At 64.6% G+C, this 57451-nt stretch carries 52 protein-coding genes (2 of these 52 cut by a window edge); 18 read left to right on the top strand and 34 right to left on the bottom strand.

Annotated features, from left to right (window positions below; translation table 11 throughout):
* The 6 genes from L0962_RS16460 to L0962_RS16435 all read left to right on the top strand — a co-directional run.
* Nucleotides 1-171: the final stretch of a TlpA family protein disulfide reductase gene (locus L0962_RS16460; protein WP_367398036.1), read on the top strand. It extends 381 nt beyond the left edge of the window; the window shows 171 of its 552 coding nt (coding positions 382-552); the start codon falls outside the window, past its left edge; the stop codon is at nt 169-171.
* Between the two features lie 10 nt (nt 172-181).
* Nucleotides 182-2122, top strand: a complete 1941-nt coding sequence (gene feoB / locus L0962_RS16455) for a ferrous iron transport protein B (protein WP_234087561.1) — start codon at nt 182-184, stop codon at nt 2120-2122.
* Nucleotides 2123-2132: 10 nt separating this feature from the next.
* Nucleotides 2133-2375, top strand: coding sequence for a ferrous iron transport protein A (locus tag L0962_RS16450; RefSeq protein ID WP_234087560.1), 243 nt, complete (start codon nt 2133-2135; stop codon nt 2373-2375).
* Nucleotides 2376-2555: 180 nt separating this feature from the next.
* Nucleotides 2556-3041: a bacterioferritin gene (gene bfr / locus L0962_RS16445; RefSeq protein WP_234087559.1), complete on the top strand. Its 486-nt coding sequence runs from the start codon at nt 2556-2558 to the stop codon at nt 3039-3041.
* 10 nt (nt 3042-3051) lie between these two features.
* The gene (gene bfr / locus L0962_RS16440; RefSeq protein ID WP_234087558.1) at nt 3052-3534 is read left to right on the top strand and encodes a bacterioferritin; all 483 of its coding nucleotides are present in this window, start codon (nt 3052-3054) and stop codon (nt 3532-3534) included.
* A 211-nt stretch (nt 3535-3745) separates the two neighbouring features.
* A complete protein-coding gene (locus L0962_RS16435; RefSeq protein WP_234087557.1) occupies nt 3746-3949 on the top strand; it encodes a (2Fe-2S)-binding protein in 204 nt (67 codons plus the stop codon).
* 10 nt (nt 3950-3959) lie between these two features.
* Here L0962_RS16435 and L0962_RS16430 read toward each other — a convergent pair whose 3' ends face one another.
* The 15 genes from L0962_RS16430 to hemN all read right to left on the bottom strand — a co-directional run bounded on the left by L0962_RS16430 (nt 3960) and on the right by hemN (nt 23433).
* Entirely contained in the window at nt 3960-4460 is a 501-nt protein-coding gene (locus L0962_RS16430) for a hypothetical protein (protein WP_234087556.1), read from the bottom strand.
* Nucleotides 4457-6619: a TonB-dependent siderophore receptor gene (locus L0962_RS16425; RefSeq protein WP_234087555.1), complete on the bottom strand. Its 2163-nt coding sequence runs from the start codon at nt 6617-6619 to the stop codon at nt 4457-4459. The genes L0962_RS16430 and L0962_RS16425 overlap by 4 nt, the downstream gene beginning before the upstream one ends.
* 123 nt (nt 6620-6742) lie before the next feature.
* Complete coding sequence (locus L0962_RS16420; protein ID WP_234087554.1) at nt 6743-7846, bottom strand: alpha-hydroxy acid oxidase; 1104 nt, start codon at nt 7844-7846, stop codon at nt 6743-6745.
* Between the two features lie 14 nt (nt 7847-7860).
* Nucleotides 7861-8538, bottom strand: a complete 678-nt coding sequence (locus L0962_RS16415; protein WP_234087553.1) for a Fe2+-dependent dioxygenase — start codon at nt 8536-8538, stop codon at nt 7861-7863.
* A gap of 73 nt (nt 8539-8611) precedes the next feature.
* Nucleotides 8612-10867 (bottom strand): catecholate siderophore receptor Fiu, encoded by a 2256-nt coding sequence (locus L0962_RS16410; RefSeq protein ID WP_234087552.1) that lies wholly within the window; start codon nt 10865-10867, stop codon nt 8612-8614.
* A gap of 241 nt (nt 10868-11108) precedes the next feature.
* Entirely contained in the window at nt 11109-13382 is a 2274-nt protein-coding gene (locus L0962_RS16405) for a catecholate siderophore receptor Fiu (protein ID WP_234087551.1), read from the bottom strand.
* Between the two features lie 182 nt (nt 13383-13564).
* Entirely contained in the window at nt 13565-14902 is a 1338-nt protein-coding gene (locus L0962_RS16400) for a sulfite reductase subunit alpha (protein WP_234087550.1), read from the bottom strand.
* Nucleotides 14903-14921: 19 nt separating this feature from the next.
* Entirely contained in the window at nt 14922-15752 is an 831-nt protein-coding gene (locus L0962_RS16395; protein WP_234087549.1) for a DUF4198 domain-containing protein, read from the bottom strand.
* Between the two features lie 16 nt (nt 15753-15768).
* On the bottom strand, nt 15769-16287 hold the full coding sequence (locus tag L0962_RS16390) for a DUF2271 domain-containing protein (protein WP_234087548.1): 519 nt from the start codon (nt 16285-16287) through the stop codon (nt 15769-15771).
* Between the two features lie 19 nt (nt 16288-16306).
* On the bottom strand, nt 16307-16972 hold the full coding sequence (locus L0962_RS16385) for a PepSY-associated TM helix domain-containing protein (RefSeq protein WP_234087547.1): 666 nt from the start codon (nt 16970-16972) through the stop codon (nt 16307-16309).
* 222 nt (nt 16973-17194) lie between these two features.
* Nucleotides 17195-17401 (bottom strand): heavy-metal-associated domain-containing protein, encoded by a 207-nt coding sequence (locus L0962_RS16380; RefSeq protein WP_234087546.1) that lies wholly within the window; start codon nt 17399-17401, stop codon nt 17195-17197.
* A complete protein-coding gene (locus tag L0962_RS16375) occupies nt 17368-19095 on the bottom strand; it encodes a bifunctional diguanylate cyclase/phosphodiesterase (RefSeq protein ID WP_234087545.1) in 1728 nt (575 codons plus the stop codon). Before L0962_RS16375 ends, L0962_RS16380 begins: the two co-directional genes overlap by 34 nt.
* On the bottom strand, nt 19092-21293 hold the full coding sequence (locus L0962_RS16370; RefSeq protein WP_234087544.1) for a cation-translocating P-type ATPase: 2202 nt from the start codon (nt 21291-21293) through the stop codon (nt 19092-19094). Before L0962_RS16370 ends, L0962_RS16375 begins: the two co-directional genes overlap by 4 nt.
* A gap of 10 nt (nt 21294-21303) precedes the next feature.
* Nucleotides 21304-21966, bottom strand: coding sequence for a sulfite exporter TauE/SafE family protein (locus L0962_RS16365; RefSeq protein ID WP_234087543.1), 663 nt, complete (start codon nt 21964-21966; stop codon nt 21304-21306).
* A 63-nt stretch (nt 21967-22029) separates the two neighbouring features.
* Nucleotides 22030-23433 carry an oxygen-independent coproporphyrinogen III oxidase gene (gene hemN / locus L0962_RS16360; RefSeq protein ID WP_234087542.1) on the bottom strand — a complete coding sequence of 468 codons (1404 nt, stop codon included), beginning with the start codon at nt 23431-23433 and terminating at the stop codon, nt 22030-22032.
* Between the two features lie 85 nt (nt 23434-23518).
* Here hemN and fnr point away from each other — a divergent pair, with 85 nt between their 5' ends.
* Nucleotides 23519-24262, top strand: coding sequence for a fumarate/nitrate reduction transcriptional regulator Fnr (fnr, locus tag L0962_RS16355; protein ID WP_234087541.1), 744 nt, complete (start codon nt 23519-23521; stop codon nt 24260-24262).
* Nucleotides 24263-24485: 223 nt separating this feature from the next.
* Here fnr and L0962_RS16350 read toward each other — a convergent pair whose 3' ends face one another.
* From L0962_RS16350 to L0962_RS16310, 9 genes are all read right to left on the bottom strand, one after another.
* Nucleotides 24486-25616 (bottom strand): porin, encoded by a 1131-nt coding sequence (locus L0962_RS16350; protein ID WP_234087540.1) that lies wholly within the window; start codon nt 25614-25616, stop codon nt 24486-24488.
* A 335-nt stretch (nt 25617-25951) separates the two neighbouring features.
* Nucleotides 25952-28117, bottom strand: coding sequence for a TonB-dependent receptor (locus tag L0962_RS16345; protein ID WP_234087539.1), 2166 nt, complete (start codon nt 28115-28117; stop codon nt 25952-25954).
* A gap of 99 nt (nt 28118-28216) precedes the next feature.
* Nucleotides 28217-28969: an alpha/beta fold hydrolase gene (locus L0962_RS16340; RefSeq protein ID WP_234087538.1), complete on the bottom strand. Its 753-nt coding sequence runs from the start codon at nt 28967-28969 to the stop codon at nt 28217-28219.
* 51 nt (nt 28970-29020) lie between these two features.
* On the bottom strand, nt 29021-29668 hold the full coding sequence (locus tag L0962_RS16335) for a response regulator transcription factor (RefSeq protein WP_234087537.1): 648 nt from the start codon (nt 29666-29668) through the stop codon (nt 29021-29023).
* Nucleotides 29665-31029 carry a HAMP domain-containing protein gene (locus L0962_RS16330; protein ID WP_234087536.1) on the bottom strand — a complete coding sequence of 455 codons (1365 nt, stop codon included), beginning with the start codon at nt 31027-31029 and terminating at the stop codon, nt 29665-29667. Before L0962_RS16330 ends, L0962_RS16335 begins: the two co-directional genes overlap by 4 nt.
* On the bottom strand, nt 31026-33500 hold the full coding sequence (locus L0962_RS16325; RefSeq protein ID WP_234087535.1) for a TonB-dependent receptor: 2475 nt from the start codon (nt 33498-33500) through the stop codon (nt 31026-31028). The genes L0962_RS16330 and L0962_RS16325 overlap by 4 nt, the downstream gene beginning before the upstream one ends.
* Nucleotides 33497-34234 carry an energy transducer TonB gene (locus L0962_RS16320; protein WP_234087534.1) on the bottom strand — a complete coding sequence of 246 codons (738 nt, stop codon included), beginning with the start codon at nt 34232-34234 and terminating at the stop codon, nt 33497-33499. Before L0962_RS16320 ends, L0962_RS16325 begins: the two co-directional genes overlap by 4 nt.
* Nucleotides 34224-35183, bottom strand: coding sequence for a quinoprotein relay system zinc metallohydrolase 1 (locus L0962_RS16315; protein ID WP_234087533.1), 960 nt, complete (start codon nt 35181-35183; stop codon nt 34224-34226). Before L0962_RS16315 ends, L0962_RS16320 begins: the two co-directional genes overlap by 11 nt.
* Nucleotides 35180-35953 (bottom strand): quinoprotein dehydrogenase-associated SoxYZ-like carrier, encoded by a 774-nt coding sequence (locus tag L0962_RS16310; RefSeq protein WP_234087532.1) that lies wholly within the window; start codon nt 35951-35953, stop codon nt 35180-35182. The genes L0962_RS16315 and L0962_RS16310 overlap by 4 nt, the downstream gene beginning before the upstream one ends.
* Nucleotides 35954-36330: 377 nt before the next feature.
* Here L0962_RS16310 and L0962_RS16305 point away from each other — a divergent pair, with 377 nt between their 5' ends.
* The gene (locus tag L0962_RS16305) at nt 36331-38118 is read left to right on the top strand and encodes a PQQ-dependent methanol/ethanol family dehydrogenase (protein ID WP_234087531.1); all 1788 of its coding nucleotides are present in this window, start codon (nt 36331-36333) and stop codon (nt 38116-38118) included.
* A 104-nt stretch (nt 38119-38222) separates the two neighbouring features.
* On the opposite strand, the gene L0962_RS16300 is transcribed toward L0962_RS16305, so the two are convergent.
* From L0962_RS16300 to L0962_RS16290, 3 genes are all read right to left on the bottom strand, one after another.
* The gene (locus L0962_RS16300) at nt 38223-38714 is read right to left on the bottom strand and encodes a c-type cytochrome (protein ID WP_234087530.1); all 492 of its coding nucleotides are present in this window, start codon (nt 38712-38714) and stop codon (nt 38223-38225) included.
* Complete coding sequence (locus L0962_RS16295) at nt 38711-39307, bottom strand: pentapeptide repeat-containing protein (RefSeq protein WP_234087529.1); 597 nt, start codon at nt 39305-39307, stop codon at nt 38711-38713. Before L0962_RS16295 ends, L0962_RS16300 begins: the two co-directional genes overlap by 4 nt.
* A gap of 127 nt (nt 39308-39434) precedes the next feature.
* Entirely contained in the window at nt 39435-41312 is a 1878-nt protein-coding gene (locus L0962_RS16290) for a methanol/ethanol family PQQ-dependent dehydrogenase (RefSeq protein ID WP_234087528.1), read from the bottom strand.
* A gap of 206 nt (nt 41313-41518) precedes the next feature.
* Between L0962_RS16290 and L0962_RS16285 the strand changes: the two genes are divergently transcribed.
* The 6 genes from L0962_RS16285 (at nt 41519) to L0962_RS16260 (ending at nt 46546) form a co-directional block, all read left to right on the top strand.
* Nucleotides 41519-42796 (top strand): sensor histidine kinase, encoded by a 1278-nt coding sequence (locus L0962_RS16285; protein ID WP_234087527.1) that lies wholly within the window; start codon nt 41519-41521, stop codon nt 42794-42796.
* Nucleotides 42793-43443, top strand: coding sequence for a response regulator transcription factor (locus tag L0962_RS16280; protein ID WP_234087526.1), 651 nt, complete (start codon nt 42793-42795; stop codon nt 43441-43443). Before L0962_RS16285 ends, L0962_RS16280 begins: the two co-directional genes overlap by 4 nt.
* Before the next feature lie 34 nt (nt 43444-43477).
* Nucleotides 43478-43855, top strand: coding sequence for a c-type cytochrome (locus L0962_RS16275; RefSeq protein WP_234087525.1), 378 nt, complete (start codon nt 43478-43480; stop codon nt 43853-43855).
* 302 nt (nt 43856-44157) lie between these two features.
* Nucleotides 44158-45678, top strand: coding sequence for an aldehyde dehydrogenase family protein (locus L0962_RS16270; protein WP_234087524.1), 1521 nt, complete (start codon nt 44158-44160; stop codon nt 45676-45678).
* A 148-nt stretch (nt 45679-45826) separates the two neighbouring features.
* On the top strand, nt 45827-46198 hold the full coding sequence (locus L0962_RS16265; protein ID WP_234087523.1) for a DUF779 domain-containing protein: 372 nt from the start codon (nt 45827-45829) through the stop codon (nt 46196-46198).
* Nucleotides 46199-46213: 15 nt separating this feature from the next.
* Complete coding sequence (locus L0962_RS16260) at nt 46214-46546, top strand: c-type cytochrome (protein ID WP_234087522.1); 333 nt, start codon at nt 46214-46216, stop codon at nt 46544-46546.
* A gap of 414 nt (nt 46547-46960) precedes the next feature.
* On the opposite strand, the gene L0962_RS16255 is transcribed toward L0962_RS16260, so the two are convergent.
* Nucleotides 46961-48271: a hemolysin family protein gene (locus tag L0962_RS16255; protein WP_255680883.1), complete on the bottom strand. Its 1311-nt coding sequence runs from the start codon at nt 48269-48271 to the stop codon at nt 46961-46963.
* Nucleotides 48272-48391: 120 nt separating this feature from the next.
* Between L0962_RS16255 and L0962_RS16250 the strand changes: the two genes are divergently transcribed.
* Entirely contained in the window at nt 48392-48721 is a 330-nt protein-coding gene (locus L0962_RS16250; RefSeq protein WP_234087520.1) for a YnfA family protein, read from the top strand.
* Between the two features lie 9 nt (nt 48722-48730).
* On the opposite strand, the gene L0962_RS16245 is transcribed toward L0962_RS16250, so the two are convergent.
* A complete protein-coding gene (locus tag L0962_RS16245; protein ID WP_234087519.1) occupies nt 48731-49642 on the bottom strand; it encodes a LysR family transcriptional regulator in 912 nt (303 codons plus the stop codon).
* 106 nt (nt 49643-49748) lie between these two features.
* Between L0962_RS16245 and L0962_RS16240 the strand changes: the two genes are divergently transcribed.
* Complete coding sequence (locus tag L0962_RS16240) at nt 49749-50348, top strand: FMN-dependent NADH-azoreductase (RefSeq protein ID WP_234087518.1); 600 nt, start codon at nt 49749-49751, stop codon at nt 50346-50348.
* Between the two features lie 31 nt (nt 50349-50379).
* Nucleotides 50380-51243, top strand: coding sequence for a pirin family protein (locus L0962_RS16235; RefSeq protein ID WP_234087517.1), 864 nt, complete (start codon nt 50380-50382; stop codon nt 51241-51243).
* Nucleotides 51244-51344: 101 nt separating this feature from the next.
* Here the strand turns inward: L0962_RS16235 and L0962_RS16230 are convergent, their stop codons facing one another.
* From L0962_RS16230 to pedF, 4 genes are read right to left on the bottom strand one after another with little or no spacing between them, the layout of a single operon-like run.
* Nucleotides 51345-51878, bottom strand: a complete 534-nt coding sequence (locus tag L0962_RS16230; RefSeq protein ID WP_234087516.1) for a cytochrome b — start codon at nt 51876-51878, stop codon at nt 51345-51347.
* Nucleotides 51875-52810 (bottom strand): beta-propeller fold lactonase family protein, encoded by a 936-nt coding sequence (locus L0962_RS16225; protein WP_234087515.1) that lies wholly within the window; start codon nt 52808-52810, stop codon nt 51875-51877. Before L0962_RS16225 ends, L0962_RS16230 begins: the two co-directional genes overlap by 4 nt.
* A 10-nt stretch (nt 52811-52820) precedes the next feature.
* Nucleotides 52821-53669, bottom strand: coding sequence for an ABC transporter substrate-binding protein (locus tag L0962_RS16220; protein ID WP_234087514.1), 849 nt, complete (start codon nt 53667-53669; stop codon nt 52821-52823).
* The gene (gene pedF / locus L0962_RS16215; protein WP_234087513.1) at nt 53659-54087 is read right to left on the bottom strand and encodes a cytochrome c-550 PedF; all 429 of its coding nucleotides are present in this window, start codon (nt 54085-54087) and stop codon (nt 53659-53661) included. The genes L0962_RS16220 and pedF overlap by 11 nt, the downstream gene beginning before the upstream one ends.
* Before the next feature lie 239 nt (nt 54088-54326).
* Between pedF and L0962_RS16210 the strand changes: the two genes are divergently transcribed.
* Nucleotides 54327-56324, top strand: coding sequence for a sigma-54-dependent Fis family transcriptional regulator (locus L0962_RS16210; protein ID WP_234087512.1), 1998 nt, complete (start codon nt 54327-54329; stop codon nt 56322-56324).
* Here L0962_RS16210 and L0962_RS16205 read toward each other — a convergent pair whose 3' ends face one another.
* A protein-coding gene (locus L0962_RS16205) for an HDOD domain-containing protein (RefSeq protein ID WP_234087511.1) crosses the window boundary here: on the bottom strand, nt 56325-57451 show its 3' portion. 196 nt of this gene lie beyond the right edge of the window; the window shows 1127 of its 1323 coding nt (coding positions 197-1323); its start codon lies beyond the right edge, outside the window; the stop codon is at nt 56325-56327.

Genomic DNA, 57451 nt, shown 5'->3' with positions numbered 1-57451 from the left:
GTGCTGCACGGACCGGTCGAAGCACGCGGCCTGCTCGCCCGTTTCGGCAACCGCAGCGGCGCCCTGCCCCATACCGTCGTGCTCGACCCGCAACGTCGACGCTGTGCCGGACGAACCGGAGAAATCGACCGGCCGTGGCTACACGACCGCCTGCAAGAATGTCTCACCTGAAGCTGCAAACATGACTACAACAAATCTCGATGCCGTCCTGCTGGTCGGCCACCCCAACGTCGGCAAATCCGTGCTCTTCCACCGCCTCACCGGCGCCTACGTCAATGTCTCGAACTATCCGGGCACGACGGTCGAAGTGACGCGGGCCAGCGCCCGTTTCGATCCCCAGCTGACGCTGCTCGACACCCCGGGCGTCCTCGCGCTGCCGTCGCGCAGCGACGACGAACGGGCCACGGTCCGTGCCTTGCTCAACGAGTCGACGCGCACGCTGGTCCAGGTCGGCGACGCCAAGAACCTGCGCCGCACGCTGACCCTGACCGCGCTGCTCGCCGAGCTCGGCGTGCCGATGGTGCTGGCGCTCAACATGCACGACGAAGCCACTGCCCGTGGCGTTACCGTCGACATCGACGCGTTGCGCGAAGAACTCGCCATCCCGGTACTGGCCACCGTCGCCACCGGCGGCGAAGGCATCGGCGACCTGACCGGCGGCATCACCCGCGCTGCAGTGCCCGACCGCCTGCTCCAGTACGATGCCGATCTGGAAGCCGACATCGTCGCCACCGCCGCGGCCATCGCCCGTCTGGCGCCGCACCCGACCCTGGCGGCACGCGGCCTGGCCATTCTCTTCCTGGGCGACGACGACGAAGTTGCCGCCTGGCTGAAGAATGCCGCCGGCGAACAGTTCGCCGAATTGTCTGCTCTGCGCGACAACGCCCGACAACACGCCGACGGCCCGCTGCCGGCGCTGCTTGCCCGCGAACGCACCGAGGCCGCCGATGCCCTGTCGGCCAGCGTCACCCAAAGGGCGGTACGCAGCAGCCCGCTGCTGTCGCAGCGTATTGGCCAGGCCGTGGTGCATCCGCTGTGGGGTTGGCCGATCCTGCTCGGCGTGCTCTATGCGGTCTACGAATTCGTCGGCGTATTCGGCGCAACCACGCTGGTCGGCCTGCTCGAGGAAGACCTCTTCGAAGGGGTGCTCAACCCCGCCTTCACGCACTTCGTCGAATCTGCGGTCAACCTGCCCTGGCTGCAAGAAATGCTGGTCGGCCAGTACGGCTTGTGGACGATGGGCATGACCTACGCCCTGGCGCTGATCCTGCCGATCGTCACCACCTTTTTCATCGCCTTCGGCATCCTTGAGGATTCCGGCTATCTGCCGCGGTTGACCGTGATTGCCAACCGGCTGTTCGCGATGATCGGCCTCAACGGTCGCGCGGTGCTGCCGATGGTGCTCGGCCTGGGCTGCGTGACGATGGCCACGCTGACCACGCGGATCCTGCATTCACCGCGCGAGCGGCTGATCAGCATCTTCCTGCTGGCCTTGGCGATTCCCTGCTCGGCACAGCTCGGCGTCGTCCTCGGTATGCTCGGCGGCGTCTCGTTTACCGCCGTGCTGGTCTGGGCCATGGCCATGGTCGGCGTGCTGCTGCTGGCCGGTTTCCTGGCTGCCCGACTGATTCCCGGCCGGCGCATCCCGCTGGTCACCGAACTGCCGCCGATGCGCCTGCCGATCGTCGGCAACGTGCTGAAGAAGACCGGCGGCCGCCTGAAGTGGTACCTGATCGAAGTGATTCCGCTGTTCCTGATCGGCACCTTCATCATGTTCTCGCTGGACAAGTTCGGCGTACTGCCAGCCATCATCCAGGCCGGCGAGCCGCTGGTCTCCGGCTGGCTTGGCCTGCCGAAGGAAGCCTCGGCCGCCTTCGTGATGGGCTTCCTGCGCCGCGACTTCGGCGCCACCGGCCTGTTCGCGATGGCCCAGAACCTGGATCCGATCCAGGCCGTCGTCGGCATGATCACGATCACGCTGTTCATCCCCTGCTTTGCCAGCCTGATGATGATGGTCAAGGAACAGGGCATGAAAACGGCCGCGGCAATGGTTGCCGTCATCGTTCCGTTCGCCTTTCTGGTCGGCGGTCTGTTCAACATCCTGCTGCGTGCCCTCTGGTAAGGAAAATCCCATGACTCCGACACACGACGCCCGCCTGCCGCTGGCCTTCATTGCCCCCGGCAAGGAGGTTCGGCTGGCTTCGCTGGGCCAGGAAATCGATGCCCACCAGCGCGAGCAACTGATCGCTTACGGCCTGGCCGAATCCCGGCCGCTCAAGGTCCTGCAGCAAAGACCGATGACCGTCATCCTGGCCGACGAGGTCGAACTGGCGCTCGAACACAGTGTGGCTCGCCACATCTGGGTCACGGCCTGAAGTGCCTGCGCTGCTCGGGCAAGCAAAAAACACAAATGAGAACGGTTCGTAATTCATTGTAATTAAAGAACTTTTTTCACAACCGCCCTTCTAATCGCTGACGTAACCCCCTACAATCCGGGCCTGGGCCAGCCAGCCGCATCAGCCAGCCAGCCGTCCCGAAACTCCAGGAGAAAAGCCATGAAGGGCGACAAGAAAATCATCGAGATCCTCAACGGTCTCCTCGCCGGCGAACTAACCGCCGTCGACCAATACCTGATCCACGGCGAGATGTACGCCGACATGGGCCTCAACGAACTGGCGCAAAAAGCCATCCACGAATCCGATCACGAGCGCCAGCATGCCCGTGCGCTGATTCAGCGCATCCTCTTCCTCGAAGGCAAGCCGGACCTCTCCAAGCGCGAAGCGCTGAAGATCGGCAAGAATGTTCCCGAGATGCTGAAGTCCGACCTCGAGGTCGAATACAAGGTCGTCGGCGAGCTGAAGAAGGCCATGACGGCGGCCGAAAAGGCCCAGGATTACGTGACCCGCGACATGCTGAAGGTCCAGCTCGAAGATACCGAGATGGATCACGCCTACTATCTGGAAAAGCAGATTCGCCTGATCGGCCTGGTCGGCGTCGAAAACTACCTGCAGAGCCAGATGGGCTCCGGAACCCCGGCCTGAGGAGCGCGCCATGAAAGGTGACAAGAAGATCGTCGACATCCTCAACAAGGTGTTGAAGAACGAGCTGACCTCGATCAACCAGTATTTCCTGCATGCCCGCATGTTCCGCAACTGGGGCCTGGAAAAGCTCAACGACTACCAGTACAAGCAGTCGATCCGCGTCATGAAGGAAGCCGACGAACTGATCGAGCGCATCCTCTTCCTCGAAGGCCTGCCCAACCTGCAGAACCTGGGCAAGCTGCTGATCGGCGAGAACGTCGTCGAATGCCTGGCCGGCGACCTCAAGTACGAAAGGGACATCCAGCGCCCGCTGCTGATCGAAGCCATCGCACTCGCCGAAGAACTCCAGGATTACGTCAGCCGCGAACTGTTCGAGGAACTGCTCGAACATTGCGAAGGCGCCATCGACTGGCTGGAAACCCAGCAGAGCCTGATCGAGGACGTCACGCTGCCGAACTACCTGCAAGCGCACATGGAGCCTGGCGAAGGCTGACCCTGCACCTTGCCGGCGCTGAAAAAGCCGCGGATTTCCGCGGCTTTTTCATTGGCTCCGCCGGAAAGACGGACTGGCATTTTCCTTGCTGAAATACGGTCGACCGCGACGATTTGTCGACATGTCGACAGCCGACCAAGCGCTATTGACATTCATTCTCAAGTCGATAGAATGCAAATTGTTCGCATTAATCTTCTCCACGGAGAACCCAATGTACGTTTGCGTGTGCCAGGCTGTGACCGATCGCCAGATTCGCGAAGCTGCGGAGGGTGGCGCCCGTACCCTGAAGGACCTGCGACGCGATCTCGGCGTCACCAGCGAATGCGGGCGCTGCGCCACCTGCGCCCACGAGTGCCTGAAGGAAGTTCACGGTACCCCGCGCAAGCCGGCCAAACTGATTCGCATGGCCGCCTGAGCCGCAAAAATCAGGGCTGCGTCGCGCCGAGCTGCGGTGCGGCTTCGGTCAACGTCGTTTCGCGGAAACGCGACACCCAGTTGCGCCGCATCAAACCTGGCGAAACCTCGTCGGGCACTTTTTCCAGAATTTCCAGCCGCAGGTAACGAACTGCATCGGCCGGCGCATCGAAGTGATAGCCGAACCTGCCGAATGCCCAGCGGCTGCCTTCCCCATCGCCGGCAACGACCGCGATGTCGCCGGCCGGTACCACAACGCGCAGCACGCCGCCCCAGGGCAAGGTGCCCTGCGCCTTGCCGTTCACCACGATCAGCGGCTGCTCGGCCAGCGGCATCGTTCCGGCAAATGCGGCTTGTCGTTCTCGATACAGGTACAGCGTGACTTGGCCGGGCGCCGCCACCGGCACGAAAACCGGTTGCGGCGCATTGCCGACACAGCCACCCAGGCAAGCCATAGCGGCCAAGCAGCCGCCGGCAGCCAGCCGGCGGACGAAAACGCGCCGGCCGTTCACCAGCGGGCCTCCAGCGTCACCATGTACATCGCGTAACCCTGCGAACGATCGCTTTCGGTACGCAGCAGATTGCCTGCGCCGTCGGTCTCCTCAAGCCAGCCGCTGCGTGCTTCGCGGGTCACGTTCTGTGCCGAAAAGCGCAACGCATACTGGCGGTCGATCTTGTACAGGGCATACAGGTCGAGATTGCGCCGGGCGGCCTGCTGCTGTCGCACCGTGGCACTGCTTTCGCGGTCGAGCGCCGACAGGTAGCTGAAATTGCCGCCCACAGTCAGGCGCATCGACGGAATCTCGTAGTCCACGCCGATATTCGCGCTCTTGCGCGGCCCTTCGCCGGCACCCAAGCCATCGACCTTTTCCAGCATCGTGATGTCGGTATAGGCCAGGTTGCCGCGCAAGGTCAGCGTCGGCAGGTTGAAGGTCGTCAGCTTGCTCTTGAAGTCGAACAACGCGCCACGCAACTGTGCGGTGCCGACGTTGTACGGCCGTTCGATCCAGCGGCCGCTGCCGCCGTCGAAACTCACCAGGCGTTGCGTGTAGTTCTCGATGCGCCGGTCGAAGGCCGACAAGCCGATCGTGCCGGCCCGCTCGCCGAGGAAATGTTCGACACCGACCTCGATGCTGCGCAGGGTTTCCGGTTCCAGATTCGGATTGCCGCCGCGGTCCGGGTTGCTCGACGAGTTGATGCCGTTCGCCGTACGCGCATAGGGCGTGAGTTCGCGGGTATTCGGCGCCTTGGTGTTGCGGGCGATGCTGGCCCGCAGGTTCCATTGCGGCGTGACCTGCCACAGGTAGTGCAGCGAGGGATCGAGCGAACGATGCGAACGCTCGATGTTGCCCGACTGGCTATCCTCGATTTCAGTGTTCAACATCTGCCAGCGCAACCCCGGGGTCAGCACGTGCTGTTCGGCCAACTGCCATTCATCCTGGATCCAGGCCACCTTGCGCCGTTCGTCCAGGGTTGCCCGGTTGTCCGAAACCACGCTGCCGGCACGGCGTTGCTCGTCCTCGGAATTCTCGCTGCGATATTCCAGCGCGCCGGTCAGCAAATGGCTGTCGAAGAACAATTGCTTGCGCTTCAGATCGACCATCCAGCCCTGCTCGCGGCGCGTGGTCTTTTCATCGGTCGCCGAGGTCAGCACGCCGGCGCCGTCGTAGCGCCGGGTGCGCCGGTCGGCATCTTCGTACTCCCCCTGCAACATCAGGCGGGCCGTCGTTTCGATCCCGCCGGGCGCGGTGTTTTTCCATTCCGTGGACAGTCGACCGGAACTGCGGCGCGTCGTCGAGTCGTCCTGATCGCGGCTGGAAACGCCGCTCTGGTTGCGGTCGACCGCACTATCCATCTCATTTTCGGTAAACGTCAGGAACGGCGAGATGGTCAGTTTCTGCGTCTCGCCCAGGCGCCAGCTCAGACGCGGACTGAGCGTGATGTTGGTGTCGCGCCCCGTGCGTTCGGCATGCTCGTTCAACGTACCGGTCGGCACACCGCCGGCGTAGGTGGTCGAATCGCGATCGTTGATGCCCTTGTTGCTGCGGCTGTTGATCGCCCCGGACAGCAGATAGCCGAAACGGCCGCCGTCCGGCTCGCCATACTGACCTTCCAGGCGCAGGCTGGGTTCGCCGTTGCTGACGCCGACACCGGCCTTGGCGCTGCGTACCTGCTTGTTCGGCACATCGCGCAGGATCAGGTTGATCACGCCACCGGGGCTGAGCACCGGGAATTCGGCAGTGCTGTTGCGAATGATTTCGACGCGCTCGATCAGTTCCACCGGCAAACGCAGCGCTGCGCCGGGATTGCGCCCGCCGCCCGGCAAGGCCTGGCCGTCGACCATGATCTGCGGCATGTTGCGATCCGGGCCGCGCCCGCGGCCACGCGGGCTGTTGTCCGGATCGGCGAACATCCCGGTTCCCGGCAGCTTGCCGAGCAATTCGCCGAGACTGGCGGCATCGAGCGTTTCCAAGTCTTCACGACCATAAACGATTTTTCCGGCAGACGCATTGCGCCGGATTTCCTGCGCCGTTTCGGCCTTTGCCGTTACCTTGACCTCGGACAGTTCGAGCACTTCCTGCGCCGCCGCCGGGCCGACCAGCAGCCAGCACGCACACGCGCCCGCCAGGCGCTGCCCGGCCGCCGCGCGCGATTTCCCCAAACCCGCCATGGGACCCCCAGTATTAGGATTGATTATTGATTGGAGCGAATGCTAGCAGCGGCCCGGGGCTGCCGAACCTTGCCGTTACAAATGGAAATAGGTTTTACATTTGGCCAACGGCAAGGCTGGTTTTCACGCGCTCAGCACATGCGCCGGCGTGATGTCGGCGAGCGTCCGGCAACCGCACAGCGCCATCGTCACTTCCAGCTCCTCGCGCAAGATGCGGATCAGGTGGGCAACGCCCAGTGCGCCGGCAACGGCCAGCGCATGCACGTAGGGACGCCCGACCAGCACCGCCGACGCCCCCAGCGCAATCGCCTTGAACACATCGCTGCCGCGCCGGATGCCGCCATCGAGCAGCAACGGGAAACCGGCGCCGACCGTAGCCCGGATCGCCGGCAAGGCGTCGATCGACGTCGGCACGGTATCAAGTACGCGACCGCCATGATTGGAGACGATCAGACCATGCACGCCAAGCCCGACGGCTTGCCGCGCATCGGCCGGATGCAGCAGGCCCTTCAGCAACACCGGCAGACGCGTCTCGCCGAGCAGCCAGGCGACGTCGTCCCAACGCGGCGCGATGGCCATCATGCCGTCGAATACCGGACTGGCGCCGGGACCGGGCGGCGGGATTTTTGCCGGCTGCGGCACGTTGACCGCAGCCAGCCCCGACGGCAACGCAAAACCGGCGCGCTGCTCGCGGTTGCGGATGCCGGCCAGCGGCGCATCGACGGTCAGCACCAGGGCCCGGTAACCGGCCGCTTCGGCACGCCGGACCAACGCCAGCGACGCCTGACGGTCGCCCTGCCAGTACAGCTGGAACCACTTCGGCCCCTGGCCGGCCGCGGCCACCGCTTCCAGCGTCGTCGTCGCCAGCGAACTGAGCAGCATCGTCGTCTCGAGTGCGCCGGCGGCGAGCGCCGTGGCTTTCTCGCCGTCGGCATGGAACAGCTTCTGGTAGGCGACCGGCGCCAGCAGGACCGGATGCGCCAGCGTCTCGCCGAACAGCGAACAGCGCGTGTGACCGCCGCGAACGTCGGCCAGCATGCGCGGCAGCAAGGGCAGCGCGGCCAAGGCATCGACATTGGCGGCGGCCGTCAGCTCGTCGGCCGCGGCGCCTTGCAGATAGGCCCAGGCGTTGTCGTCGAGATGCTGACGGGCGACGCGTTCGTAGTCGCAGGCGGCAACGATGTCGCGCGGGATTGCGGTCAACGGCGTTTTTAGCGGATTTTTCATGTCGACCGCAGGATTCACTCGGCCCAGAGTTGCAGCAGCTTGTGGTAATGACCGGTCAGGGTCACCACCTCCGGCGTGTCGCCCTGCTCGCTGCGCAGCTTCAGGATGGTCATGTCGAGCTCGAACAGCATCGCCCGCTTCCACGGATCGCGCACCAGGCTTTGCGTCCACAGAAAGGAAGCGATACGCGCCCCCCGGGTCACCGGTTCGACGCGGTGCAGGCTGGTCGATGGATAGACGATCGCATCGCCGGCCGCCAGCTTCACCTCGTGGCAGCCGTAGCTATCTTCGGCAATCAGCTCGCCGCCCTCGTATTCCTCCGGCTCGCTGAGAAAGACGGTGGTCGACACGTCGGTACGAATCTGCTGGCCGCTGAAACGGTCGGTCTGGATCGCGTTGTCGATGTGATTGCCGTAATGGCCGCCGTTCTCGTAACGATTGAACATCGGCGGCAGGATGTATTTGGGCAGCGCCGCCGAAACGAACATCGGGTGACGCCGCAAGGCATCGGCGACTTTTTTCGACAGCGCGCCGTACACCGGCGATTCGACCGACAACTGCTGGTTCTGCTTGACGTTGGCCGCCTGCGCGCCGGAGGTCTGCAGACCGCTGACCCAGCCTTCGCGCGCCAGCGTGTCGCGAATCTCCGCCACTTCCTCCCGGGACAACACGCCGGGTATGTGCAACAGCATATCGACTCCTTTCAAATGCGCACGGCCCGCGCGCTGGCGGGCCGTGTTTTATCGGATACCGGTCCGACCCCGCTCAGAACTGGAAGTTGGCGGACAGGATCGCCGTCCGCGGCGCGCCCAGCGTGGCCCGTGCGCCGCTGTTGTTCAAGGTGCTGATGTACTCCTTGTCGAACAGGTTATACACGTTCAGGCGCAGGTTGAGGTTCTTGCTCACCTTGTAGGCGGCCATCAGGTCGGTGACCCAGTAGGACGGAATCTTCGGCATGTTCTCGGTGGCCAGGTTGGTGCCGTCGGTAACCACTCGCTTCTGCTCCGACACATAACGCACGCCGCCGCCGAGCGTGAAATCGCCCAGCGTGTAGGAGGACCACAAGGTTGCCGTCAGGTCCGGCGCCCAACGCACACCGGAACTTTGAACACCGGCGGTGCCGTACTGGCTCAATTGCTTGGTCCACATGCGGGCGACGCCGGCCGAAACCTGCCAGAAATTGGTCAGTTGGCCGACCGCCGACAGTTCGATGCCGTCGACGCGGGTCTTGCCTTGCTGCGCGTAGGTGTTGGTCACCGCGTCGACCAGCGAAACCTGGTTTTCGTTCTCGGTACGGTAGATCGCCGAACTGACGTTGAGACGCTTGTCGAGCAGTTCCCACTTGGTACCGAGTTCCATGTTCACCGTTTCCTGCGCCTTCATGTCGGTGCCGTTGGCACTGCTCGCCGAGCTCGACAGCGCGAAACTGGCGCTGCCCGGCGGCGTCAGGGATTTGGCATAGGCAGCGTAGATGCTGCCGTTGGTCGCCGGCTTGTAGACCGCGCCGAGCTTCCAGCTGAACAGGTTGTCGGAAACGCGCAGATTGTCGTTCTGGACCAGCGCACCGGCCGCCGTCACGGTGGCGCTCTCGGTGCTCGTGCGGTAACGCTCGAAACGCACGCCGCCACTGAGCATCCAGCGCTCCGACAGTTTCAGCGTGTCGAAGGCGTACAGCGCCGCGGTCGTGGTATTGCCGTCGGTATAGGCGCCGGTTTTCTGCAACTCGCTCAGTTCGACAGCCGGATTCGGCGCATACAGGTTGATGGTGGGCGCGACCAGGGTCTGCGCCGTCAGACAGTTGTTGCGGGTACCGCCCTTGGTCGTACAGAAGTTGTCGTCGCGCTGCCGCTCGTACATGAACTCCAGACCGGTCACCAGCGTGTGGGTGATCGCACCGGTATTGAACTCCATGTTCAGGCTGGTCTGGTTGGCAGCGATCTCGTTGAGCCGGTCGATCCCCTGGCGCGTCTGGGCCACCACCCAGCTCGAAGGGTCGGCCGGATTGGCGGCGGTGATGGCGTTGATGCCGGTCAGACGGCGATCCATCTTGGTCCGGCCGTAACGCGTGACGTTGCGCAACACCGTGCCGCCGCCGAAATCATGTTCGACCTTGGCCGTCACCATGTCGGCGTCGACCTTTTCGTAATCGCGGTGATTGCCGTAGAAATTCTCGCGATCGACCTTCGGCGCACCGCGCACCTCGTCGATCGCATTGTAGAACCCGGGCATGCCGACGGTCGGAATGCCGCCGTCCGGCACGTTGTCCTGTCGGACGTGCTGCGAGAACAGGTAGAAGCGGGTCGGCGAGTTCAGGCCCCAGGCCAGCGACGGCGCGACGCCGAAACTGCGGTTGTGGACGTAATCCCGCCCGGCAACGTCGGCATCCTGACCCATGACGTTGAGCCGGAACGCCAGGTTGTCGCCGACCTGCTTGTTCAGGTCGGCAGTGATCCGCTTGTATTCGTCAGTGCCCACGGCCACCGAGGCACTATTGATGTCACCGGCCTGCGGCAGCTTGGAAATCAGGTTGATGTAACCGGACTGCGAACCGCGACCGATATCGCTGCCGGCCGGCCCCTTGACCACTTCGACCTGCTCGACGTTGAACACGTCGCGCGTCACCGCACCGAGATCGCGGATGCCATCGACGAAGGTCGCACCTTCGGTCGAGAAACCGCGCATGCTGAATGCGTCGCCCGCCGCGGTATTGCCGTTTTCACCCAGTTGCATGGTGATGCCCGGGGTATTGCGCAACGCTTCCATCAGCGTCGCCGCGCCCTGCTCCTGCAGGATTTCCTTCTTGATCACCTGAACCGTCTGCGGCGTATCGAGCAGCGGCTGCGTGAACTTGGTGTTTGCCGACTTCTCGGCCTTGAAGGGAACATCGACATCGGCGGTGACGGTCATCGCCGGCAGGGTTTTTTCCGCTTCCTGGGCGTGGACCGCAACCGGCATCGCCGCGGCCATCAGGGCCAGTAGATGCGACGGAGCAGGGTGTTTGCGACTGCGAATGTGGGCCATGGAAAACTCATCCTCGTTACAGGTCATTATCTTTAACGTTGGCTGGCTTTCCGGTTGGCTGGCCGCTTTCCAGATGGCTGGCTACAAGTTGTTGCAATTGCACATGATATTGACTCTCAACACGGATTACAACATTGGGGCACAAAAACCGGGAACTCGGCCCGCCCGGACGTTGCATGGATGCAACCCGTACACGGAAAACGGCCCGCCAGGGGCGGGCCGTTCCTGCGGGAAAGCGAGCTCAGAACTGGAAATTGGCCGACAGGACAGCAGTTCGCGGTGCGCCCAAAGTGATCCGGGCGCCGCCGTTGTTCAAAGTATTGATGTATTCCTTGTCGAACAGGTTGTAGACGTTCAGTCGCAGATTGACGAACTTGTTGACCTTGTAAGCGGCCATCATGTCCGCCACCCAGTAGGACGGAATCTTCGGCATGGCTTGCGTGGCCAGCGGCGTCGCCGGGTTGATCACGCGCTTCTGTTCCGAGACGTAACGAACGCCGCCACCGAGCGTGAAATCACCCAGCGTGTAGGACGTCCACAAGGTTGCCGTCAGATCGGGCGACCAGCGCACCGCATCGGCATTGCTCATGCTGAGCTGCTTGGTCTTCATCTTGGCGACACCGGCCGAAATCTGCCAGAAATTGGTGATCTGGCCAACCGCCGAAAGCTCGATGCCATCGACCCGGGTCTTGCCGACCTGCGCATAGGTATTGGTCACCGCATCGACCAGCGTCACCTGCTTGTCGTTCTCGGTGCGATAAAGCGCCGTGCTGACGTTCAAGCGCTTTTCCAGCAGTTCCCACTTGGTACCGAGTTCGATATTGACCGTTTCCTGCGGATCCATCGCCGCGTTGCTTTGATTGCTGCTCGAAGCCGCCAGCTGGAAATTGCTGCTGCCCGGCGGCGTCAGCGATCTGGCGTAGGCGGCATAGAGGCTGCCGTTGCTGGCCGGCTTGTACACCGCGCCCAGCTTCCAGCTGAACAGGTTGTCGGACGCCTCGATGTTGTCCGGTGCCAGTTGGCCGACCGCGTAGCCCGGGTAAATCGCCTGGTTGCCGTTGGCTCCGCCAGTCACCAGCGTCCGCCCGTCGGTGGAGACCCGATAACGCTCGAAGCGCAAACCGCCGTTGAGCATGAAGCGTTCGGAAAACTTCAGATTGTCGAACAGATACAAGGCCGTGGTCAGCGACTTGCCGTCGACATAGGCGCCGGTCGCATAGGGGATGCCCAGATCGTCGTCGGCATTCGGCGAATAGAGATTGGCCACCGGGTTGTTGATCGCCGCATACGCCACGCCGTTGATCGTCTGCGCCATCGTGGCGAAAGTCCGCGACTTCTGGCGTTCGTACATCAGTTCCAGGCCGGCGACCAGCGAATGCTTGATGAAACCGGTCGAGAACTCGCTGTTCAGGCTGGTCTGGTTGGCCAGGATCTCGTTTTCCTGATCGACCCGCTGACGGGAACGACTCAGGGTCCAGGTCGACGGATCGGCAGGAGTCGGGGTGGCAATCGTCATCACGCCGGTCAGTACGCGATCGATCTTGTTGCGGCCGTAGCGGGTGATGTTGCGCACGGTGCTGCCGCCGCCCAGATCGTGCTCGAACTTGGCGGTAACCATGTCGGCATCGATTTTTTCGTAGTCGTTCTTGCTACCGTAGTAGTTTTCGCGATTGACTTTCGCACCGTCACGAACCTCCGCAATCGCATGGAAGTAACCCGGCATGCCGATCGACGGGATGCCGCCGTCCGGCACGTTGTCCTGGCGCAAGTGTTGCGAGTACAGGTAGAAGCGGGTGGGCGAGTTGAGCCCCAGGGCGATGGCCGGCGCAATGCCGTAGCCCTTGTTCTTCACGTAATCGCGGCCGGCCACGTCGGCATCCTGCCCCATGACATTCAGGCGCAGGGCCACGCCATCGCCGATCTGCTTGTTCAGATCGGCGGTCAGGCGCTTGTAGTTGTCGGTACCGACCGACACCGACGCACTGTTGATGTCGCCGGCCTGCGGCAATTTGGAAATCAGGTTGATGTAGCCGGACTGCGAACCGCGGCCGATATCGCTGCCGGCCGGCCCCTTGACCACTTCGACCTGTTCCAGGTTGAACACGTCGCGGGTCACCGCGCCGAGATCGCGGATACCGTCGACAAAAGTCGAGGTCTGGGTCGAGAAGCCGCGCATCTGGAAAGTATCGCCCGCCGCGGTATTGCCGTTCTCGCCGAGTTGCATGGTGATGCCCGGCGTGTTGCGCAGCGCTTCCATCAACGTCGCCGCCCCCTGCTCCTGCAGGATTTCCTTGCGGATGACCTGCACCGTCTGCGGCGTGTCGACCAGCGGTTGCGTGAACTTGGTATTCGCCGATTTCTCGGCCTTGTACGGCACGTCGGCATCGGCCTTGACGGTCATCGCCGGCAGGGTTTTTTCCGCTTCCTGGGCGTGGACCGCAACAGGGATGGCGGCGGCCATCAAGGCCAGCAGATGCGAGGGAGCGGGGTGTTTACGGCTACGGATATGGGCCATGGGAACGTTATCCTTATTTCGGTGAAGAAAACTGGCTGGCGTTCCACGTCGCCGTCGCGGAGACGGTGCAGATGGCTGGCTACATGAACTTACACACGAATGATAACAATTCTCAAAAGCATTGCAATAATTTGCAACAGTCCGTCACAAAACCTGTTGCAGATTTGCGACAGCAGGAACGATCAGAAAACGTCGCGGCGATAGCGGCCGGCGTCGGCCAGTTCGTCCAGGCCCTGACGGCCGAGAATGTCGGCCAGCGTCCGATCGACGGCTTCGCCCATGCCGGCGCGGCTGCCGCAGACGTAGATCGCGGCCCCTCGCCCGATCCACTCCCGGAGGGCTTCGGCCTCGTGCCGGAGCACGTCCTGCACATAGCGCAACGCACCACCGTCGCGCGAAAACACCGTGGTGCAACGCAGTTGCCCGGCGCGTTGCCAGGCCTCCAGTTCATCGGCCAGCAAGGCATCGTGTGCCGCATTGCGCTCGCCGAAAATCAGCCAGTTGTCGTGTCGACCGCAGGCCACGCGTTCGGCGAGCAGCGCACGCAGACCGGCTAGCCCGACACCGTTGCCGATCAGGATCAGCGGCCTTTCCCCGTTGGCGCCGAGACGGAAGCCCGGGTGCGGCCGGATGCGCAGTTCGACGCTTTCGCCCGGTTGCAGGTAGCGGCAGAGATGGCTCGACAGCAGCCCTTCGCTGCCGTCTTCGCGGACATGCTGGCGCACCAGCAATGCGATGCCGCCATCGGCCGGCAACGACGCGATGGAATACTCGCGCGGCCGTTCCGGCTCGGCCGGCAGCACGATCTGGGCGAGATCGCCGGCCGCCCAGTCCGGCAGTCCGGCGGAGGGCCGCAGGTGCAGACGATGCACCGGCCGGCCCTGGCTGCCGGGATTGAGCTGCTTGCGGTCGACCAGCGTCCACGGCGAAAAATCAGCCGTTTCCCAGGCCACGAAGGCGGTCGTGCCGGCCAGCCGGAGTAGCTGATGCTGCCAGTGCGCCAGTCCCTCGGCGTCGCAGCCGTCGAGCTCGATGCGGTCGAAACGCCGACGGGCGCCGGCCGCTTCCAGCCAGTCGTCGAGCCGTCGGCCGAAAGCGTTGAAATGGGCGTAGTTGCGGTCGCCCAGCGCCAGCAGCCCGTAGTCGACCCGCGCCAGGGCCAGCGATTCGGGCAGGCAGTCGCGGGCGAAACGGGCGGCGTTGTCCGGCGCATCGCCTTCGCCGGCCGTACTGACGACGAACAGGAAGCAGCCGCCGGCAACCAGTCGCTCGTCGTCGAGCTGGTTGAGCGGATAGCAACAGGCGGCGATGCCGGCCTTTTGCAGCGCGGCCGCCGATTGCAGGGCAATCGTTTCGGCGTTGCCGGTCTGGCTGGCGAAAACGATCTGCCAGCAGTCGTCGACCGCAGCAACGGCCACCGTGTGCCGCCGCGCGGCACGCCAGGCGATCAGGCAGACGGCCGCGTAAGCCGCGAGCGCCAGCCCGACCGCCAGCCAGCGGGAAGGATCCAGGGACAGCACGAAAACAGGAGGCGTCCGCTTACTCCGGCAGGACTTCGAAAGTCGCCGAGTAGCTGAACCGCTCCTTGGCCGGCGCCGGCCGCGGCTGGCCTTCGGCCGGGGCCGGGGCGCGCGGCGGGTAGCTGGTGTTCAGCCAGTACATTTCCGCCATCGGCCAGGTCACGGTGAATTCGCCTTTGGCATCCGACGTCACGGCAAACTCCTTCAACACGCCGCGATAGCGCACGCCGCCGGGCACCACGCCAACCGTCAGGCCGGGCAAGGGTTTGCCGTCGAGCAAGGCGCGGAAACGCGTCTTCTGGCCGGTCATCAGACCGGTCGGGTGATCCAGCGGCAGGATTTCCAGCCCCTTGCCGACCGGCTTGAGCACGGCATCGCTGGCGTCGTTGGCCGTCACGTAGGTTTCCATCCGGCCGTAGGTCGTCGTCACCTGCAGGTCTTCGGCACCGGCCGGAATCTCCTTGGCCATCGCCTCCGGCGAACCGCGCCAGCGCTTCGTCTCGCCCTTCAGCTTGTAGCTGGCCATCGCCGATTCGCTGAGCAGCGAAATCTTGTAGGTACCGGGCTGGACGAGTTTCAGGTCGGCACTGGCCAGTTGCTGGCCGGCGCGCAGGTTTTCCGGCTTCAGGGTCTTGCCGTCCGGGCCGAGCACGATCAGCTTGTCCAGCGCCAGCGCGCGATGATCGGCCACGAACAGGTCTTCTGAGATCGCGCCGTGTATGGTCACCCACGGCTCCTTGCCCTCGACTTCGGCGACGTTGGGGGCCATCCAGCCTCGATGGGCGTGGGCGGAAAGCGGCAGACAAGCGGCCAGCGCGATGGCGGCCAGGGTCAGGTTGAAACGCTTCACGGTGTCTCTCCTCGGATCAGGGCTTCAATTGAACGGTAACCGTACCCAGCTCTTCCTGCCCCTTGGCAGAAGCGCTTTGCGCAGCCTTCGGCGGCCAGCTCAGCGGCACGCGGACCACTTCGCGACCACCGGCTTCGCGGGAAGCTTCGACCATCAGCAGGTATTCGCCGGCAGCCAGGTTGCCGAGCGGTGCCTTGCCGGCGGTGAAGCTCAGGTTGTGCACGCCCGGCGCCCGCGTGGCCGCGGTCACCGCATCCAGCGGCGTCTGCATGTCGCGGCCGCCCTTGCGCCACCATTGGCGCATGTCCTTCAGCCACTTGGTGCCGCCGTTGTCCTTCTTCTTCTGGTCGTACCAGACGTTCAAGGGAGTGATCGGCGCCGACTGGTCGGTACGCTCGAGCCACATCGCGATGTATGGCCGATGGTATTCGGCGACCTGCAGCTGCGGCAGTTCAAGACGGACGGACAGCTCGGCGGCGGCCGCGGGCAAGGCGGTCAGCGCAAGCGCCATGACAAGACCGGAACGACACTTCATCGGATTTATCCCCCAAAAATCAGTGAATGAACAACAAGGCAATCAGGACGGGTATCAGCACGCCGAGGCCGACCAGCGGCCAGGTGCTGTGCCGGCGCGCCGCGTGAATCTTCAGCACCCACAGACCGGACAGCGAGAAGAGCAGACAGGCAACGGCAAAGATATCGATGAACCACGACCACACGGCGCCGGTATGGCGGCCCTTGTGCAGATCGTTCAGCCAGGAAATCCAGCCGCGGTCGGTCACTTCGAATTCGGCTTCGGCGTCTTCCAGCGCAAAGCGCAGCCAGGCATCGCCGCCCGGTCTGGGCAACGCGACATAGACCTCGTCGGCGGACCATTCGGCATTTACGCCATCGAGGCGGGCACGGAAACTGTCGGCGGCCCAGCGCACCACCGCGGCGGGCAGCGGCCCCTCCTTGCCGTCCTGCACCAGCGACTGCGCGGTCAGCTCCGCCAGCAAAGGCGCCGGAACGGCCAGCGTCCGGCGCTCAATCTTTGGCGTCGATTCGATCTGGCTGGCGTGATTGAGCGTGATGCCGGTCACGCTGAACAGCAGCATGCCGAGCAGGCACAGCGCCGAACTGATCCAGTGGATCTTCAGCAGCAGTTTGAGGGTCGCCGAGCGGTCGGCAACGACCGGGCGCGCAACGTCGGCAAGCGGGAGAGAGTGGGATTTCGCCATGGCTCAAAAAAGGGGAACGATCTTGGCTGCGCCCCGGGCATCATCGATTCGCAGGAGGGAATCGGCGCACCGGAACGGCTGGCTGATGCTGAGTATAACTGATAATGGTTCGCAATCGCCGCGTAACAAAATGTAATTCCGGTCGCTGCGGTCAACTGCCGCGCGCCCATGAAAAAGGGCGCGGACCTTGCGGCACGCGCCCTGAAGGAATTTCGGCAAGCCTCAGCTAGCGTCGAATCCGGCATCCTCGATCGCCGACATCAGCGCCTCACGCGTCAGGCTGGCCGGATCGTAAACCACCTTGGCCTCGCCCGGCTCCAGCGTCACTTCTGCCGAAGTCACACCGGCCAGTGCGCTCAGCACGCCGGTCACATTCTTGACGCAGCCCTGGCAACTCATGCCATCGATCCTGATTCGGGTTTCTTCCATGATTCGATTCCATACAGAAAAGGTTGATCTCGCAGCAATTCGGTCATCCGTGCAGCGTCGACCGGACGACTGAAATGATACCCCTGGGCCATCTGGCAATTCATCGTCCGCAACAACTCGAGCTGTTCGGCGGATTCGACCCCCTCGGCCAACACCTTCAGACGCAGGTTGCGCCCCATGCTGACGATGGTCGACGCGATCGCCCGGTCGTCGGCATCGATTTCCAGGTCGCGGATGAACGAGCGGTCGATCTTCAGCTTGCCGACCGGAAAACGCTTCAGATAGGCCAGCGAGGAATAGCCCGTGCCGAAATCGTCGAGCGCCAGGCACACGCCCATCCGGTGCAGCGCGGACAAGGTGCCCAGCGTCACTTCGGCATCGTGCATCACGGTACGCTCGGTCAGTTCCAGCTCCAGCCGGCCGGCCGCCAGCCCGGACGCCCCCAGCGCCCCGGCAACGACCTCGACGAACCCGGCCTGACGGAACTGCACCGGCGCCACATTGACCGCCATCGTCTGCAGCGACAAGCCCTCGTCGATCCAGGCCTGCGCCTGCCGGCAGGCTTCGCACAGGACCCAGTCGCCGATCGGGTTGATCATCCCGGTATCCTCTGCGACGGGAATGAAACGATCCGGCATGATCAGCCCGAGATCCTTGTGCCGCCAACGGATCAAGGCTTCGACACCGACGATCTCGCCACTCGGCAGATCGATCAGCGGCTGGTAGTGCAATTCGAATTCGTCGTCGGTCAATGCCCGCCGCAGGCTGCTTTCCATCATCAAGCGCTCGAGCGTCGCGGTGTTCATCTCGGCCGCGTAGAACTGGAAACTGTTGCGTCCCAGTTCCTTGGCCTTGTACATCGCCGTATCCGCATTCTTCAGCAGCGTGTCGATGTCCTTGCCGTCCTGCGGATAGAGCGCGATGCCGACCGACGGTGTCACGGTCAACGCGTGTCCGGCGACCGAAAACGGTTGCGCCGACACTTCGAGCAGACGGCGGGCGACATCGGCCGCCGCCGGCGTGGAGATTTCCGGCAGCAGCACGATGAACTCGTCGCCACCCAGGCGCGCCAGCGTATCGACCTTGCGCACGACGGTCTGGAAACGCTGCGCGACGGCGCACAGCAGATCGTCGCCGACACTGTGGCCGAGCGAATCGTTGACCCGCTTGAAGTGGTCCAGATCGATGAACAGCAGGGCCGAATTGCCCTGGCAGCGCTCGGCGACGGCAATCATCTGGTTGATCCGGTCGTGCAACAGCCGGCGGTTGGGCAAGCCGGTCAATGCATCGAAATCGGCAAGTTCGCGAATCTTGCGTTCGGCGGCCTTCTGGCGGCTGATATCGACGACCGTGCCGACCGCCGCCGGACGGCCATCGAGTTCGCTGGGCGAGCCCTGGACGGTGACCGGAAAGACAGTGCCGTCCTTGCGCACCAGTTGCAATTCGTAGGGCACGCCGGGTTCGCCGGCCAGCCGGGCGGCCAGCTCGCGCCGGACGGCCTCGTGCTGCTGAGGCACCACGACATCGAACGGCCCCATGCGGTCGACCATCTCCTCGGACGAAAATCCGAGCATGTCGACCAGGCAGGGATTGACGTAACGGAAGACGCCATCCTGCATGACGAAAATACCGACCTGCGCCGCCTCCATGGTGGCGCGAAACAACGATGCCCTGTCTACGACCTCACCGGTCATTCCTTCTCCGCCGCGCCATTCGTTTCCCCCCGCCGCGGTTTCCAGCGTTTCAGCAAAAGCGAATTGGAAACCACGGAAACCGAACTCATCGCCATCGCAGCCCCGGCCACGACGGGATTGAGCATTCCCATTGCCGCTAGCGGAATTCCCGAAACATTGTAAATGAAGGCAAAGAAAAGATTCTGCCGGATTTTGCCCAAGGTGGCCGCCGACAGGTCGATGGCGTCGGCCACCCCATGCAGGTCGTTGCGCACCAGCGTCAGGTCGGCAGCCTCGATGGCGGCATCGGAACCGGCGCCGATGGCGAAGCCGACATCGGCCGCCGCCAGCGCCGGCGCGTCGTTGATACCATCGCCGACCATCGCCACCACGGTTTTTGCCGATTTCAATGCGTTGACCGCAGCCGCCTTGTCGCCCGGCAGAATACCGGCCCGGAATTCGGCGATGCCGGCCTGAGCGGCGATCGCCGCTGCCGTCGCCGGATTGTCGCCGGTCAGCATGACTACCCGGATACCGCGCGCCTGCAGGCGCCGGACAGCCGCCTTCGACGTCGGCCGCAGCGCATCGGCAATGGCGATCAAGGCCAGCACGCCGGCCTCATCGGCCAGCACGACCACCGTCTTGCCGGCCTCGCGCAAGGCAGCCAGCGCCGGATCGTCACCCGCCCCCAGCCATTCCGGCGAACCCAGCCGCAAGCGGCATCCGTCGACATCGCCCGCAACGCCCAGCCCCGGAAAAGCGCGGAAATTTGCCACCGACGGCAGGTCGACCGCAGCAGCCTCGGCCACCACCGCCCGCGCCAGCGGATGCTCGGACGACTGTTCCAGCGCCGCCGCCAGACGCAGCGCCCGCCCGGCATCCGTCGCCCGCGCCAGCACCTCGGTCACCCGCGGCTGCCCCAAAGTCAGCGTGCCGGTCTTGTCGAGCGCCAGCACGGAAATTTTCTCGGCGCGCTCCAGGGCCTCGGCGTTGCGCACCAGAATGCCGGCCCGCGCGCCCTGACCGGTGCCGACCATGATCGCCGTCGGCGTCGCCAGACCGAGTGCGCAAGGACAGGCGATGACCAGCACGGCCACGGCATTGACCAGGGCTTCGGCGAAATCGCCGGCAGACCACCACCAGCCGGCAAAGGTCGCCAGCGCGACGAAGCAGACCACCGGCACGAAGACGCCGGAAATCCGGTCGGCCAGGCGCTGCACCGGCGCCTTCGACCCCTGCGCCTCGCCGACCAGCCGGATGATGCCAGCCAGCAAGGTCTGTTCGCCGACGCCGGTCGCCTTGCAGCGCAAGGCTCCCTGCCCGTTGGCCGTGGCGGCGAACACGCGATCGCCTGCCCGCTTGCCGACCGGCATGCTCTCGCCGGTCAACATCGCTTCGTCCACACTCGATTCGCCGTCGATCACCTCGCCATCGACCGGAACCGCCTCGCCCGGACGGACCAGGAAAACGTCGCCCGGCATCAGCGCATCGACCGGCAGTTCGAGCCACCGACCGTCGCGCTCGACGCGTGCCGTCTTCGGCTGCAGGCGGATCAGCGACTCGATCGCTTCCGACGTGCGCGCCTTGGCCCGCGCCTCGAGCAACTTGCCGAGCAGTACCAGCGTGATCACCGCCGCCCCGCCCTCGAAATAGACATGCTGATCCAGCCCGAACACCGTGACCGCGGTGGAAAACCCCCAGGCCATGCTGGTTCCCAGCGCCACCAGCACATCCATGTTGGCACCGCCGCCGCGCAGCGCCTTCCAGGCGCCCTCGTAGAAGCGCCAACCGATCCAGAACTGGACCGGCGTCGCCAAGGCCAGCTGCAGCCAGCGCGGCAACTCGTTATGCATCCCGTGCTCGCCGAACATGAACAGCATCTGGCCGACCAAGGGCAGGGTCAACGCCACCGCGATCCGGAAAAGCCGGATTTCCTTGCGGTAAACCCGCTGTTTTTCGGCTTTTTCCCGCTCGCGCGTCCCGGCATCCACCGGCTCGGCACTGAAGCCAGCCCTGGCCACGGCAGCGATCACCGCCTCCGCCGCCACGCCGTCCAGGCGCACGCGCGCACGCTCGGCGGCCAGATTGACGTTGGCCTGCATGCCGGGCTGCCGGTTCAGCACTTTTTCCAGGCGGGTCGAACATGCGGCACAGGTCATGCCGGCGATGGCGAATTCGACAACCTGGGTCGTTTCGCCGGATTTGTCGTTCTCGTTCATGTCGGGATTCCTACAGCAGGCGGAGCAAGCCGACCAGTCCGTAAAGCCCGAAACCCAGTACCAGCAAGCCGGATACCAGACGGACGACGGGACGGCGGACGAATTCGCCCAGTCGGGCAAGCAGGATGCCGGCCAGTAGCAGATTCGGCAGCGTCCCCAGACCGAAGGCCAGCATCAGACCGGCACCCCGCGTTGCCGAACCGGCCGCCAGCGCCGACGCCAACGCGCCGTAAACCAGGCCACAAGGCAACCAGCCCCACAGCATGCCCAGCGGAAAAGCCTGCGCCACGGTACGCGCCGGCAGGAAACGCCGGGTCAGCGGCTGGATGCGGCGCCACAATGCCTGCCCCGCCCGTTCGGTAAACGCCAGCGCCCGCGTCACGCCGATCAGGTAAAGGCCGAGCGCGATCAGCATCAGATTGGCAAACAGGTAGAGCAGCAGGCGAACCGGCACCTGTCCTTCGAGCCCGAGGCTGGCCGCACCGAGGGCACCGACCAGCGCACCGGCGATCGTATAGGACAGGATGCGCCCGCCGTTATAGGCCAGATGCATGCGCCAGCTGGCCGGCCCGCCAACCGCCAGCGCACCGACGATGCCGCCGCACATGCCGACGCAGTGCGTACCGCCGAGCAAGCCGACAACAAACAGGGCCAGAAAGCCGGAATCGGGCATGGGACAGGGATTCAGCGCGGAAAGTCCGCAGTGTAACCCGCGGACTCCGATCCGTGCACCCCGTCAGATCACCTTCGAATAACGGGTGCGCTGACGATCGGCACGCAGGTAACGGTCGAAGGCCATGGCGATGACGCGCACCAGCATGCGCCCCGGCGGCAGCACGGTGATCCAGTCGCGCTCGATCTTCAGCAGGCCGCCGCGCTCCATCTCGCGCAAGTCTTCCAGCTCACCGGCGAAATACTTGTGGAAGTCGATCAGATGGGCGCTCTCGATGCTCTCGATCGACAGTTCGAAATGACACATCAGGGCCTGAATGATCGAACGCCGCAGAATGTCGTCGGCCACCAGTTCGATCCCGCGGAACACCGGCAACATGCCGCCATCGAGCCGGTCGTAGTATTCGTCGAGTGTCTTGACGTTCTGCGAGTACGTCGGCCCGACCTTGCTGATCGACGAAATGCCGAAGGACAGCATGTCGCAGTCGGCATACGTCGAATACCCCTGGAAGTTGCGGTGCAGCCGGCCCTGGCGCTGGGCAACAGCCAGTTCGTCGTCGGGCTTGGCGAAGTGATCCATGCCGATATACACGTAACCGGCCTCGGTCAGCTTGCGGATGGCCAGCGCCAGAATCTGCAGCTTGGTATCGGCGCTCGGCAGGTCGGCCTCGGCAATCCGCCGTTGCGGCTTGAACAGGCCGGGCAGATGCGCATAGTTGTAGATCGACAGCCGCTCCGGGTCCATCGCCAACACCCGCTCCAGCGTCCGGTTGAAGCCCATGACGCTCTGGTGCGGCAGGCCGTAGATCAGGTCGATCGATACCGATTTGAAACCGTTGGCCCGCGCCGCAGCGATCACACCGGCCGTTTCGTCCTCGCTCTGGATGCGGTTGACCGCACGCTGGACCTCCTCGTCGAAATCCTGAACGCCGACGCTCATCCGGTTGAAACCGAGCTCGCCGAGCAGCGCAACGGTAGCATTGTCCACCTTGCGCGGATCGACTTCGATCGAATACTCGCCGCCATCGAGCAACTTGAAATGGCGGCGCGTTTCCTCCATCAGCTGGCGCATCTCGTCGTGCGACAGGAAGGTCGGCGTACCGCCGCCCCAATGCAGCTGGATGACCTCATGCTTGCCGTCCCGCCCTTCCAGCGCGGCGCTCTGCAACGCCAGTTCCTTGCCCAGGTACTTCAGGTACTTGGCACTGCGCCCGTGATCCTTGGTGATGATCTTGTTGCAGGCGCAGTAATAGCAGATGGTGTTGCAGAAGGGGATGTGGAAGTATAATGACAGCGGTCGGCTGATGCCGCCGATATTGCGTTTGCCCAGCCAGGTCCTGGCGGCTTCCGCATCGAAGGCCTCGACGAAGCGGTCGGCGGTCGGATAAGACGTGTAACGCGGACCATTGACGTCGAAACGGCGAATGATCTGGGGATCGAAGACGAGGTTATCAGTTGCGAAATTCATTAAACATGCCACCCATTTTAGGTCGGATTATGTTCGGATGGCGCGCACTCGCGGTTGACATGGATCAAGCCGAAGCAGGTTGCTGATGGGACAGACCTACCCGCTCAATCAGGAAATCTCGCTGTCGGTCATCAAGACCGCCTGTTCGAACTGCAACCTGCGCGAACTCTGCCTTCCGTTCGGCCTGAGCCTGGAAGAGCTGGAGCGTCTCGACGACCTGATTTCCACACGTCGCCGGATCAAGCGCGGCGACCACCTCTACCGCGCTGGCGAACCTTTCGACGCAATTTACGCGATTCGCAGCGGTTTTTTCAAGACCGACGTGCTGCTCGAAGATGGTCGCGACCAGGTCACCGGTTTCCAGATGGCCGGCGAGTTGCTCGGCCTCGACGGCATCAGCACCGAACACCACACCTGCAATGCAATCGCCCTGGAAGACAGCGAGATCTGTGCGATTCCGTTCTCGCGCCTGGAGAGCCTGTCGCGCGAAATCCACAACCTCCAGCACCATTTCCACAAGGTGATGAGCCGCGAGATCGTCCGCGACCATGGCGTCATGATGCTGCTCGGCACGATGCGCGCCGAGGAACGCCTGGCCGCCTTCCTGCTCAACCTGTCGCAGCGCTTCACCGCCCGCGGTTTCTCGCACGCCGAGTTCTACCTGCGGATGACGCGCGAGGAGATCGGCAGCTATCTCGGCCTCAAGCTCGAGACCGTTTCGCGCGCTTTCTCCAAGTTTCAGGAAGAGGGCTACATTGCCGTCCAGCAGAAGCACATCCGCATCCTGAACGTGAATGGCTTGAAGGGCCTGATGAATCATCGCGCCTGAAGGCGAAGACAGGTCGCAGGCGCCCCCCCTTGCCGGACAATCCGGCTTGCTGCGGTCCACGCCGATAAAACAAAAAAACGGGGCTTCCCGAAGGAGGCCCCGAAAAGGATGCAAGGGAAGCACCCAGCGCAATGAGAACAGTCGATGACGACGGGCCATCCCGCCTGTCGTCAGCACGGCTTCGCCGGTTTGCGCAAACCTGGCGAAACCGTGCTTTCAGGCATCAGAACGAATGCTTGATACCCATGGCGAAGCCATTGACACCGGCACCGCTCAGACCGGCGGAGTTACCCATCGGATTGATCCGGAAACCAGCCTTGGAATCGTTCTGAATGTGTGCGTAGTCGGCGTACAGCTCGGTCCGCTTGGACAGCGCGTAACGCGCACCGACGGCCCACTTGGAGGCATCTGCATCGCCCAGCGTACGGTCCTTGACCTGGCCGTAGCTGGCCAGCACCGACGCCTTGCCGAACGGCACCGTCGCGCCGATGAACCAGTTGCGGCGATCATAGCTCTGACCGGCAGCCAGGCCACCCAGGTTCTGCAAACCGGGGGTTGCAGCATCAAGGTCGATGTTGCCGCCGATGAAGGAGTTCGGATCACCCTTGATGATGTCGTACACACCGCTGATCTTGACCACGCCGAAGTCGTAGGAAGCGCCGGTGGTGGCGACATAGAGGCGGCTGTCCGAATAGCCGACGGCCTTCGTCGTTTCATAGTCCAGATCGACGCTGAGCGGGCCCTTGGCATAGATCAGGTTGATCGAGAACAGGCGATCGTCACCCTTGTTGCCGTTGGCAGCAACCGCCGGGACGTGCACCCCGTTCAGGGTGCCTTCCGCCCCCTGGGTGTTGGTGGCCGTCGCCAGGATCAGCGTGAAGCCGTAGATCGACGGCGAGATGTAGGCCAGGGCATTGGCGGCGCGGTCATACTGGGTGGTCATCTGGGCGAAGTTGCCGACCGAGTAGTTGCCGAACGGGTTGTACTTGCCGAAGATGCCGTAACGGATGCCGTCCAGGTAACCGGCGACGGCGGTACCGAAACCACCGGTCAGGCCGACGTACTGGTGACCTGCCTGATTGAGGCCGCCGTTGACGTCCGGGTTGATGCGGTACTGCAGGTCGAACACGACCTTGAGGCCATTGCCAAGATCCTCGACGCCCTTGAAGCCGATGTGGCTTTGCGAACCGGCGCTTTGCAGGTCGTGCTGACCATCGCCATTCACGACGGTGCCGTTCTTCCCTTCCCGATACATGTAGCCCATATCAACATTACCGTAGATGGTGACGTTGGTTTGGGCAACAGCAGCGCCGGACGCGGCAGCCAGTGCCAGCGCAATGATTTTTTTCGACATGGATGTCTCCTGTAGATGATATGTCCCGTCCCGGCTGAACCGGGACGGCCTTCCCCCGTTGTCATTGGATGAATGACATGGCGCGGCATGGATTGCGAACCCCGTGCCAGCCCGCCAACGGACCTCGAAAAACCGCCGAAACGACCATCTGACAAGGGTTTGAGCAGAAAACAAAATCGGCTCGCCAAAAATTGCTGCCCGCCCGGGGCGCTCACTTTTTGGACAACTGCTTCAGGATTGAACTGATACGAAACAATGAAACAGCTGCGACAAGCCAAAACACCGGGCAAAAAAAACCCGGCCGAAGCCGGGCCGATGCTCGACGATCCGGAAAATCAGAAGCGGTAACCCAGCGAAACGCCGGCCAGCCAGTTGCGACCGGGTGCCGACTCGTAGAAGCGGCCATTGGTGTCGCCAACGATCACCGACCCAACGTACTGACGGTCGAAAACGTTGTCCAGGCGGGCAAAGGCGCCGAGCTTCATGGCCCCGAAGCGCCGCTCGATACCGGCCCGCAGATTGGCGATCGCATAGCCCGGCGCGGCCTGCAGGCGGTTGCTGTCCTCGACATAGACCTTGGCCCGGGCCACCCCTTCGACCCCGGCATAGAAACCGGAAGCCGGATCCCGCCAGACCAGTTCGGCAAACAGGTTATGCGCGGCGACACCGGGCAGCCGGCTGCCCGAATTGACCGTGGTCGGCTGCGTGGTGCCGCTGACCGGGTCATAGATCCGGGTCGCGAAGTCCTGGTCGTAACGGGCATCCAGCCAGCCATACGCCAGACGGCTGCTGAAATTACCGGCCCAGCGGCTGTCGACCGCAAGTTCGAGACCGCGCCGCGTCGTGCCACCGGCATTGCGATAGCTGGTACGGCCGCCGGTCGCCCCGTCGACCACCAGCTCGTTGCGGGTACCGATATGAAAGGCCGCCAGATCGACACGGGTATCGCTGCCGACATAGGCCTTGACGCCGATTTCGGCATGCTTGCTGTCGGAAGGCGCCAGTCCGAAGTTGAAGCTGCCGCCGCTACCGGAATAGAACAGTTCGTTCAGGGTCGGCGTCTCGAAGCCCTTGGCGAAACTGGCATACAGATTGACCGCCGGGCTCAGGCGATACAAGGCGCTGACCAGGGGCGTCGTCCGTTCATAAGTGACGTTGCCGCTATCGTCGCCGTTGGCGACGCCGGTGATGTACTCATCCTTGACCACGAAGGCGACCCGGTTGTGGCGCAGACCGGCGCTCAGCGACAGGTCGCCGCGTTGCCATTCGGCCTGGGCATACTGGGCAAAGCTGCTCACCGTGTCGGTTTCCTTGCGCCGCAGGTTGCCGAGCACGCCCAGCGTGGTGCCGGAGAAGTTTTCGTAGCCGCGACGGTCATCTTCCGAACGCTCGAACTCCAGTCCCAGGCTGGTCGTCATCTGGCCGCCGGCAAGCGGAAAGCGTCCACTCCAGCGTGCCGAGGCACCGGCGTAATCGCGGTCGAAATCGATCACCCCGCCGGAGTGCCGCGGATTGGCCTGGACGCCCGCAGGAATCGCCTGGTACTGACGCACCGAACGGCTGCCGGTATAGGCCGTCAGTTCGATCAACTGTTCACCGAAACGATGGGTGTAGTTGATGCCGCCCTGGGTCTGCTCGATGGTCTTGCGCGTGTTGTACGACAGGGCGTTGGCCGTCGCACTGGCCGGCGCCTGACGATAGGCGTTCCAGTCCAGGCCCAGCGGATCGTCGGCCTTCTGGCGGAAGGTACTGGCGACGAAGGTGAGCTTGCCGTCCCGGGTCGGCGACCAGTTCAGCTTGACCATGGTCTGATCGCGCTCGGCAGCGCTATGTTCGCGGTAACCCTCGGTGGCGAATCGCGAGGCGTCGATCACGTAACCGACCGGCCCGACCTGGCCGTCGCTGCTCAGATCGGCCTTCCAGGAGCCGTAGCTGCCGGCCGAGAAGCGCCCGTCGACACCGGGCGTGCCCTGGCCGTCGCGGGTGAACAGCTGCACCACGCCGCCGGCCGAATTGCCGTAGATGGCCGACATCGGACCGCGCATCACTTCAATGCGCTCGGCCCGGTCGAGGTTGAAGCTGGCCGCCTGCCCCTGGCCATCCGGCATCGATGCCGGAATACCGTCGGCGACCAGGCGGATGCCGCGCACCCCGAAGGCCGAACGGGCACCGAAGCCGCGCGACGAAATCTGCAGGTCCTGCGCGTAGTTCTGGCGATTGGCGACATTGATGCCGGGCACGCCGGACAATGCTTCCGACGCGTTGACGCGGGGTCCGGACTCGAGAATGGTCCGGGCATCGACCGAATCGACGGCAGCCGGCAAATCGAAACTGCTGTGTTCGACGCGGCTGCCGGTCACCACCACCGAATCCAGCGTCAGGGCTTCGCTGTCGGCGTGGCAGGGAAAAGCAGCCGCCAGGGCTGCACCAAGGGTGGCGGAAAAAGCGGCGGAACGGCGGGTCGACCGCGACAGCGGGAAAGGAAGGCGGCGGAATTCCATGATGTCTCCAGATTATTATGTCGGACGGGCCCCGACCGTCCTGAAGACGATTATCGCTGCCGGCGCGATCCGCCACCTCCGGCGAATCGCCAAAGAGCCCTACAGAAAATCATGAGGCGACGAAACCCAGGCGGCCATCCAGGCCAGCGCCTTGATCTCGTCGCGGGCCGAGGCTTCGTCGGCAAAAGCGACGCGTTCGCCGCTGTCCGGAATCCAGCCGGCGGCAGGCCAGGCTTCGCGCAGGCGGGTGGCCATGGTGTTGCCGCGCTTGCCCTGGACGATGATCGCCGGCAGATCGGCCAGCGCTGGCACCCCGTCGAGCAGCGCCTCGCCATCGACAAAACAGTCGTGCGCCAGATAGTGCTCGGCCAGTGCCGATGAGCCGGCGTCGCGGCCGGGCGAACGCCGGCGTGCCGCCAGTTCTTCCGGCGTCGCCAGGAAAACTTCGCTGAGCACCAGTCCGCGCACCCGTTCGGGGAACAGTTGGGCGTAAGCCAACGCCAGCAGCGCTCCCCAGCCACGACCGAAAACGATCCAGGCATCGATCCCGAGCGCATTGCGCACGTGTTCCAGATCGCCGATCAGGTACGGCGTGCTGTTCGCCTCCTGCGCGCCGGACGGCAGGCTGCGGCCGCAACCGCGCTGGTCGAGCAGGATTGCCCGCAGGCGGCGGGGATCGAACAGGCGGCGATGCTCCGGCGAACAGGCGCCGCCCGGACCATCATGCAAAAACACCACCGGCAGCCCGTCGACCGCACCAAATTCCTCGACGTAAAGCAGATGGCCTTCGCCGACCGACATGCGGCGGGCCTGCTCGGCCGAACGCTCGGGAAACAGATCGCGACCGGCCATCAACAAACTCCCGGGACCGGCACCGGAAAAACGATTGACTGCAGCACCGTGTCAGACCTCGAGCAAACCGTTGCGCAGTGCGATCAACGTCAGTTCCGAGGCATTCTGGGCGCTGAGCTTCTGCTTGATGTGATAGAGATGCGTGCCGACCGTCGACGGGCTGAGGCAGAAATCCTCGGCAACATCGGCCACCGTGCAACCGCCGGCCAGCTTCAGGAAGACCGCCAGTTCCTTGTCGGTCAGGCAGTCCACCGGCGAACTGCTGCCGGCCAGTTGGGCGAGCGCGACACGCTGCGCCAGTTCCGGATCGATGTAGCGGCGGCCGGCCAGCACCGCCGCCACGGCATCGATGAAGGTTTCCGGCGCCGCCCGCTTGCACAGATAACCGGCAGCCCCGGCCCGCAGGGCGCGCACCGGCACGACATCGTCGTGGTGCGCCGACAGCATCAGTACGCGCGCCGTCGCATCCCAGGCCAGCAGGCGTTCGAGCGCCGCGATGCCGCCGATGCCGGGCATCGAGACGTCCATCACCAGCAGATCCGGATTCAACTCGGCATACTGGCGCAAGGCCGTTTCGCCGTCCTGCGCCTCGCCCACCACCTGGGCGCCCTCGCCTTCCAGCAACAGACGGAAGCCGAGCCTGACCATCGCGTGGTCGTCGGCCAGCAGGACGCGCTTGCCGTTCAGTTTTCCATTCATCGACATTTCTCCTCGATCCGTCCGGGCAGACGGATATTCAATTCGAAGCCACCCGCCGGCAGGACGGCTGCCGACAACACGCCGCCCAGGCGTTCGACGCGCTCGCGCATGCCGGCCAGACCAAGGCCGCAACCGCTGTTTTCGCGGCTCGCGCCGCCTCGCCCGTCGTCGGTCAGCCGCAGCTGCAAGGCACCATCGCGGACCAGCAGTTCGAGATCGACATGCCGCGCGTCGGCATGGCGAACGACATTGGTCAGCCCTTCCTGAACCGCCCGCAGCAGCGTCCCGGCCAGTTCGTCGGGGCAATCGGCCAGGCGCAGCTGGCGCCGGCAATCCAGCCGGATCTCGGGATGGTGCTGCCGCCAGCGTTCGAGCATTTCCTCAAAGGCCCGATCGGCATCCACCGCCGGCGTATGCAGGCGATTCAGGATGCGTCGCACGCCGAGCTGCATTTCACCGGCGGCCTCGACGACGTAGCCGGCCTGTGCCTGGATTTCCGGATGACCGGCCGTGCGCTGGACGATGGCGCCGGCCAGCGCGCGCACCGCCGTCACCCCCTGGGCCAGTTCGTCGTGCAGTTCGTGCGCGATGTCGCGGCGCTCGGCATCCAGCCGCTGTTGCAGGCGGGCGCTCAGTTCGCGCTCGGTTTCCAGGCGAACGTTCTCGTCGACCGCAAGCTTCAGGCGGTCGGCCATGCCGTTGAATGCGCGCGCCAGGCGGCTCAGTTCACTGGTCGGAAAGATCGGCAGACGGGTTTCGAAATGCCCCAGCCCCATACTGTCGAGCGCCGCCAGCACTTGATCGAGCGGGCGCAAGGCGCCCAGCAGCGCCTGCCGTACCAGCAGGCAGAGCAGCGTCAGGAAAGCCCCCAGTCCCAGCGCCAGCCAGCGCAGTTGATCCCAGGCATCGAGCAGCGAGCGCGAGGCATCCGGCTCGAGCCGCAGGCGCAAGGCGCCGACCTGGATGTTGCGCACCGGCAGCTGCGGATCGAGCAGTGCGCCGAACCATTCCGGCGCACTCCGCCCGGCCTTGTAAGCGGGAGCCGGCGAGTGATAGCGGACCTCGCCGGCCCCATCGAGGACAACCAGTTCATGTGCCCGCACCCGGCCGAGCGGCCGCACCACGGCGACCAGTTCATCGCTGCTGGCGACGCGGAGGGTCAGCAGGCGCAGCATCTGTTCGGACACGCGCCCGGTGGCTTCCAGTTCCTCGGTGATCGCCAGCCGGGTCGCGTACAGCCACAACGCCGCCAGCGACATCGCCAGGATCAGCGCCAGCCCGGCCAGCACCAGCGCAACGCGCGTGTGCAGGCGGGCCGGCTGGGCCGAGCCGGGCAGCGGGCGGCGGAATGGACGGATCACTTGTCGCCGAACTCGTAGCGAACGCCGACCCAGGCCGTGCGCGGCGCGCCCGGTGCCAGGAAGGTGGCGTTGATCAGGCTGGTGTTGTCGCCGATCGACGAGAACGGCCGGGCGATGAAGTTGCCGTCCGACGTGAAGCCGGTCGCCCCCTGTTGTGCGGCCGTCGCATATGCGCGGTCGAACAGATTGTTGATCTGGGCGAACACGCTGAGCTGACGGTTTGCCCGGTAACGCGCGCCGAGATCGAAGATCGCATAGCCGGAGGCCTTGCCGCTGCCGGTGAAGTAGGTGCCATCCGGCTGATGCTGACCATTTTCGTCGCCACGGGCGGTCGACCCCGAGACGGCCAGCATGCCCATGCTGAACGACAGCGCCTGATTGAGCTGCCATTCGCCCCGCAGCTTGAGCAGGTGGCGCGGCACCATCGGGATGCGGTCGCCCGGACGGATGTGGATGTTGCCGTTGGCATCCTGGCTGCTGTTGGCTTCGCCGTTGACCGTTTCGTTGCTCTGGAAGGTGGCATCGAGCCAGGTGTAATCGGCGGCCAGACGGAACTTGCCGAGTTCGCCGCTGATACCGAGTTCAACGCCCTGACGGCGGGTCTTGCCGAAATTGCGGAAATAACCGTAACCGGCGGCGTTGTTGGCGACGAACAGGATGTCGTCGTCGTTTTCGGCACGGAAGATCCCGGCGTTCCAGGCCAGCTTGCCGGCCAGACGGCCGCGCACGCCGGTTTCGAAAGTGCGGGTCACGACTTGTTTGAGCGGCGGATCGCCGGCCATCGAATTGGGCAGCTTGCACGGGTTGGCCGGATCGGCGCACCCCAGTTCGATCGCCGTCGGCGTCCGGCTGCCTTCGTTGTAGCCGCCATAGACGCTGAGCACGCTGAGCGGCTGGTAAACCACGCCCACCGCCGGATTGAAGCGGCTGAAATGATGATCGCCATCGAGCGAACCGGCACCGCCGCCGCTCACCAGTTGGTCGCGGTTGCGCACCACCGTGCTGTTGTAGCGGCCGGACACGGTCAGATGCAGCTTGTCGGTCAGACTCAGCGTATCGGTGGCGAACAGGCTCCAGGTGTGCGAATGCCCCTTGAGGTCGACGCGGGCATCGATCGGGTCGCCATTGTCGTCGAGCGCGCTGCCGTCGGCATAGAACTCGACCGGCGTGATGCCATGGTCGGGATTGATGTAGCCGAACTGCGCGGTCTGGCGGAAATGCATCCGGCTGGCGTCGTAACCGGCGCCGGCGACGAACTGGTTGTTCATGCCGGCCAGCTTGGCAAAGCGCGTGAACTGGCCGTTGAAACCGTAGTTTTCCTGCGTGGTCGTGGTCCGGTTGATCAGCCCGTTACATTTCTCGGCCGGCTCGTCGTTGAGCAACACGTTGGCGATGCAGCGCCAGAACGGAAACGGCGTGTTGGCGGCAGTCGCGCCGGCCAGCGGAAAACCGGTGTAACCGGCCGCCGCAAGCGCGGCCCGTTCGGCCGCATTCGGCTGATAGACCGACTGATCGAGGGCGTCGTCGTTCAGGTCGCCGTTGTAGGTCGACGTGCGGATTTTCCGGTAATAGACGTTGCCGCTCAGCAACAAGTCGTCGCCGATGCTGTGCTTGCCCGTCAGATTGAGGAACAGCGAACGGTTGCTCGTCTCGTCCGGCTTGGTATAGATGCTGTCGTAGTCGCGCTGCAGCAGCGACTGCTCCTGCAAACCGTTGCCGGTCAGCTTGCTGCGCGCGAAGGCGACGGTCAGTCCGATGTCGGTCGCACCGCTGACCCAGCCGAGCTTGCTGAAGATCTGGCCGAGCCGGCTCGGCGAATCCTCGCGCCAGCCATCCTCACGGAAGCCGTTGCCGCTGACGAACCAGTGCAAGCCCCGGGCGTTGTGGCCGCCATGCTCGAAGCCCAGTTCCATGCGGTTATGCGAACCGTAGGTCGCCTGCAGCGCGGAGCCGGGATGGCTGAACCCGTCCTTGGTCTGGATGGCCAGCGCGCCGCCCAGCGTGTTCAGACCGAACAGCGGATTCGAGCCCGGCATCATGTTCATCGAGGCGATCGCCGAGCGCGGGATCAGATCCCAGCTGACCACGTCGCCGAACGGCTGGTTCAGGCGTACGCCGTCCATGTACACCGACAGCCCCTGCGGCGTGCCGAGCAGCGGCGAAGCGGTGAAGCCGCGGTAATTGATATCCGGCTGATACGGATTGCCCTGGATTTCGTTGATATGCACGCTGCCCAGCTGACGGTTCATCAGGTCGGTCAGGTTGGCGCTGGACGGATCGGCGACCTGCGCGGCGTCCAGCGACTGGACGTTGGCCGGCAGATAGTCCTTCGGCAAACCGACGCCGGCCAACGGCGTGGTACCGATGACTTCGATCGCCGGCACGGTGACGCTCGCCTGCCCCCAGGCGGAACCGACGACGCCGCTCAGGGCCAGCGCAATCGCGACAGGTTTGTTGCCTTGTCTCATCATGTTGTTTTTCTCAGGTGGTAATTCACCGGCACGATCACCTGGATCTCGCCGGCATCGGAGGTTTCGGGCAGGGGCGGCAGGCTGCCCAGGCCCTCCGCCATCGCCAGCGCATGCTGGTCGAGGACGGCGAAGCCGCTGGAACGTTCGAGCACGACACCGAGCAGGGTGCCCTTGCGGGCAACGCGCAGGCGCAGCCGGACCTCGCCTTCCCAGCCACGCTCGGCAGCGATCCGCGGATAACCCTGGCGACGCGCGAACAGCGCGGTCAACTGGGTGCGATAGGCAGACATCCAGTCTTCCGGCGATGGCGGGCGGGCTGCACTCGGCTCGCTGGGCGGCGTCGCAGCCGCCGTTGCCGTCGGACCAGCGGCGGCCGGCAACGCCGGTAGATCGGCCGCCACCACCGGCGCGTGAGCCGGTTCGACAGGTCTGGCCACGGTCGGCGATGCGGGGAGAAGCGCCGGCCGGACAACCGCCTGTCGAACCTTCGGGGGCGAAGCCGCTTCGGCCGAAGCCGGCGGCGTCGCAACGTGCTGCGTCACCTGCTGAACGACGGCCTGGCGCAGGCTGGCCAGCAGCCGCGGCGCATCGAGCGCGACCGGCGGCCGGCTCGGGCCATGGCTCTGCCACAACAGCAGGCCGTGGATCAGCAGGGAAAGAACAAGAATTGCCGCCAGCCTGCGGTCGACCGCAGGCATCGGCCAAAAACCCGGCGCGTGCGGATCAATGCGCATGCGCCAGCGTCTCCGCTTCGATCGCCGGATAGAGATGGCCGACCGAACGCCGGTATTCGATAGCGGCCAGCGGCATCGATGCCCAGCGTGCCGGCAGCGGCAGCGCCAGCACTTCGGTCATGTCGAGACCATCGGCCGCCGCCTTGTTCAGCGTCGCGCGCAGCCACAGCAGCCATTCGCGCGTCTGGCGGATCGGTGCCGCGTCGCGCGCCGGCTCGCCGTGACCGGGCAGCAGTGCGACGAAACCGGGTTCGCGGGTGATCGCCTCCAGCTCGGCCAGTGCCTTCAGCCAAGCGTCGATCGACGCGTGCGGCGTGGTCGGCGCACGATCGTTGAAGACGATGTCGCCGGCGAACAGAATGCCGCTCTTTTCGTCGTAGACCGCAAGATCGGCATGGGTATGACCGGCCAGCGCGATCAGCCGCAGCCAGCGCCCGGCGACCTGCTGGCGCCCGGGCTGCAGCGTGCGATTCGGCACCACGACTTCGGTACCCTTCATCCAGTCGCCGCTCAGGCGGAACAGGTTTTCGGCAAAACCGTTGCCGTCGGCAGCGATCCCGGCGACGGTCGGGGCCAGCGCACCGATCGGCGTCCCGGCAAAGGCCTGGTTGCCGAGCATGTGGTCCGGGTGATGGTGGGTCAGGATGGTCAGCGCCACCGGCCGCGACGATACCAGGGCAATCGCCGCCCGCATCTGTTCGCCGTAACGCTTCGACGGGCCGCTGTCGATGACGACGATGCCGTCGCTGCCGACCAGAAACCCGGTATTGACGATGTTGCCGCCGTTGACCGTGTCGAAATCCTCGCGGGCACCGATGAAGGCATAGGCGCCGTCGGCCAGCTTGCGGGGCTGCAGGCGATAATCGAAATCGGCCGCCGAGACCGCCACCGCGGCGGCCAGCGCCAGCAGCAGCGCGGCGCGCCGGCACAGGTTCCGGGGCCGGATCATGGGGCGATCCTCGCCGTGAACACGTTGCCGTTGTTGTCACGACCGCTGGCGATCACCGGCTTGCCGCCGTGCGCCTGCTGCAGCGTGAACACCGGATTTTCGGCGACCGGCTCGAAAGTGCGCAGACGCATCAGGCGCGTTCCCGCTTCGTCGCGGAATTCGATTTCTTCCAGATGGAAGGCCGGCGTGCCGGCCACCAGGCCGGTATCCATCGGATGCACGATGCGCAACCGCAAGCGACCGGCGTTCGGCCCTTCCGACCACTGGCGGCCGCTCACTTCGTTGAGCCGCGACTGCCATTCCGGCGACGCGGCGGCCACCGACGGCGCCGAACAACCACCACCGGTCGTCTCGACCAGCGTCCCGCCAACATGCCAGACGCCGTCGGCCGTCCGTGCCGCCGCCCGTACCGGCGTCGATTGCTGCAGCTTGATGCGGAAGCCGAGCACGGCCGGCGCGGCATCGGGATAAAAGCGCAGCACTTCGACAATCGGATTGAAATCGGCAAAGACCACCACTTCGACGATGCCGGACAAATCCGAGGCATCGACCGCAATCGGCACCTGCATCGGATTCTCGGCCAACGGCGGTGCCGTCACCTTGACCCGCGGATCGAACAGCACCCGAGCCTCGGGCGGAAAGAACTGCCGGCGCATGTCCTCCCAGCGCGCCGATGCCAGCGGATCACCGGTTTCCTGCAGCGACGCCGCGTCGACCGGCGACATCAGCGCCGCCAGCGCGATGGCGGCCACCGTCATGGTAAGTCTCATTTGTCTCGCTCCTTGCCCTGTCGGGTCTGTTATGGCGAGACACGTCTGCAAGGCGCATGCCATGCAGCGAAAGCGCGAGCACCGGGAAAAGCGGGACACGCCCGGACAAGCGCTGCGCAACTATTGAACAGTTGCCCCCAAATTCAGCAACCGCGTCGCAACACCGTCGCCCCCCGGCGCAATGGACGGACGTCCCCGGAATTCGCGTCGCCACGCGCCCGTCGGGCCTTTTGCCGGTCAATGGCACGCGCTTTGCACACCGGGGCCACGGTCGGCGGTCCGTTCAGGGAAAGGAAGGGGTCCTGCCGACAAGTCTTACCGGTCAGCCGCGCTCCGCTCGGCTGGCCGGAGATCATGGACAACCAAGGAGACATTCCATGCAAATTCAAAAACTCCCCGGGCAGCGCAAGCTCGCCCTCGCCCTGTCCGCCGCGCTCACGCTGGCCGGACCGGTGTCGGCGAAGGTGACCGATGCCGACATCCTCAACGACGCCAAAACCAACCAGGATGTCGTCAGCTTCGGCATGGGCACCCAGGGCCAGCGCTTCAGCCCGATGACCCAGATCAACACCAAGTCGGTCAAGAACCTGGTGCCGGCCTGGTCGATGTCCTTCGGCGGCGAGAAGCAGCGCGGCCAAGAATCGCAACCGGTCATCCACAACGGCAAGATGTTCGTCACCGCTTCCTACAGCCGCATCTTCGCCATGGACGCCAAGACCGGCAAGAAGCTCTGGAAGTACGAACACCGGCTGCCCGACGGCATCATGCCCTGCTGCGACGTGATCAACCGCGGTGCCGCGCTGTATGACGACCTGGTCATCTTCGCCACCCTCGACGCCCAGCTGGTCGCCCTCAACCAGGACACCGGCAAGGTCGTCTGGAAGGAAAAGCTCGAAGACTACAAGGCCGGCTACTCCGCCACCGCCGCCCCGATCATCGCCAAGGGCAAGCTGATCACCGGCGTTTCCGGCGGTGAATTCGGCGTCATCGGCCGCATCGACGCCCGCGACCCGCGCACCGGCAAGCTGCTGTGGACGCGGCCGACCGTCGAAGGCCACATGGGTTACACCTTCGACAAGGACGGCAAGGCGATCGAAAACGGCATCTCCGGCACGACCAACGCCACCTGGAGCGGCGACCTCTGGCAGACCGGCGGCGCAGCCACCTGGAACGGCGCCACCTACGATCCGGAAACCAACCTGATCTTCGCCGGCACCGGCAACCCGTCCCCGTGGAACAGCCACCTGCGCCCGGGCGACAACCTGTTCTCGTCCTCGACCGTGGCCATCGACGCCGACACCGGCAAGATCGCCTGGCACTTCCAGGGCACGCCGCACGACGGCTGGGACTTCGACGGCGTCAACGAGTTCATCTCGTTCGACCTCAAGGATCCGAAGACCGGCAAGGTCATCAAGGCCGGCGCCAAGGCCGACCGCAACGGTTTCTTCTTCGTCAACGACCGGACCAACGGCAAGCTGCTCGGCGCCTACCCGTTCGTGAACAAGATCACCTGGGCAACCGGCTTCGACCTGACCACCGGCCGGCCGAACTTCACGCCGGATGGCCGTCCGGGCAATCCGCTCGACAGTGCCGACGGCAAGAAGGGTTCCTCGGTCTTCTCCGCCCCGTCCTTCCTCGGCGGCAAGAACCAGCAGCAGATGGCCTACTCGCCGCAGACCGGCCTGTTCTACATTCCGGCCAACGAGTGGGGCATGGACATCTGGAACGAACCGATCGCCTACAAGAAGGGCGCTGCCTACCTGGGCGCCGGCTTCACCATCAAGCCGCTGCATGACGATTACATCGGCGCCTTGCGTGCCATGGATCCGAAGACCGGCAAGATCGTCTGGGAAAGCAAGAACTACGCGCCGCTCTGGGGTGGCGTCCTGACCACCGGCGGCGGCCTGGTCTTCCACGGCACGCCGGAAGGCCTGCTGCGCGCCCTCGACGCCAAGACCGGCGAAGAACTGTGGTCCTTCCAGGTCGGTACCGGCATCGTCGCACCGCCGGTCACCTGGGAACAGGACGGCGAGCAGATGGTTGCCGTGACCACCGGCTGGGGCGGCGCCGTGCCGCTCTGGGGCGGCGACGTCGCCAAGCGCGTGAACTACCTCGAACAGGGCGGTTCCGTCTGGGTCTTCAAGCTGCACAACGCCAAGAAGTAAGACTTGCGGCGGACGCCTCGGGCGTCCGCCCTGGTCCATGGCGCGCCCGCCTCCCCGGCCGGCGCGCCATTTTTTCGTCAACGGGAGGCGTCGACCGCAGCAGATCACTTGCCGGCACCTGCCCTGGCCTTGGCCGCCGCAGCCTTGGCCTGACCTTCGATGAACACCTGGATGGCCCAGGCCTGCTCCTGCGACAAGGCATCGCGCCAGGGCGGCATGTGGGTGATGCCGACGATCACCTTGCCGTTCTGCACGGTCTTGGCGAAATAGGCATCGTTGTCGGCCATGCAGTGCTCCTTGGTCAGCGGATTCTGGATGCGTCGGCAGCCACGGTCGAGATTGCGCAGATCGGGCGCCGGGGCTGCGTTGGTTGCCGCATCGGCACCGTGGCAGCGGGCACAGGTCTGGTTGTAGGCCGAACGGCCGATGTCGAACGCCGCCGCCTCGCCCCGGTAGGGATTGGTTTCACGCCAGACCTTGCCGAGCCGCGGCAGGGCCGAGTCATCGACCACCGGCTTGTTGGCCGTTTCGACCGCCTGCGCGCCCGACGCCAGCAACAGGCCGGCACACAACGCGAAAAACAGGGTCTTCCTCATTTCAAGGCCCCCTCGCTCGGGCAATTGATGCAATCGGTGTAATCGCAATCCTCGAACACCGTGTAACGCCGGTAGGTTCCGGTCAGATCGGCGCCGCGCAGATCGACCGTGAAGAATTTGGTTTCCTGCAGATTGGCATTGACCAGCCGGGTCCGTTCGAACCAGGCGAAATTGGCCTTGGCCGCTTCCAGGTTGGCCGCAGTCAGATCGGCGCCGGTCAGATCGGCGCGATAGAGCCGGGCAAATTCGAGATCGGCACCGACCAGCTTGGCGTTGCGCAACGTCGCGGTGGACAGCAGGGCCAGATTGAGTCGGGCACCGCTCAGATCGGCACCGTCGAGATTGGCACCGGCCAGATTGGCGTTGCGCAGGTCGGCCCGTGCCAGATTGGCGCCACGCAGATCGGCGCCGGCCAGGTTCTTGCCGGCCAGCTTGGCATGCCGCAGATCGACACCGGGGCAGCGCGCATGCGCCCAGATGCCGCAGCCGTTGATCACCGGCGGATCATCGGGAAAATCGTTCGCCTCGTCGGCCAGCGCGCCCGTCATCACGGTCGACGCGATCAACGCGGCAAAAATCGGGAGTTTCAACATCCGTTTGCTCCAGTTTTACCCGGCCTTCCATCGCGACCGGACGCCATGCCCGGCCGGTCGCGACTCACAAGGACGCCGACGACCGGGGGAAAGATCCGGTCGCCGGCGGGAAGGCGGTCGTTCGCGCTCAGTTCTTCGCCTGCTTGAAGGACTTCGGCAGCTTGAACACCCACATCGAGCCACCCTGCGTGACCTGCTTGGTCAGGTCGGCCATGTCGCCACCCCACAGCGGCACGGCACCGCCGTAACCGGACTGGATGCCGACGTACTGCTCGCCGTCCATTTCCCAGGTGATGGGCACGGAAACCACGCCGGAACCGGTCTGGAACTTCCACAGTTCCTTGCCGTTGGCAGCATCGAAGGCCTTGACGTAGCCGTCGGAGGTACCCGTGAACAACAGGCCGCCGGCGGTGGTCAGCGTACCGGCCCACAGCGGGAACTTCTCCTTGTGTTCCCAGGCGATCTTGCCGGTCTTCGGATCGATCGCGCGCAGGATGCCGACGTGATCGTCAAACAGGCGCTTGATGCGGAAGCCCTGGCCCAGGTAAGCGGAACCGGCCTTGTACGTGAGCTTTTCGGTCCAGTAGTCCATCGCCCAGTGGTTCGCCGGGATGTAGAACAGCTCGGTCTTCGGGCTGTAGCTCATCGGCATCCAGTTGGTACCGCCCAGGAACGGCGGCGACACGTAGATCGACTCGCCCTTCTCGGCGCCTTCCTTGATGTTGGGCGGACGGTTGTTCTTTTCGATCGGCTTGCCGGTCTTCAGATCGAAACCCGAAGCCCAGGTGATGCCGTCAACGAACGGCCAGGCGCCGATCAGCGAGGTCGGCTTGTTCGGGTAGCCGGCGCCATTGGTCAGCTTCTCGCGGTCGGTGACGAAGAAGAAGCCGTTGCGGTCGGCGTGGGCCGAGGCCTTGACCTGCTTGCCGGTCTTCGGATCCTTGTACTCGAAGAGCACGACCGAGTTGTTGCCGGAGAAGTCCCAGGCATCGTTCGGGGTGTGCTGGAAGAAGCCCTTCAGCTCGCCGGTGCTGGCGTCGACATAAGCCTGGCCCGAGGTGAACAGGCTGTCCCAGTTGCGCGGATCGTCGCCTTCCTTGGTGCGGTGCCAGGTGTTCCACGGGGCCGGGTTGCCGGAACCGATGACCACCATGTTCTTTTCGGCATCGAAGCTGGCCGTCTGCCACGGCGCGCCGCCGCCCTGATGCCAGGCTTCGACCAGCTTGCCATCCTTGTCGCGCGGCCAGGACGGTGCGTTCTTGTCGCCGGTCGTGGTCGATTCCTTGCCATTCAGGCGGCCCATGTGGCCTTCGACCATCGGACGCGCCCAGACTTCTTCGCCGGTATCCGGATCGCGGGCGAACAGCCAGCCGACGACGCCGAATTCGTCACCCGACGAACCGTGCACCAGCAGCACCTTGCCGCTCTTCTGATCCTTGACGACGAACGGCGCGCCGGTCATCGTGTAGCCGACCTTGTGATCGGCGAACTTCTTGCGCCAGACCACCTTGCCGGTGTCCTTGTTGAGCGCGACGATGGCAGCATCCAGCGTGCCGAAGTAGATCTTGTCGCCGTAGATGGCGGCACCGCGGTTGACCACGTCGCAGCACGGACGGATATCGTCCGGCAGACGGGCTTCGTATTCCCACAGGCGCTTGCCGGTGCGGGCATCGATCGCGTAGATACGCGAATACGAGGCGGTGACGTAGATCACGCCGTCGTGAACCAGCGCCTGGGCTTCCATGCCGCGCTGCTTTTCGCCGCCGAAGGAGAAGCTCCAGGCCGGCACCAGGTGATCGACGTTCTTGGTGTCGAGCTTGGTCAGCGGGCTGAAGCGTTGCGCTTTCAGGCCGAGACCATAGGACAGGACGTCCTGCGTCGTCTTGTCGTCATTCAGGATGTCTTCCCACGTCACGGACTTGCTGGCCATGGCCGGCGCGCAAACGCTGGCCGCGACGATCGCGGCGATCAGGGTCCGGCGGGGGGTGAATGGAATCCTTGTCATTCTTTGTCTCCAGGGTTGATGTCGTTCGAGCGCCCGCCGCGTCCCTCCAGGGCTTCACGGGCCGGGCCAGTGTAGGGAGCCGGGGATGGCCGCGTCTCGGGACAGCGTCACCACCATTCCGGGAAAAATTCCCGACCCTCGTGCGCGCGGGTACGAAACATGCAGACATCCCCGAAAACACACCCGACACGGGGGAGACGAAACTCATGGACCTGCGCCGCCGCCTGCTCGGCTGGCTCGGACTACTGCTCGGCGGGCTGCTCGCAATGGCATTGCTCATCCAGCTGTGGTCCCTGCGTGACGACATCGATACCGAGATCGCCGCCTCGTCGCGGCTGGTCGAACTGCTGCTCGCCGTCGACGCCGGCGCCCCCGACCTCGATGCCCGCCTGGCCGATGCCGGCCTGCGCCACCTGAGCATCTCGCTCGACCACCGGCCGCCGGCCGCCGGCGGCGACGACAACGTCGGCGACTGGCTCGGGCTGCCGGCCGGCGAAGCCCGCCAACTGCGCATCGGCAACCGCACGCTGACCATCGCCGCCAACCCGCGCTCGGAAATCGAGGAGCGCCTGGGGGACACTGTTCGTTTAATGATCACCCTGCTGCTCTATTCTGGAGCAACGCTGCTCGCCGCCTGGTGGGCCACCGACCGGGCGCTGCGCCCGGTGCGCGAACTGGAGGCCGGACTGATGCGCCTGGCCGCAGGCCGCGAGGATCCTTCCCTGCCCGACTTCGCGCTGCGCGAATTCCGCCGCGTGGCCGGCGCCATCGACACGCTGGCCGCCTCGCTGCGCGAAGCCAATGCCGCCCGCAAGGCGCTGGCCCGCCAGCTGATCTCGCTGCAGGAAGACGAACGCCGCGCACTGGCCCGCGAACTCCACGACGAGATGGGCCAGACGCTGACCGCACTGAACGCCACCGCCGCCCACCTGGAGCGCAACGCGCCGCGCCTGCCGGCCGCCGCACTGGCCGAATGCTGCGCCGATCTGCGCCGCGACATCCGGACCATCGGCGAACAATTGCGCGCCATGCTCAAGTCGCTCCGACCGCACGGTCTGAACGCCGAAGGACTGCCGGCACTGCTCGGCGAACTGATCGAAAACTGGCGCTGCCGCGGAACCGGCATCGATTTTGCAATCGAGATGCCTGACAGCTTCCCCGAAGTTGACGACAACGCCGCGCTGACCCTTTACCGCGTCGTCCAGGAAGCCCTGACCAACGTCGTCCGGCACAGCCGGGCAACACGCTGCTCGGTCCGCATTGCTGCGGTCGACGGTGAAATCAGGGCAGAAATCGTCGATGACGGAGAAGGCCTGCCGGATGCCACGCCAACCCGCCACGGCGGTTTGCTCGGCATGGCCGAACGGCTTGAAATGGCCGGCGGCCAGCTGACGGCGACGACACCGGACGGCGGCGGCCTGCGCCTGTCGGCACGGCTACCCTGGCGGCAACGCGAGAACGAGCAACAAGGAGAGAACCCATGATACGCATCGTGCTGATCGACGATCACGCCATCGTCCGCACCGGCTACCGCCGGCTGCTGTCGGCCGAACCGGATTTCGAGGTGGTCGGCGAAGCGGCCAGCGCCGACGAGGCCAACGCCCTCGTGCTGCGCACGTTGCCGACGGTTGCCGTGGTCGACCTGAGCCTGAAGGGCAGCAGCGGCCTCGAAGCGATCCGCGGCATGCTGGCCCGCCACCCGGCGCTGCGCATCCTGGTGCTCTCGATGCACGACGGCGCCGGCCACGTCACGCAGGCGCTGAAGAGCGGCGCCCACGGCTACCTGACCAAATACTGCGAACCGGACGAAGTGATCGACGCCATTCGCCGCATTGCCGGCGGTCGACGTGCCTTTTCGCCCGAAATTGCCGACATCCTGGCCGGCGAAGCGATCGTCGGCGAAACCGCGCTGAACGCACTGACCCCGCGCGAATTCGAGGTATTGCGCATGCTCGCCCGCGGCGAATCGGCCAGCCACATCGCCGACAGCATGCACCTGAGCCAGAAGACCATCCTCAACTACCTGTCGCTGATCCGCCAGAAACTGGACGCCGACAGCGATTTCAAACTGCTTCACTTCGCAGTGCGCCACGGCATGGTCGAACTCGGCCAGGCCACCACCACGCACTGATTTCAACCACCAACCGCCCAGGGGGGCTTACACCATGAAACGCATCGCCATCTGCCTGACGCTCGCCGCCGGCCTCGTCTCCAGCGCCGCATTCGCCGACGCCAAGAACGACGCCGAGATGAAGCAACTCGCCGCCAAGAGCGGCTGCACCACCTGCCACGGCATCGAAACCGACAAACCGGGGCCGAACGGCATGAAACCGATCGGTCCGGCCTGGATCGACGTCGCCAAGCAATACCAGGGCAAACCGGGCGCCTCCGAATTCCTGACCCGCGTCGTGCTCGAAGGCTCCAATCCTTACAGCAGCCACTGGAAGGGCAAGGTCTCCGGCCTGTCGATGCCGCCCAACGCCGTCGCCATCACCGAAGGCAACGCCCGCCTGCTGGTGAACTGGATTCTGGCGCTGCGCTGAGGTTGACCGCAGCAACGAAAAACCGGCCTGCGGGCCGGTTTTTTCTTGCCCACTAGCGCCGGATTGTTCGCACCTCCCTGCTGTATAGGAATGAAGCAATTGCTCCGCCGTTGATCAGCAGAGCAGCCGACAAACCCGGACGGAATTTCAGCAGAAAACGATAAGCCATTGAAAAACAGTCGCTTGCACAAAGTCGACCGGAGCAGGCACGGGCTGGCACATGGCATGCAGACTATCCGGGACGAGACACGGCGGGACAACCGCCGGGCTTGAAACCCGTAACCAGATACAGGAGACAAAACATGCTTTACGCAGCTCCCGGCGCCGCCGGCGCAAAGATCGCCTACAAAGCCAAATACGACAACTTCATCAACGGCAAGTGGACCGCACCGGTCAAGGGTGAGTACTTCGACGTGGTCACCCCGGTTTCCGGCAAGCCCTACACCAAGGCCGCCCGTTCCACCGCCGAAGACGTCGAGCTGGCGCTGGACGCCGCCCACGCCGCCTTCCCGAAGTGGGGCAAGACCGACGCGACGACCCGTTCCAACATCCTGCTGAAGATCGCCGACCGCCTCGAAGCCAACCTCGAACTGCTGGCCTACGCCGAGACCGTCGACAACGGCAAGCCGATCCGCGAAACGCTCAACGCCGACATCCCGCTCGCCGTCGACCACTTCCGCTACTTCGCCGGCTGCCTGCGCTCGCAGGAAGGCGGCATCTCGGAAATCGACGAAAACACCATGGCTTATCACATCCATGAGCCTCTGGGCGTCGTCGGCCAGATCATCCCCTGGAACTTCCCGATCCTGATGGCCGCCTGGAAGCTGGCCCCGGCCCTCGGCGCCGGCAACTGCGTCGTGCTGAAGCCCGCCGAATCCACCCCGATCTCCATCCTGATCCTGATGGAACTGATCGCCGACCTGCTGCCGCCGGGCGTGCTGAACATCGTCAACGGTTACGGCCGCGAAGCCGGCATGCCGCTGGCCACCAGCAAGCGCATCGCCAAGATCGCCTTCACCGGCTCCACCGCCACCGGCCGCGTCATCGCGCAAGCCGCCGCCAACAACCTGATCCCGGCCACGCTGGAACTGGGCGGCAAGTCCCCCAACATCTTCTTCGCCGACGTGATGGACAAGGACGACGGCTTCCTCGACAAGGCCATCGAAGGTCTGGTGCTGTTCGCCTTCAACCAGGGCGAAGTCTGCACCTGCCCGAGCCGCGCCCTGATTCAGGAATCCATCTACGATGCCTTCATCGAGCGTTGCCTCAAGCGCGTCGCCGCCATCAAGCAAGGCAGCCCGCTCGACACCGACACGATGATCGGCGCCCAGGCTTCCCAGCTGCAGATGGACAAGATCCAGTCCTACCTGAAGCTCGGCAAGGAAGAAGGCGCCCAGGTGCTGATCGGTGGCGACCGCGCCCACCTGGCCGGCGACCTGGCCGAGGGTTACTACATCCAGCCGACCCTGTTCAAGGGCCACAACAAGATGCGCATCTTCCAGGAAGAAATCTTCGGGCCGGTGCTCGCCGTGACCACCTTCAAGGACGAAGCCGAAGCGCTGGCCATCGCCAACGACACCCCGTACGGCCTCGGCTCCGGCGTCTGGACCCGTAACGGCAACCTGGCCTATCGCATGGGTCGTGGCATCCAGGCCGGCCGCGTGTGGACCAACTGCTACCACGCCTACCCGGCGCACGCAGCCTTCGGCGGCTACAAGGAATCCGGCATCGGCCGCGAGACCCACAAGGTCATGCTCGACCACTACCAGCAGACCAAGAACCTGCTGGTCAGCTACGCCGAGCAAAAGCTGGGCTTCTTCTAAAAGAAACCCTCGTCGAAACCGGCCGGCCGGCGTATCCAGCTCCGGGATACGCCGGCCACCCGCCGGTCGTCTCAGGCATCTCCTCCACTCGCTCTGTTGCGGGATTTACGGGAGCGGGAAACCGCTCCCACCTTTTTGGGAGAAAACCATGGTCGACCGCGTCACTGCCACCCCGGCCGCCCTGGAACTGATCGCCACGCTCAAGCAGCAACACGGGCCGAAGCTGTTCTTCTTCCTGTCCGGCGGGTGCTGCGACAACAGCTCGCCCAACTGCTACCTCGAAGGCGAACTGACCATCGGCGCCTACGACGTGCATCTCGGCGACATCGGCGGACTGCCCTTCTATGTGGGCGCCACGCAGTACGAATACTGGAAGCACACGCAGGTGATCATCGACGCAGTCGATGGCGCCGGCGGCACCTTCTCGCTCGAAAGCAACACCGGCAAAGCCTTCTTTACCCGTTCGCGAATTTTTGAAGACGCCGAATGGGCCGAACTTCAGGCCGCCGGCCTCGTCTGAACAAGGAAAAGCCTCATGAAACAGAAACTGCAAAACAGCCTGCTGCTGACCCTGGCCGCCGGCACCATGCTGATCGCCGCTTCGTCGGCCCACGCCAGCGAAGCCATCGTCAAGAAAGCCCGCTGCGTCGCCTGCCACGCTGTCGACCAGAAGCGTGTCGGCCCCGCCTACAAGGACGTCGCCGCCCGCTACAAGGGCGACGCCAAGGCCCCGGCCATGCTTTTCGAAAAAGTCCGCCACGGCGGCAGCGGTCACTGGGGCGAAGTCCCGATGACGCCGCACAGCCCGGCACAGATCAGCGACGACGACCTCAAGGCCGCCATCGCCTGGGTGCTGTCGCTGCAGTAAGAACAAGGAGAACGGTGCTCCGCCCCGTCAGTGCAGGCTGAACGGGGCAGACACGACAAGGGACAGGCCTCTGCCTGTCCCTTATGCTATTTCGGCGCGGCTTTTTCGACGTGCCAGGCAGTCGACCGCAACAACGACTTTTTTCGGCCGAATTATCCCCGGATGCTGTGGATAAAGCTGTGGGGATGCTCTGGGCGGAAGCGGCAACTCACTGAAGCGGAAGCCACTTTGACGCTTTGCCGAAAAAACAGGCAGTTCGTTTTCCGGCAGACGCCAGCAGCCAGCCCGGCTCCCGGCATTTCCCCCGAGCAATGGCCAGCCCGCACCGGGACGATCGACATTGCCGATTTTCCCGCTAGGCGGCTTCACCCGAGAATGCTTTTCAGGCATTCAGGAGAGCACCATGGCGCTCCGCTAATCCCGAGCGGCTTCGGCATGCGGAATCACCCTGACCAGCACGATCCGCGGTCCGCTCATCTTTTTGACGACGGCATCGAAGCACGGGAATTCGATACGTTGCCCTTCTTCCGGCAGATCGCCCAGGTGCTGCATGATCAGACCGCCGATCGAGTCGACGCCGGATTCCTCGATATCGATGCCCAGCGCACGCTCCAGCGTGAATAGCGGCAGACTGCCCTTGCCGAGCAGCGAGCCGTCATCGAGTTTCGACCATTCGTTCTGGGTCTGGCGGAATTCGTCGCGGATTTCGCCGACCAGCGCACCAAGCAGATTGTCCAAGGTCACATAACCGAGCGGATGGCTGTGGTCGTGGGCGACGACGGCAAAGTGAGGCGCCCCCTCGCGAAAGCGGCGGAACAGTTCGGTCGCCGGCAAGCGCGGCGAGACCACCTGGGCCGGGCGGACCAGCTTTTCCAGGCTGTCCAGTTCCGGGTTGTTCTGCAGTGCGATGAACACGTCCTTCAGATGGATCACGCCCTTGATGTTGCGCTCGCTGCCCAGGTAGGGATAACGGCTGTAACGGTGGCGGGCGATCTTTTCCAGGCTGGCGTCGAGCGGATCATCCTCGCTCAGCGTCACGGCCTCCTGGAAGGGGCGCATCAGGTCGGCAACGTCGAGCTGGCGGAAATCGAGGGCCTGCGCCAGCACCCGCCATTCGTCCTGGGTAAAGCCCTGATCGGCGCGCGAGCTGCGCAGGATGAGTTTCAGTTCGTCGGACGAGTAGTGGCTGTCATGGCCGTGCGCGACATCCATCTTCATCTTGCTGAGCACCCAGTTGGCACTGTGGTTGAGCACCCAGATCGCCGGATACATCGCCCAGTAGAAGGCATAGAGGGGCGGCGCCGTCCACAGGCCGACCTTTTCCGACATCCGGATGGCCATCGATTTCGGCGCCAGTTCACCGACGACGATGTGCAGGTAGGAGATGATGAAGAAGGCGGTGAAGAAGGCGATGCCGTGGATCAGGCGTTCGCTTTCGACGCCGATCGCCGCCAGCAGCGGCGTCAGCAAATCGGCGAAGGCCGGTTCGCCGACCCAGCCGAGCCCCAGCGAAGCGAGGGTGATGCCGAGCTGGCAGGCGGACAGGTAAGCATCGAGATCCCGATGCACCCGGGCCAGCATACGGCCGCGCCAGCCGTGGGATTTGGCGATGGCTTCGACGCGCGTCTGGCGCAGTTTGACCAACCCGAACTCGGCGGCGACGAAAAACCCGTTGAGAAGAACAAGCAGTAAAGCAACAGCAATCAGGACAAGGTCACTACCCATATGGTGGACACGACGTGCCCACGGCCTTTCTTTGTATCAGAATGGCGCCGATGGTAGCCGATGCGACGGCTACGGTCGAATCAACCGCCATTCAATTGCCCCGGCGTCACGGGAAAGATCATGGAAATCCTCCGCTTCAGCCTGCTGTTCGCCATCACCGCGGTCGCCGAGATCGTCGGCTGTTATTTGCCCTGGCTGGTACTCAGGCAGGGCAAGAGCGCACTGCTGCTGATACCGGCCGCCCTGTCGCTGGCGGCATTCGCCTGGCTGCTGACGCTGCACCCGACGGCCGCCGGCCGGACTTATGCGGCCTACGGCGGCATGTACATCGCAGTCGCGCTGCTCTGGCTGCGTTTTGTCGACGGTATCCAACTGACCCGCTGGGATACGCTCGGTGCCGGTATCGCGCTGGCCGGCATGGCGGTGATCGCGCTGCAACCGCGGGTCTGATCGGCAGGCTCAGTCGGCTTGCGCCTCCTCGCAGGCGTTGCTCAGCGCAGCCTCGAGCATTTCGATGAAGGCCCGGCTCTTGGCCGGCATCAGCCGACGACCCGGAAAAACCACCCAGGCCGGATGCGGCGGCAGTTGCCAGTCGGCCAGCACGCGTTGCAGTTCACCGCGCTGTACATAGCGGCGGGCGAAGTAATCCGGTACGGCGGTGATGCCGGCCCCGTCGCAGGCCAGATTGATCAGCAACTGCGGCGAATTGATGACGATGCGGGCGTTTGGCCGGATTTCCTGCGTCTGCCGCCCCTTGCTCATCGGCCAGCCGCCGAGTTCGCCGGGCAGGCAGAGCGTGTCGTGACCGGCCAGGTCGACCGGCATGGCCGGAATACCCCGCTCGCTCAGGTAACGCGGCGCGGCGTAAAGCCCGAACGAGAAGCGTGCGATGCGCCGGGCGGCCAGCAGGCTGTCGTCGGGCAACGCCCCCATGCGCACGGCGAGGTCGAACTTTTCGCCGACGATGTCCACCCGGCGTTGCGACAAATCGAGTTCCAGCGTCACGGCCGGATGCAGACGGGAAAAGGCGTGCAGCATCTCGGTCAGCAGCAGGCTGGCGAAGTCGCTCGGCATCGACACTCGCAGGCGGCCGCTCGGCCGCGCCTGACGATGCTCGATGGCAGCCTTGACGGCATCCACCTCCTCGGCCACCTGGCGAGCGTGTTCGAGCAGTATCTCGCCAAACTCGGTGACCTGCAGCCGACGCGTACTGCGGATCAGCAGGCGTTCGCCCAGGCGATCCTCCAGTGCAGCCACCCGCCGCGAAACGGTCGACTTCGGCAACGCCAGGCGTTCGGCGGCACGGCTGAAGCTGCCGCATTCGACGACGCGGGCGTAGATCAGCAGGTCATTGGCATCGTATTGTTCCATATACGGAACAATGTTATCCAAATCGACGTCTTCTGTGTCGATTCGCGACGCACTACAGTGCACACATGCCGCAACAGCGGATTCAACTCACTGATCGGAGATCGCCATGAACATCCTGCAAATCAACGCCAGCGCCCGCCGCGAAAGCGGCAATTCCACCCGCGTCGCCAACGATATCGTCGCCCGGCTGCGCATCGCGCATCCGGATGCCAACGTCGCCTTGCGCGATCTGGCGGCAACACCGCATCCGGTGCTCGACGAAGCCGCTTTGGGCGCCCTGTTCACGCCGGCCGAGCAACGCACGCCGGCGCAAGCGGCACGGGTTGCGCTGGATGATGCATTGATCGCCGAACTTCAGGCAGCCGATGTGCTGGTGATCGGCGTCCCGATGTACAACCTGGGCATTCCGGTACAGCTGAAAACCTGGATCGATGCAATCACCCGCGCCGGCGTCACCTTCCGCTACACCGAGCAGGGCGTCGAAGGACTGGTCAGGGGCAAGAAGGTGTATTTCGCCCTGGCCCGCGGCGGCCGTTATCGCGATACCGCTTTCGATACGCAGGTCCCGTTCCTCAAGACCTACTTCGGTTTCATCGGTCTGAGCGACCTGAATTTCGTCTACGCCGAGGGACTGAACATGGGACCGGAAGCCGCGGCCCGGGGTTTTGCCGAAGCCGCGGCCGACATCGAAGCACTGTTCGCCTGAACGCCGCCCCCAACTTCAAGGGAGAAAAATCATGAGCCCCCGTCACGTCACCCGCTCGCGCAAGATCGAATCGCAGCACCGCGGCATCGCCACGTCGGATGGTGCCGGCGTCAAGCTGACGCGGGTGCTCACCCAGCACTACCAGCGCCGGCTCGATCCCTTCCTGATGCTCGACGTCTTCGCCAGCGACGATCCCGACGATTACATCGCCGGCTTTCCCGATCACCCGCACCGCGGCTTCGAGACGGTCACCTACATGCTGGCCGGCCGCATGCTGCATCGCGACAGCGCCGGCCACGAGGGCTTGCTGCAGAGCGGCGACGTGCAGTGGATGACGGCCGGCCGCGGCTTGATCCATTCGGAGATCCCGCAGCAGGAAGCCGGCGTCATGGAGGGGTTCCAGCTGTGGCTGAACCTGCCGGCGCGGGACAAGATGATCGCCCCGTGGTATCGCGACATCGCCGCCGCCGAACTGCCGCGTTTCACGACGCCGGCGGGCGTCGCGGTGACGGTGATCGCCGGCGAAAGCCACGGCACGGTCGGCGCGGTGACCCGCGATGCGACGCAACCCCTGTATCTCGACATCCATCTGCCGGCCGGCAGCCGATTCGAACAAACGCTACCGCCCGGGCACAATGCCTTCGTCTATGTCTATCGCGGCAGCGCGGCGGTCGATGGCGAAGCGGTGGCAAGCCGCACGATGGCCATCCTCGACAATGCGCCGGACAGCGACGGCGTGTGCATCGAGGCCACGGAAGACAGCCGCCTGCTGCTGCTCGCCGGCCGGCCGCTGGGCGAAAAGATCGTCCAGTACGGTCCGTTCGTGATGAACAGCGAACAAGAGATTTACCAGGCACTGGCCGATTTCCGGGATGGCCGGCTCGAATCGGTATAAAAAAACGCGGCAGATGCCGCGTTTTTTGTTTTTTCCTGCGGTCGACCGCAAGATTCCATGACTTTCGTACTAGCCGATCTGCTCCACGATGGAGCAGTTGCTCAATCCCGAAACAATCCGCCGGGCAACATCCGCTGCACAATCCCGTCCCGCTGCAGCGCATGTTTCAGCGCACCGGCCACATGCAGCGCAATCAGCGCCGCACCGCCCCAGACCAGCGCGAAATGCGCCGCCTTGAAGGCTTCGTTGAGTCCTTCGTCCGGCCAGCCGAGTTTCGGTAGTTCGACGCCGAAGAACTTCAGCGGATAAGGCGTGAACGACGACGCCAGGTAACCGGCCAGCGGCGCCAGCAGCATGAACATGTAGAGCAGCCGGTGAATGACCATGGCCAGGTCGTCCTGCCAGCCGCTGGACAGCGACGGCGGGGAACGCCAGTGCAGGCGGATGGCGATGCGGACCGCCAGCAGACCGAGCAGCAGCAGGCCGAGCGACTTGTGCAGCCCGTAGGCGGCACTGCGCTCCGGCCCCTTCGGCAGATCGAGCATGCTCCAGCCCAGCCACAGCATCCAGACGAGCAGCACGGCCATCGTCCAGTGCAGGACGATCAGCGGCAACGGGTGACGGCTGCCGCTCATGGAATCACCACGCCCCAGGGCAGTTCGCCGACAGCAACGTCGGGCAGCCGCTTCAGCGCGCGGGCATCGATCACCGACAGTGCGTTGTCGCGACCGGTCGCCACGTACAACTTGTTGCCGTCCGGCGTCAGCGCCATGTTCCATGGCCGCTTGCCGACTTCGATACGCGCCAGCACGCGGTTCCCGGCCACCTCGATCGCCATCACGCTCGGATCGCGTCCGTTGGACACGAAAACCCGCTGACCGGCATGGTCGACCGCAATACCGTTCGGATATTGACCGGCCTCGATCTCGGCCACGACCTTGCGGCTGGCAGTATCGATCGCATAGACCTTGCCGGCCAGTTCGCAGGCCACGTAGGCACGGCTGCCGTCGGGCAGGAAGCCGATGCCGCGCGGCCGCTTGCCGACCGGTACGCTACCGACCTGGCGCCGCTTGACCACGTCGATCACATCGACCTGCTCGGCTTCCTCGGCGCTGACGTAGAGCCAGCGGCCATCCGGGCTGAACACCGCGTGCTCGGGGTTCTTGCCCTTCACCTTGATGCTGGCCAGGCGCTTGCCGTCGCTCGCCTGCAGCAGGACGACGCTGTTGTGATCCTCGACGGCCACCGCCAGCAGCTTGCCATCGCGCGACAGGCTGACGCCTTCCGGCGAATCGCCAACCTTGATGGTATCCAGCAGCCGCCCTTCCGCCGCATCGACGACCAGCAGGCTGGCCTTGGCGGCATCGGTCAGGTACAGCCGGCCGCCGCCGGCGGCGATGCCGCGCGGCCGCTGGCCGACGGCAAACGTCTGCACCACGCGATCGTCGGTCGTATCGACGACGCTGACGCTGGCCGACTTTTCGTTCGGCACATAGGCCAGCGATCCGGCCTGCGCCAAGGCGGAAAAGGCGGCCAACAGGCCGCCCAGACAGAAACGATGCATCATCGAAAACTCCTCAGGCAGGCTGCCAGGAAACACCGTATTTCTTGAAGATACCCGCCAGCGTACCATCGCGCCTGAGTTCCTCGAGCGCCTTGGCAATCGCATCGGCCAGATCGTCGGCTTCCGCCTTGACCGCCATGCCGAGCGGCCAGTGATCGTGGCGCAGCTCGGCGAATTGCGGCCGTTCGAGCACCAGTTTGCCAGGGTCGCCAAGCGCCGCTTCGAGTTCGGCACGCGGCGCCAGGACGGCCGACACCCGCCCTTCGCGCAAGGCCTTGGCGGCTTCGGTAACGGTCTTGAAGTGCACGACGTTTTCGCGCAGACGACCGTTCATCACGCCCAGCAGGAAAGCATCGGACAAGGTATCGATCTCGACGCCGACCTTCTCGCGGGTGAAGATTTCCAGTGCCACCGCCGCCGAGCCGGAGAGCGCCGGAACGCGTTCCGGATTGCGCGCCAGCATCAGCATTTCGCGGTGATAGGGGCCGAAGATGCGGACCTTGTCGTTGGCCCTGGCCAGGTGCTCGTCGACCGGCACGTGCATCATCACGTCGGCCGGCTGCGTCCCGAGATAATGGCCTTTCCAGACCATGTTGCGCAGGTCGTCGTTCATGTCCTCGTCGGCCGCGAAGCCGACGACTTCGGCGCTTAACCCGAGCTTGGCGGCGATGGCGCGGCCGATGTCGGCATCGACGCCCTTGCCGCCGGCCAGCGAATACGGCGGGAAATCGTTGTAGACCGCGATACGCAGCCTGCCGCGTTGGCGGATCGCATCGAGCGAGCCTTCGGCAAATGCCGGCAAGGCCGCGCTCAGCGGCAGGGCGGCCAGCCCCTTGAGCCAGCGACGACGATCATTCTTCATGGACCGACTCCAGCCAGGCGCGGATCGCCCACATGGCTTCCTGGCTCAGCAGGCCTTCGAACGGCGGCATGTAGACGCGTCCGTCGCGCACGGAACCATGGCGGATGCGGTTGAGGAAGATTTCGTCGCCTTCGTCGCCCTGCGGCAGATAGCGCAGGTCGGGGGCGATACCGCCGGACACGGCGCCGAGGCCGTGGCAGCGGGCGCAGTTCTGGTTGAACGCGGAATCGCCGATACGGATGGCCGTCTTGTCCTTGCGGTACGGATTGGCGGCCAGGAAGTCGGCGCCGAGGTTCTTCAGACCCGTGGTGTCGACAGCCTGGGGCACGACGTCACCGTGGGCCATGACCTGAACGGCCGTGGTGGCGAGGACGAGGCTGGCAACGAGGGCGGAAAGCTTGCGGGCGATGGGTTTCACTTTGTCTCCTTGTGTTGAAGTCAGGTACGGCTGTTGTGCCCAGCTGACTGCAAGGCCTGTGCCAACTCGTGCGAAACCCGGTTGTAACGCCTTGAGCACATTCCTGAAACAAATGGCACGATGCTTGCTGCGAAACGAACACGCAGCACAAGCCGATTGCTTACATATGGTGCAGGTGCTACGTTATTGAACAACACAACAAAATCCCAAAAAAACCACGCCAACGAGCTGGAGGAGAGATGGAGACAAACCAGTTGATGGTCGACGCGCACGACCAGCGGTTGAGACGTGCACGCCAGTTGTTCTTTGATCACGGCGATCTGCCCGAAGGGCTGATCGATCCGCTGATCCTGCGTTCCTGGGAGCGTTGCCGGCGCTTTGGCGTCGACGAGTCCGGCTACCAGGCGCACACCGACAGCATGGACCGTATTGCCCTGAAGACCGAACAGGAGCGCAACCGCTACCTGCTGACCCAGGGACGCCCGATCATGGAACACGTTTTCGAGCAGATCCGCGAATCGGGCAGTATGGTCGTCATGTCCGACGCCAACGGCCTGCTGCTCGAAACGGTCGGCGACCCCGACTTCGTCGATCGCGCCGACCGTGTCGCGCTGGCAGCGGGCGCTTCGTGGGACGAAACCCTGCGCGGCACCAATGCGATCGGCACCGCCCTGTCCGAGGAAAAGCCGGTGGCGATCTTCGGCGGCGAACATTTCCTCGGCCAGAACGCGTTCCTGACCTGCTGTGCCAGCCCGATCTTCGGGCCGGACGGCAAGCTGATCGGCGTGCTCGACATTTCCGGCGACTACCGCAGCCAGCAGCGCCATACGCTCGGTCTGGTACGGCTGTCCACGGCCATCGTCGAGAAACGGCTGTTCGAGACCTTCCACGCCCGCGACATCCTGGTCTGCTTCCACCTGCGCCCGGATTACCTCGGCAGCCCGAAGGAAGGCCTGGCCGCGGTATCGGCCGACGGCCAGGTGATCGCGATCAACCGCATCGGCCTCGAACTGCTCGGCATTCGTCCGGTCGACGCGGTCCGTCGCGACTTTTCCATGGTTTTCGAAAACAGCCTGGCATCGCTGGTCGATCGACTGCGCCACTCGCCTTTCGCCAGCCAGGAAATCAATGTCAATGGCCGTGCCCTGCACATCCAGCTGCGCGGTCAGTTGCCGTCGCTGGCCGTGTCCGGCCGGGTCATCGACGAAACGCCGGTGCAGCGCGCGCCGCGCCGGGTCGAAACGCCGAGCGGCAAACCGGTGCTGGTACTCGACACGTTGTGCACCGGCGACGCCCGGCAGCAGCTGGCCATCGAACGTGCCAAACGGATCATCGGCCGCGATATCCCGATGATGATTCAGGGGGAGTCCGGCGCCGGCAAGGAGATGTTCGCCAAGGCCTTCCATAACAGCGGGCCGCGCCGTGACGCCCCCTTCGTGGCATTGAACTGTGCGTCGATTCCCGAAACCTTGATCGAATCCGAACTGTTCGGTTACCAGGGCGGCGCCTTCACCGGCGCCCGCAAGGAAGGGGCGCCGGGCAAGATCCAGCAGGCGCATGGCGGCACGCTGTTCCTCGACGAAATCGGCGACATGCCGCTGAACCTGCAGGCACGTCTGCTGCGCGTGCTGCAGGAGCGTTGCGTGACGCCGCTGGGCAGCACGCGCTCGATCCAGGTCGACATCTCGCTGGTCTGCGCCACCCACCGCAAGCTGCGCGAGGAAGTCGCCCGCGGCAATTTCCGCGAAGACCTTTACTACCGGCTGAACGGTCTGGCCGTCACCCTGCCCTCGCTGCGCGAACGGACCGACATCCGCTGCATCGTCGAAAAGCTCGCCGCCGCCGAAGTCGGCGAACGAGCCACGCCGCTGCGCTTCTCCGAGTCGGCATTGCAGGCGATCGAAGCCTACAGCTGGCCCGGCAACATCCGCCAGTTGCTCAACGTGATCCGGGTCGCCATTGCGCTGCTCGACGACGACGAAACGCTGATCACCGAAACCCATCTGCCCGAGGAACTCTTCGAGGAGCCGCTGCCCGGCTCGCCGCTGAGCCAGGCCGAACCGCGCCACGATCCGTGGGCGGCGGCGCCGCCGGACCCGATGGGCGTCAGCCTGGAGGAAATCGGCCGGCAGGCGGCGATGCGCGCGCTCGAAGCGGCCGGCGGCAACATCTCGCTGGCCGCCCGTCAGCTCGGCATCAGTCGCAACACGCTGTACCGCAAGCTGGGGCGGATGTAGTCAGAGCAGGTCGGCCGTCGCCCAGGCCATCGCTTCGCTGTACTGGAAGATGGTCTCGGCGGGGTCGAGGCCGATCGCGCCGGCCAGCAGGATGGCCTGATCGACGCGGCCGCGTTCCATGCAAATGGCCAGCATCAGGTGGCGGGCATAGGGACCGTCCTTGTCGAGCAGCACCTGGGCGACCGGTCCGGGCAGATGCATCTTGCCCAGCACGCTGGCGGTCGGCAGGCCGAGCAGGCTGTCGATCAGCGAAAACAGGCCGACCAGGAACAGCTCGCCGGCCTGCTGCCGGTTGTTTTCGTCGGCCAGGCTTTCGAGGAACGCCGCACGGCTCAACGAGATGACCATCAGCGTGTGATCGCGCTGGTCATCGCGCGTGCCGATCTGGAACATCGCCAGCGACAGCCAGCGATACAGCGGCGCCCGACCGAGCAGCATCACCGCATCCTCCAGCGAGCTCACCTGGCGCGACAAGCCGGACAGCGGCGAGTTGGCCATTTCCAGCAGCTTGATGACGACCGCCGGATCGCGTTTGGCGACGGCGACGACCTCGGCCGTATCGGCCTCGCGACGCAGCAGGTTGAGCATTTCGACAAGGGTCAGGCGGTTCTGCGAGAAACCGTCGCTCTGCTGCGTCTCGTCGCGGCAGGTGGCGAAGGGCCCCAGGCAGTAGCCCACGCCAAGCGCCATCAGGAAACGGTATTCGGTCCAGCTGGCGACATTCTCGACGGCCAGTTGCAGCGTCGGCCATTGCTGGCGCATGCCGCGCACCTGCTGCTCGAAGGCTTTGAATTCGCGGCCCTGCAGGTCGAACAGCAGCAGATCAGGGAAATCGGCGCCGGCCAGCACCGCCAGGGTCGCCATGTCGGCAGCCAGACGTCCGCCAGCCGCACGGATGTCTGCCGCCAGCGTCGTCCAGGCTGCATTGGGCTGGTCGCTGTGCGGCGCATCCTGCAGCAGGAAGAAAACGTTCGGACCGACCAGCGCGGCAAAATTGGCGCTGCGCCATTGCAGCGGCGTGATCGGCACCAGGATTTTCCGGCGCTGGGCCAGCCGGGCAATGCTGTCTTGCGTCAGGGCGGCCAGCCAGTCCGGCCCGCTCGGCGCCATCCCGACCTGCAGCGAGG

The sequence above is a fragment of the Azonexus sp. R2A61 genome (genome assembly GCF_021401135.1).
Taxonomy (GTDB): domain Bacteria; phylum Pseudomonadota; class Gammaproteobacteria; order Burkholderiales; family Rhodocyclaceae; genus Azonexus.
This window is presented reverse-complemented; position numbering and strand designations above follow the sequence as displayed.

Excerpts from the sequence above, each read along its gene's own strand:
- L0962_RS16230 (WP_234087516.1), bottom strand. The coding sequence starts at position 51,878 with ATGAGCGGCAGCCGTCACCCGTTGCCGCTGATCGTCCTGCACTGGACG.
- L0962_RS16285 (WP_234087527.1), top strand. The coding sequence starts at position 41,519 with ATGGACCTGCGCCGCCGCCTGCTCGGCTGGCTCGGACTACTGCTCGGC.
- bfr (WP_234087558.1), top strand. The coding sequence starts at position 3,052 with ATGAAAGGTGACAAGAAGATCGTCGACATCCTCAACAAGGTGTTGAAG.
- L0962_RS16405 (WP_234087551.1), bottom strand. The coding sequence starts at position 13,382 with ATGGCCCATATCCGTAGCCGTAAACACCCCGCTCCCTCGCATCTGCTG.
- L0962_RS16320 (WP_234087534.1), bottom strand. The coding sequence starts at position 34,234 with ATGCGCATTGATCCGCACGCGCCGGGTTTTTGGCCGATGCCTGCGGTC.
- L0962_RS16240 (WP_234087518.1), top strand. The coding sequence starts at position 49,749 with ATGAACATCCTGCAAATCAACGCCAGCGCCCGCCGCGAAAGCGGCAAT.
- feoB (WP_234087561.1), top strand. The coding sequence starts at position 182 with ATGACTACAACAAATCTCGATGCCGTCCTGCTGGTCGGCCACCCCAAC.
- L0962_RS16260 (WP_234087522.1), top strand. The coding sequence starts at position 46,214 with ATGAAACAGAAACTGCAAAACAGCCTGCTGCTGACCCTGGCCGCCGGC.
- L0962_RS16380 (WP_234087546.1), bottom strand. The coding sequence starts at position 17,401 with ATGGAAGAAACCCGAATCAGGATCGATGGCATGAGTTGCCAGGGCTGC.
- L0962_RS16390 (WP_234087548.1), bottom strand. The coding sequence starts at position 16,287 with ATGAAGTGTCGTTCCGGTCTTGTCATGGCGCTTGCGCTGACCGCCTTG.
- L0962_RS16410 (WP_234087552.1), bottom strand. The coding sequence starts at position 10,867 with ATGGCCCACATTCGCAGTCGCAAACACCCTGCTCCGTCGCATCTACTG.
- L0962_RS16350 (WP_234087540.1), bottom strand. The coding sequence starts at position 25,616 with ATGTCGAAAAAAATCATTGCGCTGGCACTGGCTGCCGCGTCCGGCGCT.
- L0962_RS16345 (WP_234087539.1), bottom strand. The coding sequence starts at position 28,117 with ATGGAATTCCGCCGCCTTCCTTTCCCGCTGTCGCGGTCGACCCGCCGT.
- L0962_RS16310 (WP_234087532.1), bottom strand. The coding sequence starts at position 35,953 with ATGAGACTTACCATGACGGTGGCCGCCATCGCGCTGGCGGCGCTGATG.
- L0962_RS16340 (WP_234087538.1), bottom strand. The coding sequence starts at position 28,969 with ATGGCCGGTCGCGATCTGTTTCCCGAGCGTTCGGCCGAGCAGGCCCGC.
- L0962_RS16435 (WP_234087557.1), top strand. The coding sequence starts at position 3,746 with ATGTACGTTTGCGTGTGCCAGGCTGTGACCGATCGCCAGATTCGCGAA.
- L0962_RS16305 (WP_234087531.1), top strand. The coding sequence starts at position 36,331 with ATGCAAATTCAAAAACTCCCCGGGCAGCGCAAGCTCGCCCTCGCCCTG.
- L0962_RS16275 (WP_234087525.1), top strand. The coding sequence starts at position 43,478 with ATGAAACGCATCGCCATCTGCCTGACGCTCGCCGCCGGCCTCGTCTCC.
- L0962_RS16365 (WP_234087543.1), bottom strand. The coding sequence starts at position 21,966 with ATGCCCGATTCCGGCTTTCTGGCCCTGTTTGTTGTCGGCTTGCTCGGC.
- L0962_RS16210 (WP_234087512.1), top strand. The coding sequence starts at position 54,327 with ATGGAGACAAACCAGTTGATGGTCGACGCGCACGACCAGCGGTTGAGA.
- L0962_RS16300 (WP_234087530.1), bottom strand. The coding sequence starts at position 38,714 with ATGAGGAAGACCCTGTTTTTCGCGTTGTGTGCCGGCCTGTTGCTGGCG.
- L0962_RS16325 (WP_234087535.1), bottom strand. The coding sequence starts at position 33,500 with ATGATGAGACAAGGCAACAAACCTGTCGCGATTGCGCTGGCCCTGAGC.
- L0962_RS16335 (WP_234087537.1), bottom strand. The coding sequence starts at position 29,668 with ATGAATGGAAAACTGAACGGCAAGCGCGTCCTGCTGGCCGACGACCAC.
- L0962_RS16220 (WP_234087514.1), bottom strand. The coding sequence starts at position 53,669 with ATGAAGAATGATCGTCGTCGCTGGCTCAAGGGGCTGGCCGCCCTGCCG.
- hemN (WP_234087542.1), bottom strand. The coding sequence starts at position 23,433 with ATGAATTTCGCAACTGATAACCTCGTCTTCGATCCCCAGATCATTCGC.
- L0962_RS16315 (WP_234087533.1), bottom strand. The coding sequence starts at position 35,183 with ATGATCCGGCCCCGGAACCTGTGCCGGCGCGCCGCGCTGCTGCTGGCG.
- L0962_RS16375 (WP_234087545.1), bottom strand. The coding sequence starts at position 19,095 with ATGACCGGTGAGGTCGTAGACAGGGCATCGTTGTTTCGCGCCACCATG.
- L0962_RS16415 (WP_234087553.1), bottom strand. The coding sequence starts at position 8,538 with ATGCTGTTGCACATACCCGGCGTGTTGTCCCGGGAGGAAGTGGCGGAG.
- L0962_RS16280 (WP_234087526.1), top strand. The coding sequence starts at position 42,793 with ATGATACGCATCGTGCTGATCGACGATCACGCCATCGTCCGCACCGGC.
- L0962_RS16235 (WP_234087517.1), top strand. The coding sequence starts at position 50,380 with ATGAGCCCCCGTCACGTCACCCGCTCGCGCAAGATCGAATCGCAGCAC.
- L0962_RS16450 (WP_234087560.1), top strand. The coding sequence starts at position 2,133 with ATGACTCCGACACACGACGCCCGCCTGCCGCTGGCCTTCATTGCCCCC.
- L0962_RS16270 (WP_234087524.1), top strand. The coding sequence starts at position 44,158 with ATGCTTTACGCAGCTCCCGGCGCCGCCGGCGCAAAGATCGCCTACAAA.
- L0962_RS16225 (WP_234087515.1), bottom strand. The coding sequence starts at position 52,810 with ATGATGCATCGTTTCTGTCTGGGCGGCCTGTTGGCCGCCTTTTCCGCC.
- L0962_RS16290 (WP_234087528.1), bottom strand. The coding sequence starts at position 41,312 with ATGACAAGGATTCCATTCACCCCCCGCCGGACCCTGATCGCCGCGATC.
- bfr (WP_234087559.1), top strand. The coding sequence starts at position 2,556 with ATGAAGGGCGACAAGAAAATCATCGAGATCCTCAACGGTCTCCTCGCC.
- L0962_RS16250 (WP_234087520.1), top strand. The coding sequence starts at position 48,392 with ATGGAAATCCTCCGCTTCAGCCTGCTGTTCGCCATCACCGCGGTCGCC.
- L0962_RS16295 (WP_234087529.1), bottom strand. The coding sequence starts at position 39,307 with ATGTTGAAACTCCCGATTTTTGCCGCGTTGATCGCGTCGACCGTGATG.
- L0962_RS16255 (WP_255680883.1), bottom strand. The coding sequence starts at position 48,271 with ATGGGTAGTGACCTTGTCCTGATTGCTGTTGCTTTACTGCTTGTTCTT.
- L0962_RS16420 (WP_234087554.1), bottom strand. The coding sequence starts at position 7,846 with ATGAAAAATCCGCTAAAAACGCCGTTGACCGCAATCCCGCGCGACATC.
- fnr (WP_234087541.1), top strand. The coding sequence starts at position 23,519 with ATGGGACAGACCTACCCGCTCAATCAGGAAATCTCGCTGTCGGTCATC.
- L0962_RS16385 (WP_234087547.1), bottom strand. The coding sequence starts at position 16,972 with ATGGCGAAATCCCACTCTCTCCCGCTTGCCGACGTTGCGCGCCCGGTC.
- L0962_RS16245 (WP_234087519.1), bottom strand. The coding sequence starts at position 49,642 with ATGGAACAATACGATGCCAATGACCTGCTGATCTACGCCCGCGTCGTC.
- L0962_RS16370 (WP_234087544.1), bottom strand. The coding sequence starts at position 21,293 with ATGAACGAGAACGACAAATCCGGCGAAACGACCCAGGTTGTCGAATTC.
- L0962_RS16425 (WP_234087555.1), bottom strand. The coding sequence starts at position 6,619 with ATGGCGGGTTTGGGGAAATCGCGCGCGGCGGCCGGGCAGCGCCTGGCG.
- L0962_RS16265 (WP_234087523.1), top strand. The coding sequence starts at position 45,827 with ATGGTCGACCGCGTCACTGCCACCCCGGCCGCCCTGGAACTGATCGCC.